At 65.5% G+C, this 56,436-nt stretch carries 55 protein-coding genes (2 of these 55 cut by a window edge); 46 read left to right on the top strand and 9 right to left on the bottom strand.

The window, feature by feature from the left end; all coding sequences use genetic code 11:
- The 4 genes from BBTA_RS20875 to BBTA_RS20860 form a co-directional block, all read left to right on the top strand.
- On the top strand, window positions 1-673 hold the 3' portion of the coding sequence (locus tag BBTA_RS20875) for a serine hydrolase (protein ID WP_012044500.1). The gene continues 497 nt to the left of window position 1, outside the view; 673 of the gene's 1,170 nt are visible here — the last part of the coding sequence; its start codon lies off the left edge, out of view; the stop codon is at window positions 671-673.
- Between the two features lie 148 nt (window positions 674-821).
- Window positions 822-1,379, top strand: a complete 558-nt coding sequence (locus BBTA_RS20870) for an NADPH-dependent FMN reductase (protein ID WP_012044499.1) — start codon at window positions 822-824, stop codon at window positions 1,377-1,379.
- Window positions 1,380-1,544: 165 nt separating this feature from the next.
- A complete protein-coding gene (locus BBTA_RS20865) occupies window positions 1,545-2,336 on the top strand; it encodes an aldolase (RefSeq protein ID WP_012044498.1) in 792 nt (263 codons plus the stop codon).
- 62 nt (window positions 2,337-2,398) lie between these two features.
- The gene (locus tag BBTA_RS20860) at window positions 2,399-2,713 is read left to right on the top strand and encodes a septum formation initiator family protein (RefSeq protein ID WP_012044497.1); all 315 of its coding nucleotides are present in this window, start codon (window positions 2,399-2,401) and stop codon (window positions 2,711-2,713) included.
- Between the two features lie 86 nt (window positions 2,714-2,799).
- On the opposite strand, the gene BBTA_RS20855 is transcribed toward BBTA_RS20860, so the two are convergent.
- Window positions 2,800-4,479 (bottom strand): methyl-accepting chemotaxis protein, encoded by a 1,680-nt coding sequence (locus BBTA_RS20855; RefSeq protein WP_244424059.1) that lies wholly within the window; start codon window positions 4,477-4,479, stop codon window positions 2,800-2,802.
- 472 nt (window positions 4,480-4,951) lie between these two features.
- Between BBTA_RS20855 and pdhA the strand changes: the two genes are divergently transcribed.
- The 24 genes from pdhA (at window position 4,952) to BBTA_RS20735 (ending at window position 29,622) form a co-directional block, all read left to right on the top strand.
- On the top strand, window positions 4,952-5,974 hold the full coding sequence (gene pdhA / locus BBTA_RS20850) for a pyruvate dehydrogenase (acetyl-transferring) E1 component subunit alpha (protein WP_012044495.1): 1,023 nt from the start codon (window positions 4,952-4,954) through the stop codon (window positions 5,972-5,974).
- A 29-nt stretch (window positions 5,975-6,003) separates the two neighbouring features.
- Window positions 6,004-7,401: a pyruvate dehydrogenase complex E1 component subunit beta gene (locus BBTA_RS20845; protein WP_041750801.1), complete on the top strand. Its 1,398-nt coding sequence runs from the start codon at window positions 6,004-6,006 to the stop codon at window positions 7,399-7,401.
- A 14-nt stretch (window positions 7,402-7,415) separates the two neighbouring features.
- A complete protein-coding gene (locus BBTA_RS20840) occupies window positions 7,416-7,721 on the top strand; it encodes a DUF5076 domain-containing protein (protein WP_012044493.1) in 306 nt (101 codons plus the stop codon).
- A 2-nt stretch (window positions 7,722-7,723) separates the two neighbouring features.
- Window positions 7,724-9,082: a pyruvate dehydrogenase complex dihydrolipoamide acetyltransferase gene (locus BBTA_RS20835; protein ID WP_012044492.1), complete on the top strand. Its 1,359-nt coding sequence runs from the start codon at window positions 7,724-7,726 to the stop codon at window positions 9,080-9,082.
- A 151-nt stretch (window positions 9,083-9,233) separates the two neighbouring features.
- The gene (lpdA, locus tag BBTA_RS20830) at window positions 9,234-10,655 is read left to right on the top strand and encodes a dihydrolipoyl dehydrogenase (RefSeq protein ID WP_012044491.1); all 1,422 of its coding nucleotides are present in this window, start codon (window positions 9,234-9,236) and stop codon (window positions 10,653-10,655) included.
- 134 nt (window positions 10,656-10,789) lie between these two features.
- Complete coding sequence (locus BBTA_RS20825; protein ID WP_012044490.1) at window positions 10,790-12,031, top strand: threonine synthase; 1,242 nt, start codon at window positions 10,790-10,792, stop codon at window positions 12,029-12,031.
- A gap of 89 nt (window positions 12,032-12,120) precedes the next feature.
- Entirely contained in the window at window positions 12,121-13,092 is a 972-nt protein-coding gene (locus BBTA_RS20820) for a tripartite tricarboxylate transporter substrate binding protein BugD (RefSeq protein ID WP_012044489.1), read from the top strand.
- Window positions 13,093-13,325: 233 nt separating this feature from the next.
- Window positions 13,326-15,050: a dihydroxy-acid dehydratase gene (ilvD, locus tag BBTA_RS20815; protein ID WP_012044488.1), complete on the top strand. Its 1,725-nt coding sequence runs from the start codon at window positions 13,326-13,328 to the stop codon at window positions 15,048-15,050.
- A 103-nt stretch (window positions 15,051-15,153) separates the two neighbouring features.
- Window positions 15,154-15,876, top strand: coding sequence for a tetratricopeptide repeat protein (locus tag BBTA_RS20810; RefSeq protein WP_012044487.1), 723 nt, complete (start codon window positions 15,154-15,156; stop codon window positions 15,874-15,876).
- A 47-nt stretch (window positions 15,877-15,923) separates the two neighbouring features.
- Window positions 15,924-16,415, top strand: a complete 492-nt coding sequence (locus BBTA_RS20805) for a GNAT family N-acetyltransferase (RefSeq protein WP_012044486.1) — start codon at window positions 15,924-15,926, stop codon at window positions 16,413-16,415.
- 197 nt (window positions 16,416-16,612) lie between these two features.
- Entirely contained in the window at window positions 16,613-17,665 is a 1,053-nt protein-coding gene (locus tag BBTA_RS20800; RefSeq protein WP_012044485.1) for a substrate-binding domain-containing protein, read from the top strand.
- A 97-nt stretch (window positions 17,666-17,762) separates the two neighbouring features.
- Window positions 17,763-19,001 (top strand): ABC transporter substrate-binding protein, encoded by a 1,239-nt coding sequence (locus tag BBTA_RS20795; RefSeq protein ID WP_012044484.1) that lies wholly within the window; start codon window positions 17,763-17,765, stop codon window positions 18,999-19,001.
- A gap of 65 nt (window positions 19,002-19,066) precedes the next feature.
- Window positions 19,067-19,933 (top strand): branched-chain amino acid ABC transporter permease, encoded by an 867-nt coding sequence (locus tag BBTA_RS20790; protein WP_012044483.1) that lies wholly within the window; start codon window positions 19,067-19,069, stop codon window positions 19,931-19,933.
- A complete protein-coding gene (locus BBTA_RS20785) occupies window positions 19,933-20,988 on the top strand; it encodes a branched-chain amino acid ABC transporter permease (protein ID WP_012044482.1) in 1,056 nt (351 codons plus the stop codon). Before BBTA_RS20790 ends, BBTA_RS20785 begins: the two co-directional genes overlap by 1 nt.
- Window position 20,989: 1 nt before the next feature.
- On the top strand, window positions 20,990-21,718 hold the full coding sequence (locus BBTA_RS20780; protein WP_012044481.1) for an ATP-binding cassette domain-containing protein: 729 nt from the start codon (window positions 20,990-20,992) through the stop codon (window positions 21,716-21,718).
- Window positions 21,715-22,416: an ABC transporter ATP-binding protein gene (locus tag BBTA_RS20775; RefSeq protein ID WP_012044480.1), complete on the top strand. Its 702-nt coding sequence runs from the start codon at window positions 21,715-21,717 to the stop codon at window positions 22,414-22,416. Before BBTA_RS20780 ends, BBTA_RS20775 begins: the two co-directional genes overlap by 4 nt.
- An 84-nt stretch (window positions 22,417-22,500) precedes the next feature.
- Window positions 22,501-24,015 (top strand): amidase, encoded by a 1,515-nt coding sequence (locus tag BBTA_RS20770; protein ID WP_012044479.1) that lies wholly within the window; start codon window positions 22,501-22,503, stop codon window positions 24,013-24,015.
- Window positions 24,015-24,317 (top strand): putative quinol monooxygenase, encoded by a 303-nt coding sequence (locus tag BBTA_RS20765; protein ID WP_012044478.1) that lies wholly within the window; start codon window positions 24,015-24,017, stop codon window positions 24,315-24,317. Before BBTA_RS20770 ends, BBTA_RS20765 begins: the two co-directional genes overlap by 1 nt.
- Before the next feature lie 261 nt (window positions 24,318-24,578).
- On the top strand, window positions 24,579-25,028 hold the full coding sequence (gene ureE, locus BBTA_RS20760; protein ID WP_012044477.1) for an urease accessory protein UreE: 450 nt from the start codon (window positions 24,579-24,581) through the stop codon (window positions 25,026-25,028).
- The gene (locus BBTA_RS20755; protein ID WP_012044476.1) at window positions 25,021-25,698 is read left to right on the top strand and encodes an urease accessory protein UreF; all 678 of its coding nucleotides are present in this window, start codon (window positions 25,021-25,023) and stop codon (window positions 25,696-25,698) included. The genes ureE and BBTA_RS20755 overlap by 8 nt, the downstream gene beginning before the upstream one ends.
- A gap of 16 nt (window positions 25,699-25,714) precedes the next feature.
- Window positions 25,715-26,413 (top strand): urease subunit beta, encoded by a 699-nt coding sequence (ureB, locus tag BBTA_RS20750; protein WP_012044475.1) that lies wholly within the window; start codon window positions 25,715-25,717, stop codon window positions 26,411-26,413.
- Window positions 26,414-26,417: 4 nt separating this feature from the next.
- Complete coding sequence (ureC, locus tag BBTA_RS20745) at window positions 26,418-28,124, top strand: urease subunit alpha (RefSeq protein WP_012044474.1); 1,707 nt, start codon at window positions 26,418-26,420, stop codon at window positions 28,122-28,124.
- A complete protein-coding gene (ureG, locus tag BBTA_RS20740; protein WP_012044473.1) occupies window positions 28,121-28,765 on the top strand; it encodes an urease accessory protein UreG in 645 nt (214 codons plus the stop codon). The genes ureC and ureG overlap by 4 nt, the downstream gene beginning before the upstream one ends.
- Window positions 28,762-29,622, top strand: coding sequence for an urease accessory protein UreD (locus BBTA_RS20735; protein WP_012044472.1), 861 nt, complete (start codon window positions 28,762-28,764; stop codon window positions 29,620-29,622). Before ureG ends, BBTA_RS20735 begins: the two co-directional genes overlap by 4 nt.
- On the opposite strand, the gene bla is transcribed toward BBTA_RS20735, so the two are convergent.
- Together bla and xth are read right to left on the bottom strand one after the other, a co-directional pair.
- A complete protein-coding gene (gene bla, locus BBTA_RS20730; protein ID WP_012044471.1) occupies window positions 29,577-30,443 on the bottom strand; it encodes a class A beta-lactamase in 867 nt (288 codons plus the stop codon). The genes BBTA_RS20735 and bla overlap by 46 nt on opposite strands.
- 19 nt (window positions 30,444-30,462) lie before the next feature.
- Complete coding sequence (xth, locus tag BBTA_RS20725) at window positions 30,463-31,254, bottom strand: exodeoxyribonuclease III (RefSeq protein WP_012044470.1); 792 nt, start codon at window positions 31,252-31,254, stop codon at window positions 30,463-30,465.
- Window positions 31,255-31,453: 199 nt separating this feature from the next.
- Here xth and BBTA_RS20720 point away from each other — a divergent pair, with 199 nt between their 5' ends.
- Complete coding sequence (locus tag BBTA_RS20720) at window positions 31,454-32,476, top strand: aldo/keto reductase (RefSeq protein WP_012044469.1); 1,023 nt, start codon at window positions 31,454-31,456, stop codon at window positions 32,474-32,476.
- Window positions 32,477-32,882: 406 nt separating this feature from the next.
- Here the strand turns inward: BBTA_RS20720 and BBTA_RS20715 are convergent, their stop codons facing one another.
- Window positions 32,883-33,410: a flavin reductase family protein gene (locus BBTA_RS20715; RefSeq protein WP_012044468.1), complete on the bottom strand. Its 528-nt coding sequence runs from the start codon at window positions 33,408-33,410 to the stop codon at window positions 32,883-32,885.
- 22 nt (window positions 33,411-33,432) lie between these two features.
- Window positions 33,433-34,680, bottom strand: a complete 1,248-nt coding sequence (gene styA, locus BBTA_RS20710) for a styrene monooxygenase subunit StyA (protein WP_012044467.1) — start codon at window positions 34,678-34,680, stop codon at window positions 33,433-33,435.
- A gap of 97 nt (window positions 34,681-34,777) precedes the next feature.
- Between styA and BBTA_RS20705 the strand changes: the two genes are divergently transcribed.
- A complete protein-coding gene (locus BBTA_RS20705) occupies window positions 34,778-35,683 on the top strand; it encodes a LysR family transcriptional regulator (RefSeq protein ID WP_012044466.1) in 906 nt (301 codons plus the stop codon).
- Window positions 35,684-35,708: 25 nt separating this feature from the next.
- On the opposite strand, the gene BBTA_RS20700 is transcribed toward BBTA_RS20705, so the two are convergent.
- Window positions 35,709-36,032, bottom strand: a complete 324-nt coding sequence (locus tag BBTA_RS20700; RefSeq protein WP_012044465.1) for a hypothetical protein — start codon at window positions 36,030-36,032, stop codon at window positions 35,709-35,711.
- A gap of 273 nt (window positions 36,033-36,305) precedes the next feature.
- On the opposite strand from BBTA_RS20700, the gene BBTA_RS20695 reads away from it, so the two are divergent.
- Complete coding sequence (locus BBTA_RS20695; protein ID WP_012044464.1) at window positions 36,306-36,950, top strand: hypothetical protein; 645 nt, start codon at window positions 36,306-36,308, stop codon at window positions 36,948-36,950.
- A gap of 27 nt (window positions 36,951-36,977) precedes the next feature.
- Here BBTA_RS20695 and BBTA_RS20690 read toward each other — a convergent pair whose 3' ends face one another.
- Window positions 36,978-38,288 (bottom strand): MFS transporter, encoded by a 1,311-nt coding sequence (locus BBTA_RS20690; RefSeq protein WP_041750799.1) that lies wholly within the window; start codon window positions 38,286-38,288, stop codon window positions 36,978-36,980.
- 244 nt (window positions 38,289-38,532) lie between these two features.
- Here BBTA_RS20690 and BBTA_RS20685 point away from each other — a divergent pair, with 244 nt between their 5' ends.
- Together BBTA_RS20685 and BBTA_RS20680 are read left to right on the top strand one after the other, a co-directional pair.
- Window positions 38,533-39,273, top strand: a complete 741-nt coding sequence (locus BBTA_RS20685; RefSeq protein ID WP_012044462.1) for a metallophosphoesterase — start codon at window positions 38,533-38,535, stop codon at window positions 39,271-39,273.
- Between the two features lie 801 nt (window positions 39,274-40,074).
- On the top strand, window positions 40,075-42,393 hold the full coding sequence (locus BBTA_RS20680) for a PAS domain-containing sensor histidine kinase (protein WP_012044460.1): 2,319 nt from the start codon (window positions 40,075-40,077) through the stop codon (window positions 42,391-42,393).
- Window positions 42,394-42,408: 15 nt separating this feature from the next.
- Here the strand turns inward: BBTA_RS20680 and erpA are convergent, their stop codons facing one another.
- Window positions 42,409-42,750: an iron-sulfur cluster insertion protein ErpA gene (erpA, locus tag BBTA_RS20675; protein WP_012044459.1), complete on the bottom strand. Its 342-nt coding sequence runs from the start codon at window positions 42,748-42,750 to the stop codon at window positions 42,409-42,411.
- A 109-nt stretch (window positions 42,751-42,859) separates the two neighbouring features.
- Between erpA and BBTA_RS20670 the strand changes: the two genes are divergently transcribed.
- The 12 genes from BBTA_RS20670 to surE all read left to right on the top strand — a co-directional run bounded on the left by BBTA_RS20670 (window position 42,860) and on the right by surE (window position 55,363).
- The gene (locus BBTA_RS20670; protein WP_012044458.1) at window positions 42,860-44,026 is read left to right on the top strand and encodes a deoxyguanosinetriphosphate triphosphohydrolase; all 1,167 of its coding nucleotides are present in this window, start codon (window positions 42,860-42,862) and stop codon (window positions 44,024-44,026) included.
- Window positions 44,027-44,034: 8 nt separating this feature from the next.
- Window positions 44,035-45,831 (top strand): arginine--tRNA ligase, encoded by a 1,797-nt coding sequence (argS, locus tag BBTA_RS20665; RefSeq protein WP_012044457.1) that lies wholly within the window; start codon window positions 44,035-44,037, stop codon window positions 45,829-45,831.
- Window positions 45,832-45,926: 95 nt separating this feature from the next.
- Window positions 45,927-47,516, top strand: coding sequence for an SPOR domain-containing protein (locus BBTA_RS20660; protein ID WP_012044456.1), 1,590 nt, complete (start codon window positions 45,927-45,929; stop codon window positions 47,514-47,516).
- Between the two features lie 42 nt (window positions 47,517-47,558).
- Window positions 47,559-48,587 (top strand): beta-N-acetylhexosaminidase, encoded by a 1,029-nt coding sequence (gene nagZ / locus BBTA_RS20655; RefSeq protein WP_012044455.1) that lies wholly within the window; start codon window positions 47,559-47,561, stop codon window positions 48,585-48,587.
- Window positions 48,584-49,423 (top strand): ScpA family protein, encoded by an 840-nt coding sequence (locus BBTA_RS20650; protein WP_012044454.1) that lies wholly within the window; start codon window positions 48,584-48,586, stop codon window positions 49,421-49,423. Before nagZ ends, BBTA_RS20650 begins: the two co-directional genes overlap by 4 nt.
- Before the next feature lie 19 nt (window positions 49,424-49,442).
- Window positions 49,443-50,600 carry an SMC-Scp complex subunit ScpB gene (gene scpB / locus BBTA_RS20645; RefSeq protein WP_012044453.1) on the top strand — a complete coding sequence of 386 codons (1,158 nt, stop codon included), beginning with the start codon at window positions 49,443-49,445 and terminating at the stop codon, window positions 50,598-50,600.
- Window positions 50,601-50,879: 279 nt separating this feature from the next.
- On the top strand, window positions 50,880-51,113 hold the full coding sequence (locus BBTA_RS20640) for a twin-arginine translocase TatA/TatE family subunit (RefSeq protein ID WP_006614346.1): 234 nt from the start codon (window positions 50,880-50,882) through the stop codon (window positions 51,111-51,113).
- 109 nt (window positions 51,114-51,222) lie between these two features.
- The gene (gene tatB / locus BBTA_RS20635) at window positions 51,223-51,765 is read left to right on the top strand and encodes a Sec-independent protein translocase protein TatB (RefSeq protein WP_012044452.1); all 543 of its coding nucleotides are present in this window, start codon (window positions 51,223-51,225) and stop codon (window positions 51,763-51,765) included.
- Window positions 51,762-52,577 (top strand): twin-arginine translocase subunit TatC, encoded by an 816-nt coding sequence (tatC, locus tag BBTA_RS20630; RefSeq protein WP_012044451.1) that lies wholly within the window; start codon window positions 51,762-51,764, stop codon window positions 52,575-52,577. Before tatB ends, tatC begins: the two co-directional genes overlap by 4 nt.
- Window positions 52,578-52,708: 131 nt before the next feature.
- The gene (gene serS, locus BBTA_RS20625) at window positions 52,709-54,037 is read left to right on the top strand and encodes a serine--tRNA ligase (RefSeq protein ID WP_012044450.1); all 1,329 of its coding nucleotides are present in this window, start codon (window positions 52,709-52,711) and stop codon (window positions 54,035-54,037) included.
- 103 nt (window positions 54,038-54,140) lie between these two features.
- Window positions 54,141-54,500, top strand: a complete 360-nt coding sequence (locus BBTA_RS20620) for a hypothetical protein (protein ID WP_012044449.1) — start codon at window positions 54,141-54,143, stop codon at window positions 54,498-54,500.
- A 95-nt stretch (window positions 54,501-54,595) separates the two neighbouring features.
- Window positions 54,596-55,363 carry a 5'/3'-nucleotidase SurE gene (surE, locus tag BBTA_RS20615; RefSeq protein WP_012044448.1) on the top strand — a complete coding sequence of 256 codons (768 nt, stop codon included), beginning with the start codon at window positions 54,596-54,598 and terminating at the stop codon, window positions 55,361-55,363.
- Here the strand turns inward: surE and BBTA_RS20610 are convergent.
- Window positions 55,355-55,750, bottom strand: a complete 396-nt coding sequence (locus tag BBTA_RS20610) for a response regulator (protein WP_012044447.1) — start codon at window positions 55,748-55,750, stop codon at window positions 55,355-55,357. The genes surE and BBTA_RS20610 overlap by 9 nt on opposite strands.
- A gap of 277 nt (window positions 55,751-56,027) precedes the next feature.
- Between BBTA_RS20610 and BBTA_RS20605 the strand changes: the two genes are divergently transcribed.
- Window positions 56,028-56,436, top strand: the 5' portion of a protein-coding gene (locus tag BBTA_RS20605) for a protein-L-isoaspartate(D-aspartate) O-methyltransferase (RefSeq protein WP_012044446.1). Its footprint extends 239 nt past the window's final position; 409 of the gene's 648 nt are visible here — the first part of the coding sequence; it begins with the start codon at window positions 56,028-56,030; its stop codon lies beyond the right edge, outside the window.

Below are 56,436 nucleotides of genomic sequence, written 5' to 3'. Positions count from 1 at the left end.
GCTGCAGGCCTATGCCGACGCCGCCGGCTGGGAGCCGGTCGCACCGGGCACAACGCCGAACCTGCATGACTTCTTCGCGACGATGCGCGCGCAGGCCAAGCCGCATGGCGGTGCTTTCAGCTACGTCTCGTCCAACACCGATCTGCTCGGCTGGGCGATCGAGCGCGCCACCGGCCGCAGTTTCGCCAGCCTCGTAAGCACCCTGCTGTGGAAGCCGATGGGCGCGAGCGGCGAGGCCTTCATCACGCTCGATCGCAAGGGCGCGCCGCGCTGCACCGGCGGCTTCTGCGCCACCTTGCGGGATTTCGCCCGGCTCGGCCAACTCGTGCTGTCGGCCGGCCGGCGCGGCTCGCATGCGATCATCCCCGAGACCTGGCTCGACGACATCAGGACCAACGGAGACGCGCAGGCCTGGCGCGACGGCCAATGGCGCGACAGCTTCGCAGCCATCAGCCGCAACATGCATTATCGCAGCGGGTGGTACGTCATCAACGATCAGCCACAGCTGACATTCGCGATGGGCATTCACGGCCAGAACCTGTTCGTCGATGCTGCGAACGCAATCGTGATCGCAAAGCTGTCGTCCTGGCCGCAGCCGGTCGAGGGGCCATCGATCTGGCTCACACACCAGGCGGTGGCCGAATTCACCCGCTGCATCATGGCCGCACGGTGATTTGGCCGCGGCGGTGACCCGGCTGGAACATCCGAACGTTTCCCGCGATGAAACGCTGAGTTTCGCGATCGGCTAGTTCATGCACTTGCATGTTGTTGGCTGCGGGCCTTAAGTGCGTCCCATACGTTCCTCTTCAAAGGATGGTCTCATGCCCGCTCCCTATTCGATCGTCGCGCTCGTCGGCAGCCTCCGCAAGGAGAGCTTCACCCTCAAGATCGCGAAGGCGATGGCCAAGCTTGCCCCCGCCAGCCTCAAGATCGAGGTGGCCACGCTCGAAGGCCTGTCGTTCTTCAACCAGGATCTCGAGGCCAACCCGCCCGCGGATTGGCTCGCCTTGCGGGAGAAGCTCAAGGCCTCGAACGGCGTGCTGATCCTGACGCCCGAATATAATCGCTCGATCCCCGGCGTGCTGAAGAACGCCATCGACATCGCCTCGCGTCCGTATGGGCAGAGCTCGTTCCTGGGCAAGCCGGTCGGCCTGATCTCCAATTCGCCGGGCCCGCTCGGGGGCGTCGCCGCGGCCAAGCATCTGCAGAATATCATGCCGGGCATCTCGGGTCCGGTGATGGGCCAGCCTGAGATCTATCTCAACGGCGTCGGCGATGCGTTCGATGGCCAGGGCGAACTGACCAAGGACGCGCTGAAGACGGTGCTGCAGCAATATCTGGACGCATTCGCCGTCTTCGTGGCCAAGCAGAACGGCTGACTTTCATCCTCGCCGCATCAGGCGGGCCATCCGCGTCGAGCAGGGCAGGGCGTTGACGCGCTCTGCCCGATCGGTTTTCAAGGGGAGGCGGCGCCCTGCGCAATGATGCGCACGCCAGGACGCGCCGCAACGAGACGCACCAAGGTCACGCAGCAAGGACGCGCCATGGCTCATGCATTCACCCCTGCCAACTCGTCGAAGCCCGGTCCGAACCAGCCGGAGCTGAATTCGGAGGCGATCTGGCAGGCGCGCGTCAACCTCGCGGCCTGTTTTCGCATGGCGGCGCGGTACGGCCTGGAGGAGGGCATCTGCAACCACTTCTCGGCGCTGGTGCCCGGCTACGATGACCTCTTCATCGTCAATCCCTACGGCTACGCCTTTCGCGAGCTGACGGCATCGCAGCTGCTGGTGTGCGATTTCGACGGCAACGTCATCGCCGGCGACGGCCGCCCGGAAGCCACCGCCTTCTACATTCATGCCCGCATCCACAAGGCGCTGCCGCGCGCCAAGGTCGCCTTCCACACGCACATGCCCTATGCAACGGCGCTGTCGATGACGGAAGGCCAGCCGCTGATCTTTGCCGGACAGACCGCGTTGAAATTCTACGGCCGCACCGCCGTCGACGAGAACTACAACGGGTTGGCGCTCAACAACAGCGAGGGCGACCGCATCGCCGCCGCGATCGGCGACGCCGACATCGTGTTCATGAAGCATCATGGCGTGATGGTGCTGGCGCCGACCATCGCGGAAGCCTGGGACGATCTGTACTATCTCGAGCGCGCCTGCCAGGTGCAGTGCCTGGCGCTGTCGACCGGGCGGACGGTCGTGCCGGTCGCCCCCGAGATTGCCGAAGCGACCTACCGGCAGATGCGGGACGGCGATACGGAATCGGCGCGGCTGCATCTCGAGGCGATCAAGCGCACGCTGGACGCCGAGGAGCCGGCGTATCGGAGTTGAGCGCCTCGTGGGTTGGGCAGGGTTAGCGATTCCTTAACCGCCGGGCTCGCATTGTCACGCCTATGGTCTCCCGCGCACGCCTGAAATCGTTCCTGACGGGGCTCGCCCTCTATACGATGGCGGCGGCCATCATCGGCTATTTCGGCATCAACGCTTATACGGGGCGCTACGGACTCACCGCGCGCCAGGAACTCGACCAGGAGATCATCTCCCTCACTTCTGAGCTCGTGCGCCTGAAGCAGGAGCGGGCCGAGGGCGAGAGGCGGGTGTCGCTGCTGCGCTCCGACCGGGTCGACCCCGATATGCTCGATGAGCGCGCGCGCTTTCAGCTGGGCTACGCCAACCCCCACGATCTGATCCGGATCAACCGTCCGTAGTGATCGATCCGTCTACGCGGAAGGGCGGACGCTGCCGGGGCCGGAAAGCCGGCCCGGAGCCGAGCCGGCTTGCAGCGATCCATACGTCAGGCGGCGCGCACGGATTCGAGGAACCGGCTGACCTCGAGCTTGAGGCGCTGGCTGTCCTGCGACAGACACTGCACTGAATTGAGCACCTGCGACGACGCCGATCCGGTCTCGCTCGCCTCGCGCTGCACCTGGGCAATGTTGGCCGAGACCTGGCGCGTGCCCTGCGCGGCCTGTTGAATGTTGCGGGAGATCTCCTGGGTGGCCGCGCCCTGTTCCTCCACGGCCGCGGCGATGGTCGAGGCGATCTCGGACATGCGCCCGATCGTGTCGCCGATCTCCCTGATCGCCGAGACCGAATGCTGGGTGGCGGCCTGGATCGCGCCGATCTGCTGGCTGATCTCATCGGTGGCCTTGGCGGTCTGCTCGGCCAGCGCCTTGACCTCGGAGGCGACCACCGCGAAGCCGCGGCCGGCGTCGCCGGCGCGCGCCGCCTCGATCGTCGCGTTCAGCGCCAGCAGATTGGTCTGGCCCGCGATCGTATTGATCAATTCGACGACATCGCCGATGCGGGCGGCCGCCTGCGACAATTCGCCGACCCGCTGGTTGGTGCGCCGTGCCTGCTCGACGGCTTCGCTCGCGATCGCGGCCGATTGCTGCACCTGGCGGCTGATCTCGTTGACGGAGGAGGACATCTCCTCGGTCGAGGCCGCCACCGATTGGACGTTGTTGGACGCGTCGCCCGAGGCGTTGGCGACGACGGTGGCGAGCCCCTGAGACCGGTCGGCCGTCGCTGTCAGCGACTTGGCCGAGGATTCCAGCGCGGTCGCCGCCGACGAGACGGTCTCGATGATGCTGCCGACCGAACGCTCGAACTCGTTGGCGAGCCGCTCGGTGTCCGCCTTGCGCTGTGCCGCGAGGCGGCCTTCCTGCTCCTTCTGCTCGGCTTCGAGACGCTGGCGCGCCGCCGCATTGACCTTGAAGACTTCGACCGCCCGCGCCATCTCGCCGAGCTCGTCGCGCCGCTCGGCGCCCGGAACAAGCACGGCCAGATTGCCCGTCGCGAGCTCGGTCATCACCTTCGTGATGGCCTGCAGCGGACGGACCAGTCCCCGCGCAATGAGCAGGGCAATCATGCAAAGCAGCGCGATCAGTCCCGCGGCCCAGAGCAAGGCCGTCTTCACGGACGCGTAGAACATCTCGTCCAGATCGTCGACATAGACGCCGGTGCCGACGATCCAATTCCAGGGATCGGCCTTCAGCGTATAGCCCAGCTTGGCGACGGGAATGGTGCTGCCGGCGCGGGCAAACATGTATTCGGAGAAACCGCCGCCGTCGCGCAGGCCCGCCGTGACCAGTTCGCGCACGAACAACAGGCCATTGGCGTCCTTTTCGTTGCTGAGATTCTTGCCTTCCCAGTCGGGGCGGGGACCAAGAACGATATTCTCTCCGTCCGGCTTGTAGACGAAGATGTAGTCGTTCTTGCCATATCGGATGCTGCGCAGCGTGGCCTTGGCGCGGCTCTGCGCCTCTGCTTCGGTCAGCGTGCCCTTCTGAACCTCGGCGGCCAGCGCCTTCACGATCGATACGGCCGACTGCACCTGGCCGACGATGGCCGTCTTGCGTTCGTCGAGAAGGGCGGAGCGGGCGCTCAACAGCTGGCTTGCGATGGCCGCGATGCAGATCGCGATGGAAACGGCGACAAGGATGCCGAAACGGCGAGGGATCGTCAGGACCATATGCATTCCCAGGGCCCGCAGCTCCATTGCTGCGTGGCACATACAGTGCGGGCCGATGGTTTAAGCCGGCTGAATTTGTCTCCGTAGGACTACGCAGATTGCCGGCGGTCCGCGTGGGCCGGAGCAGCCCGGTCTGCGTGTGGCGTGGCCTTCGTCTGCCGCGTTGTGGATCGTTTCGGCGATCGGACGCTTCCGCTCGCGCGGGCCGCTCAATCGGGCGGGGTGCTGGCGCGACCTTGGGCAATCCGACGGGCGCACCTCGGTCGGTTGCTGATGCAGCTCAGCTCGCAGCAAAGTGACGGCCCGGGCCAGCTCCCCATTCTTCGTTTCAAAAAACGGGCTGTTGGATTTCTAAAATTTCGTGCCCGTTGCAGTGCGGCAAACGCAAAGTGAATGGTGGTTCACGCGGTCCTTTTACGTCTCCTGGAGTTGAGCTAGAGAGGGCTACTTTTTTCTCTCATCCGGAATTGCCATGGCCGCACCCAAGAAAACCGCCACAAAGGAACAAGGGCAGGACAGAGACAACGGCCCGCCGCCGGAATTCACCAGAGAACAGGAATTGGCCGCGCTGCGCGACATGCTGCTGATCCGTCGCTTTGAGGAGAAGGCGGGTCAGCTTTATGGCATGGGTGCGATCGGCGGCTTCTGCCACCTCTATATCGGCCAGGAGGCTGTGGTGGTCGGCATGCAGATGGCGCTGAAGGAGGGTGACCAGGTCATCACCGGTTATCGCGACCACGGCCACATGCTGGCCTGCGGCATGGATGCCAAGGGCGTCATGGCCGAGCTCACCGGGCGCCGTGGCGGCTACTCCAAGGGCAAGGGCGGCTCCATGCACATGTTCAGCATGGAGAAGAACTTCTTCGGCGGCCATGGCATCGTCGGCGCCCAGGTGTCGCTCGGCACGGGGCTGGCGCTCGCCAACCGCTACCGCGGCAACGACTCGGTCAGCGTCGCTTATTTCGGCGACGGCGCGGCCAATCAGGGCCAGGTCTATGAGAGCTTCAACATGGCGGAGCTCTGGAAGCTGCCGGTGATCTACGTCATCGAGAACAACCGCTATGCCATGGGCACCGCGGTGTCGCGCGCCTCGGCGCAGACCGACTTCTCCAAGCGCGGCATCTCCTTCAACATCCCGGGCGAGCAGGTCGACGGCATGGACGTGCGCGCCGTGAAGGCTGCCGGCGAGAAGGCGGTCGCCTGGTGCCGCGAGGGCAAGGGCCCCTACATTCTGGAAATGCAGACCTACCGCTATCGCGGCCACTCGATGTCGGACCCGGCCAAGTACCGCACCCGCGAGGAGGTCGAGAAGGTCCGTCACGACCAGGATCCGATCGAGCAGGTCCGCAACCGCCTGCTGGCGGCCAAGGTCAGCGAGCAGGATCTCAAGGCGATCGATGCCGATGTGCGCAAGATCGTCAACGAGGCGGCCGATTTCGCCCAGGCCGATCCCGAGCCTGATGCCGCCGAGCTTTACACCGACGTTTACCGCTAAGCGCAGACGCTGTTTCTTCCGGAGCTGATATGCCAATTCAAGTTTTGATGCCTGCGCTGTCGCCCACGATGGAGAAGGGCAACCTCGCCAAATGGCTGAAGAAGGAAGGCGAGGCGATCAAGTCGGGTGACGTGATCGCCGAGATCGAGACCGACAAGGCGACGATGGAAGTCGAGGCGACCGATGAGGGCACGCTCGGCAAGATCCTGATTCCCGAAGGCACCGCCGACGTCGCCGTCAACACGCCGATCGCGACCATCCTCGCCGACGGCGAGACCGCGGCCGATCTCGGTAAGGTGGCCGCGCCTGCTGCCGAGATGAAGGCCGCGCAATCGGCGCCGCCGGCCGAGCCGGCCGCGTCCGTGCAGGCCTCGCCCGCGCCGACCGGCGTGGCTGCGCCGCACAGCGTGGCCGAGCCGGATCCGGAAGTGCCCGCCGGCACCGAGATGGTCACGCAGACCATCCGCGAGGCGCTGCGCGACGCCATGGCCGAGGAGATGCGCCGCGACGGCGACGTCTTCATCATGGGCGAGGAGGTCGCCGAATATCAGGGCGCCTACAAGGTCACCCAGGGTCTGCTGCAGGAGTTCGGCGCCCGCCGCGTGATGGACACGCCGATCACCGAGCATGGCTTCGCCGGCATCGGCGTCGGTGCGGCGATGGCCGGCCTGAAGCCGATCGTCGAGTTCATGACCTTCAACTTCGCCATGCAGGCGATCGACCAGATCATCAACTCCGCGGCCAAGACGCTGTACATGTCCGGCGGCCAGATGGGCTGCTCGATCGTGTTCCGCGGTCCGAACGGCGCGGCTGCCCGCGTCGCCGCGCAGCACAGCCAGGACTACTCGTCCTGGTACTCGCACATCCCCGGCCTCAAGGTGGTCGCGCCGTATTCCGCGGCCGACGCCAAGGGCCTCTTGAAGGCTGCGATCCGTGATCCGAACCCGGTGATCTTCCTCGAGAACGAGGTGCTTTACGGTCACTCCGGCGAGGTGCCGAAGCTCGACGACTACGTGATCCCGATCGGCAAGGCGCGCATCGCGCGGAGCGGCAAGGACGTCACCATCATCTCCTGGTCGAACGGCATGACCTACGCGCTGAAGGCCGCCGACGAGCTCGCCAAGGAGGGCATCGAGGCCGAGGTGATCGACCTGCGCACCCTGCGTCCGATGGACACTGACACCATCATCGCCTCGGTCAAGAAGACGGGACGTGCGGTTACGGTGGAAGAGGGCTGGGCGCAGAGCGGCGTCGGCGCCGAGATCGCCGCGCGCATCATGGAGCACGCCTTCGACTATCTCGATGCGCCCGTGACGCGCGTGTCCGGCAAGGACGTGCCGATGCCGTATGCGGCGAACCTCGAGAAGCTCGCGCTGCCCTCGGCTGCGGAGGTCGTGCAGGCCGCCAAATCCGTCTGCTACCGCTAAGGGAAATCCCGAACATGGCCGGACCCAAGGAGCAGCCGCTGCCGCCCGACGTTGTCGGCCGCGAGGACGCCACCGAAGTGTTGCGCGCCTTCGTGCTCGATGGCGGGCTCTCGATCGCGTTCCAACGCGCCTTCGAGGAGCCCGACGTGTGGGGGCTGCTCCTGGTCGACGTCGCCCGTCATGCTGCGCGCGCCTATGCGCGCGAGAGCGATTATTCCGAAGACGAGGCGCTGCAGCGCATCGTCGAGATGTTCGAAGCCGAGCTGGCTCGGCCGACTGATATGGGCAGCACCAGCCCCAGGTCGAAACAAGGTCACTGATCATGCCGATCAATATTCTGATGCCCGCGCTGTCGCCGACGATGGAGAAGGGCAACCTCGCTCGTTGGCTCAAGAAGGAAGGCGACCAGGTCAAGTCGGGCGAGGTCATCGCCGAGATCGAGACCGACAAGGCCACGATGGAGGTCGAGGCGGTCGACGAAGGCACGCTCGCCAAGATCCTGGTGCCAGAAGGCACGCAGGACGTGCCGGTCAACGACGTGATCGCGGTGCTCGCCGGCGAAGGCGAGGACGTCAAGGCGGCCGGCAGCGCTCCGGCGGCCGCGGCGCCCAAGGCTGAGACCAAGGCCGCTGCGGCGGCTCCCGCGGCCGCGGCTGCTCCGGCCGCCGCGCCTGCGCCAAAGCCGGCTGCTGCTCCGGCTGTGCCCGCGCCGGCCGCTGCCGCTGCTCCGCAGTTGAACGGCCACGCCCGCGTGTTCTCGTCGCCGCTGGCGCGGCGTCTCGCCAAGGACGCCGGCATCGATCTCGCGCGTATCACCGGCACCGGCCCGCATGGCCGCGTCGTGGCGCGTGACGTCGAGGAAGCGAAGTCCGGCAAGGGCCTCAAGGCCGCGCCGTCGGCGGCGCCCGCCGCTGCGGGCGCACCCGCGCTGGCGCCGTCGATGTCCGACAAGCAGATCCTGGCGCTGTTCGAGCCGGGCTCCTACGAAGTCATCCCGCATGACGGCATGCGCCGCACCATTGCGCAGCGCCTGACCGCCTCGGTGCAGAACGTTCCGCACTTCTATCTCACGATCGACTGCGACATCGGCAAGCTGCTCACCGCGCGCGAGGAGATCAATGCGGCAGCTCCAAAGGACAAGGAGAAGAAGCCGCTCTACAAGCTCTCGGTGAACGACTTCGTCATCAAGGCGATGGCGGTGGCGCTGCAGAAGATTCCGAACTGCAACGTCAGCTGGACCGAAGGCGGCATGGTCAAGCACAAGCATTCCGACGTCGGCGTCGCCGTCGCGATGCCGGGCGGCCTGATCACCCCGATCATTCGCAAGGCCGAGACCAAGACGCTGTCGGCGATCTCAGGTGAGATGAAGGACTTCGCCGCGCGCGCCCGCTCGCGCAAGCTGAAGCCGGAGGAGTATCAGGGCGGCACCACCGCGGTGTCCAACCTCGGCATGTACGGCATCAATCACTTCACCGCCGTGATCAATCCGCCGCATGCGACCATCCTCGCGGTCGGCACGTCGGAAGAGCGGCCGGTGGTACGCAACGGCAAGATCGAGATCGCGAACATGATGAGCGTGACCCTGTCCTGCGATCACCGCGCGATCGACGGCGCGCTCGGCGCCGAGCTGATCGGCGCCTTCAAGCAGCTGATCGAAAATCCCGTGATGATGATGGTGTGAGCCACGCTGCGACCGCATCCGCCGTCATTGCGAGCGCAGCGAAGCAATCCAGAGTCCCGCCGGAACCCTGGATTGCGTCGTCGCTTCCGCTCCTCGCAATGACGGAGAGAGTTCGACTGACCCGGCTAACGATGAGAATGATTGCATAGCCATGGCCGACACATCCTTCGACGTCATCATCATTGGCTCCGGCCCGGGCGGCTACGTCACCGCGATCCGCGCCGCCCAGCTCGGCTTCAAGACCGCGATCATCGAGAAGTCCTATCTCGGCGGCATCTGCCTGAACTGGGGCTGCATCCCGACCAAGGCGTTGCTGCGCTCGGCCGAGATCTATCACTACATGCAGCACGCCAAGGATTACGGCCTCTCTGCCGAGAAGATCTCCTACGATCCGAAGGCTGTCGTGGCCCGCTCGCGCGGCGTGTCGAAGCGGCTGAACGATGGCGTCGGCTTCCTGATGAAGAAGAACAAGGTCCAGGTGATCTGGGGCAAGGCTGCCATCGACGCGCCCGGCAAGATCACGGTGACCAAATCCGACGTCGAGTCGCCCAAGGGCGCGCTGGGCGAGGGCACCTATCAGGCCAAGCACATCATTGTCGCGACCGGTGCGCGGCCGCGCGTGCTGCCGGGCCTCGAGCCGGACAAGAAGCTGGTGTGGACCTATTTCGAGGCGATGGTGCCGGAGAAGATGCCGAAGTCGCTGCTGGTGGTCGGCTCCGGCGCGATCGGCATCGAGTTCGCCTCGTTCTTCCGCACCATGGGCTCCGAGGTGACGGTGGTCGAGGTGCTGCCGCAGATCCTGCCAGTGGAGGACGCCGAGATCGCCGGCATCGCCCGCAAGCAGCTGGAGAAGCAGGGCCTCAAGATCATGACCGGCGCCAAGGTCACTAAGCTCGACAAGAAGACCGACAGCGTGGTCGCCACGATCGACGACGGCAAGGGCAAGATCGAGGCGGTCGAATTCGAGCGCGTGATCTCGGCCGTCGGCGTGGTCGGCAACATCGAAAATCTCGGGCTGGAGAAGCTCGGGGTGAAGACCGATCGCGGCTGCATCGTCATCGACGGCTACGGCAAGACCAACGTGCCCGGCATCTACGCCATCGGTGACGTTGCCGGTCCCCCGATGCTGGCGCACAAGGCCGAGCATGAGGGCGTGGTCTGCATCGAGGCGATCAAGGGCCTGCATCCGCACGCGATGGACAAGAACCTCATTCCGGGCTGCACCTACTGCCATCCGCAGATCGCCTCCGTCGGCCTCACCGAGGCCAAGGCCAAGGAGCAGGGCCGCGACATCCGTGTCGGCCGCTTCCCCTTCGTTGGCAACGGCAAGGCGATCGCGCTCGGCGAGGACCAGGGCCTGGTCAAGGTGATCTTCGACAAGAAGACGGGACAGCTGATCGGCGCGCATATGGTCGGCGCCGAGGTGACCGAGCTGATCCAGGGCTATGTCGTCGCGATGAACCTGGAGACGACGGAGGAGGAGCTGATGCACACGGTGTTCCCGCATCCGACCCTGTCGGAGATGATGAAGGAAGCCGTGCTCGACGCCTATGGCCGCGTGCTTAACATGTAGCTCCGGGCGTCATTGCGAGGAGCGTAGCGACGAAGCAATCCAGACTGCCTCTGCGATGAGACTCTGGATTGCTTCGCTCCGCTCGCAATGACGGCGCTGAAACACATGTGCCTCGATCCCGAAAGTAAGTGCCCGTGAAATCCAGCGACAATCTCACCACCGAGCGTCCGACCTTCGTCACCCATCTCGAATGCGCGATGGAGGGCGATCATTATCCGGCCGACCAGGTCCACAACCTCTCCAAGGCTGGCAAGCCGCTGCTGGTGCGCTACGATCTCGCGGGCGTGAAGCAGGCGCTGACCAAGGATGCGCTGGCGCAGCGGCCCGCCGACATGTGGCGCTATCGCGAGCTGCTGCCGGTGCGCAAATGCCAGGATATCGTCAGCCTCGGTGAGGTGATGACGCCGCTGATCAATCTGCCCAAGCTGTCGAAGAAGCTCGGCGGCGGTGAGATCATCGTCAAGGATGAGGGCCGGCTGCCGACCGGGTCGTTCAAGGCGCGCGGCCTCGTCATGGCGGTGTCGATGGGCAAGGCACTCGGCATCACCCATATGGCGATGCCGACCAACGGCAATGCCGGCGCCGCGCTGGCGGCCTACGCGACCTCCTGCGGCATCAAGACGACGATCTTCTGTCCGGCGGATACGCCGGAGGTGAACGTCAGCGAGATCGAGCTGCAGGGCGCGACGGTCTATCGCGTCAACGGGCTGATCGACGATTGCGGCAAGATCGTCGGCGAGGGCAAGGCCAAGGTCGGCTGGTTCGACACGTCGACCTTGAAGGAGCCGTATCGCATCGAGGGAAAGAAGACGATGGGGCTGGAGCTCGCCGAGCAGCTCGGCTGGGATGTGCCCGACGTGATCTTCTATCCGACCGGCGGCGGCACCGGCCTGATCGGCATGTGGAAGGCATTCGACGAGCTCGAAAAGATCGGGTTCATCGGTTCGAAGCGCCCGCGCATGGTCGCGGTGCAGGCGTCCGGCTGCGCGCCGATGGTGCGCGCTTACGAAGCTGGCGTCGAGCATGCGACGCGCTGGGAGGACGCCCACACCATCGCCTCCGGCATTCGCGTGCCGCAGGCCGTGGGGGATTTTCTCATTTTGCGCGCCGTTCGCGAGAGCAAGGGTTTCGCGATCGCGGTCGACGACGACAAGATTTCATCTGCGCTGTCGGAGGTCGCGCGCGAGGAGGGGCTGTTGCTGTGCCCCGAGGGCGCTGCGACCTACGCCGCCTACAAGCAGAGCCTCGCCGACGGGCGCGTGACGAAAAACGATCGCGTCATGCTGTTCAATTGCGCGACAGGACTTAAATATCCGCTGCCGCCGGTCACCCGTACGCTCGATCGTCACCAGCCGATCGATTTCGGGCAGTTCTAACTAACAACCGCACCGCGGCCTCGGGCACGAGCTGCAGCGCAGACGCATCGGCGTCTGCGCTTGGCGCGTGCGGCACAAGGGAGGACGTGATGCGACGAGCTGTTTGCGCCGTGCTGCTTGCGTGGGTCGCCTTGGCGATGCCTTCGCGGGCGGACACCTATCCCTCGCGCCCGATCACCGTGATCGTGCCCTTCGCGGCCGGCGGGCCGTCGGATGCGATGATGCGCATCCTGGCCGAACACATGAAGCGGACGCTGGGGCAGCCGGTGCTGGTCGAGAATGTGACCGGTGCGGGTGGCTCGATCGGGGTCGGGCGCGCCGTGCGGTCGAAGCCCGACGGCTACACGGTGAGCTTCGGTCATCTCGGCACCCATGTCGCCAACGGCGCGGTCTATCGGCTGGGCTACGATCTCGTCGCCGATCTCGAGCCGGTCGTGCTGCTGCCGAGCAATCCGATGATCATCGTCAGCAAGACGAATGTGCCGGCGAAATCATTGCCCGAACTGGTCGCCTGGCTCAAATCGCAGTCGAACCCGGCATCCGCCGGTACCGCCGGCAACGGCTCCGGCAGCCACATCGCCGGCCTCTATTTCGAGCAGGTGACCGGCATCAAGCTGCAATACGTGCCTTACCGCGGCACGGGCCCGGCCATGAACGACCTCGTCGGCGGCCAGATCGACCTGATCGTCGACCAGACATCGAACGCCATCGGCCAGGTCCGGGCCGGCACGATCCGCGCTTATGCCGTGACCGACGCCAAGCGCCTGGACAGTGCGCCCGATATTCCGACGACCGATGAGGCAGGCCTGCCGGGCTTCCACATGACCCTGTGGTCCGGGCTCTGGCTGCCGAAAGGAACGGCGGGGGAGATCGTCACGACACTCAATGCGGCCGCCGTCGCCGCCCTGAATGATCCGGCTGTAAAAAATCAATTGAATAACTTGGGGTTGCAGATGCCGTCCCCAAATCAGCTGACGCCGGAGGCGCTCGGCACCCTGCAGCGGCAGGAAATCGCTAAATGGTGGCCCATGATCAGGGCCGCGGGAGTGGTGCCAGAGTAAAGGAGAGGTATTAGGCTCTGCGAGCGATGGTGGCGCATCGGCCACGAATGTTGCGACGCAGTCACAGTTTACGAAGTTTTGGTAACAATCTCGGGCGCTCCGCAAACGCGCCGCTTTTTGGCCACACCTGGTCGTGAAATACTTTGATCAGAACAGTACCAGTGCGTGTGAGGCTGCAAAAATCCACTCCTGGGATTTGGCGGCCTTCGGAGCACCGGGAGGCCAGAACAGCGATGGACGCGAAGACCGACATCAAGCGCAGGCTGCCCAGCCGTCACGTGACGGAAGGGCCCGAGCGTGCGCCGCATCGGTCCTATCTCTACGCGATGGGCCTCACCACGGCTCAGATCCATCAGCCCTTCGTCGGCGTCGCCTCGTGCTGGAACGAGGCCGCGCCGTGTAACATCGCGCTGATGCGGCAAGCTCAGGCCGTCAAGAAGGGCGTTGCCCACGCCGGCGGCACGCCGCGCGAGTTTTGCACCATCACCGTCACCGATGGCATCGCGATGGGCCATGACGGCATGCGCTCGTCGCTGCCCTCGCGCGAGACGATCGCTGATTCCGTCGAGCTGACGATTCGCGGTCATGCCTACGACGCGCTCGTCGGTCTGGCCGGCTGCGACAAGTCGCTGCCGGGCATGATGATGGCGATGGTCCGGCTCAACGTGCCGTCGATCTTCATCTATGGCGGCTCGATCCTGCCCGGCAATTTCCGCGGGCAGCAGGTCACCGTGCAGGACATGTTCGAGGCCGTTGGCAAGCATTCGGTCGGCCAGATGTCGGACGACGATCTCGATGAGCTCGAGCGCGTCGCCTGTCCGTCGGCCGGCGCCTGTGGCGCGCAGTTCACGGCCAACACGATGGCGACGGTCTCCGAGGCGATCGGACTGGCGCTGCCCTATTCGGCCGGGGCTCCGGCGCCTTACGAGATCCGCGATTCGTTCTGCATGACCGCGGGCGAGAAGGTGATGGAGCTGATCGCGGCCAACATCCGGCCGCGCGACATCGTCACGCGGGCGGCGCTGGAGAATGCGGCGGCCGTCGTCGCGGCCTCCGGCGGCTCGACCAACGCTGCGCTGCACCTACCAGCGATTGCACACGAGGCAGGTATCAAGTTTGACCTGTTTGATGTCGCCGAAATCTTCAAAAAGACACCTTATATCGCGGATTTGAAGCCAGGTGGCCGCTATGTCGCCAAAGACATGTTCGAGGCTGGTGGTATTCCGCTTCTGATGAAGACGTTGCTCGACCATGGCTATTTGAATGGCGACTGCCTCACAGTCACCGGCCGGACGATCGCCGAAAACCTCAAAGGCGTGAAATGGAATCCGCACCAGGACGTGGTGAGGTCGGCTGATCAGCCGATCACTGCGACCGGTGGTGTTGTCGGTCTGAAAGGCAATCTCGCGCCAGAGGGTGCGATCGTGAAAGTCGCGGGCATGTCGAACTTGAAATTCTCTGGGCCGGCCCGCTGCTTCGATCGGGAAGAGGATGCCTTTGAGGCGGTGCAGAAGCGGACCTATCGCGAAGGCGATGTCATCGTCATCCGCTATGAGGGGCCGCGCGGCGGTCCCGGCATGCGGGAGATGCTGCAGACCACGGCGGCGCTCACCGGACAGGGCATGGGCGGCAAGATCGCGCTGATCACCGACGGCCGGTTCTCGGGCGCGACCCGTGGCTTCTGCATCGGCCATATCGGACCGGAGGCCGCCATCGGGGGGCCGATCGCCCTCGTCGAAGACGGCGACATTATCGAAATCGACGCCGTCGCAGGGCGTCTCGACGTCAAGTTGAGTGATGCCGAACTCGCGGCACGCAAGACCAAGTGGACGCCGCGTGAGACACAGCACACGTCAGGTGCGCTTTGGAAATATGCCCAGCAGGTGGGGCCGGCCGTTGCGGGCGCCGTGACCCATCCAGGTGGTGCGCAAGAGAAACATTGCTATGCGGACATCTGATCGACTCATATTCGCATTGATGCTGGGGGTTGCCCCGCTCGCGTTACCGACGCCGTCATTCGCTTTCGACGGTGCTCCGGTCAACCAGGAGCCGGCAATCCCAGTGGCAAGCCCTCAGTCGGGCGCGCCCGGCGCGCTGCGTAAATCGGTGCCGGCCGCCGCCGCGAACGCGACCACCACGACGCCTTCTTTGACCGCATTGCAATATGCGGCTGAGGAAGGTCACCCGGTGGCGCAGTTCAAGCTTGGCCGGATGTATGCCGCGGGCGACGGCGTCGTGCGCGACGATATCCGCGCGTTCGACTATTTCAGCCGCATCGCCAACGCGCATGCCGAGGATAGTCCGTCGGCGCCGCAGGCGCAGATCGTCGCCAACGCCTTCGTGGCGCTTGGCCGCTATTACTTGAACGGCATCCCGAACTCGAAGGTGAAGGCCGATCCGGATCGCGCCCGCGAGATGTTCTCCTATGCGGCATCTTATTTCGGCAATGCCGATGCCCAGTACGATCTGGCGCGGATGTATCTGAAGACGGCGGACGCCTCGCGCGACGACTTCCGCTATGGCGCGCGCTGGCTTGGCCTCGCCGCCCAGAAGGGGCAGCATCAGGCCCAGGCCTTGCTCGGCCAGATGCTGTTCAATGGCGACCGTCTGCCCCGGCAGCCGGCGCGCGGCCTGATGTGGTTGACCTTGGCGCGTGACAGCGCTGGTCCGGACGAGGCCTGGATCAAGGAAAGCTACAACCGGGCCTTTGCCAAGGCCTCGGACGACGACCGCGCCAGCGCGTTGCAGATGCTCGAGAGCTGGGTGCAGGGCAAGCGGGAATAGCAGGAGCGGAATGCATCGCGTTCCCTCCTTGCGAGAGAGGGCACGTCATGATCATTCGCGATGCGACCCCTGGCGATGCGGCGGCGGCCTGCGCCGTCATTCGTGCGTCGATTTCCGAATTGTGCAGCGCCGACCACCGCGGCGATCCGGACATCCTTGGCCGATGGCTCGCCAACAAGACGCCCGACGTCGTCGCGCAATGGGCGGATGGGCAAGGGCGATCGCTGCTCGTGGCGATCGAGGGTGATGCGATTCTCGCCGTCGGCGGGCTGGCGCATCCTGGCGAGATCACGCTGAACTATGTGGCGCCGCAGGCCCGCTATCGCGGGGTCAGCTCGGCCATGCTTGCGGCGCTCGAACAGCGCGCGGCGGAGCAGGGCGCCACGAGCTGCGTGCTGCTGAGCACCGAGACCGCTCACCGCTTCTATCTGGCACGTGGCTATGTCGACACCGGCGTCCCGGTCGGAAAGTTCGGCACGGCATCCTCCTATCCGATGGCCAAGCCGATCGCCGCGTCCGGTCGTCGGCAGCCCGGCTGAGCCGCCGCCGGCACGCGATTCGCGGGCCGGGCCCTTCTGCCCAAGGATTAAGCGAGGTGCCGCCGCTCTCTTGATCAGTTGTGGCCGGCGACCCTGGAATTGGCGATCTTTCGTACACGAATGACCTGCTTTGCAGGAAACCCGCTGTTGGCACGATTCGTGAGTGGGCGACCTCGATACAACGGAGGCGCCACGCTTTGCGCAGCGTACGGATCGGTCTTCTCGTCCCCCTGAGCGGCTCGGCGGGCCTCTGGGCGCCCTCCGCCGAGGCCTGCGGACGGTTGGCCGTGTCCGAGCTGAACCAGGCTGCAGGTATCATGCGCCGCCCGGTGGAACTGATCGTGGTGAATGCCGGCGAGACCGGACGAAGCGCGGCGCACGCGGCGCGTGAGGCCGTCGACGAGCTCGCCGTCGACGGCCTCATCGGCATGTTGCCGAGCTATGCGCGCGATCCCGTGGTCCAGGCGACACAGGGGCAGGTTCCCTTTGTCTACACGCCGCAATTCGAGGGGCTGGCGACCAACGCGGACGTGATGACGACCGGAGAAACGGCCGGCGAATTGATGGCGCCCGCCATCCGATGGCTCTCCGAGGCGAAGCGCGCGAGGCGCTTCTTCCTGTGCGGCAACGACTACATTTGGCCGCGCGCGTCGCTTCAGATCGCCAAGCGGCTCATCGCCGGTGTCGGCTGCACGGTCACCGGCGAGTGCTATCTGCCGGTCGGCGCTCACGACTTCGACGAGATGCTCGACCGCATCAAGATCACGCGCAGCGACGTGGTGCTGCCGGTGTTTCTCGGTTTCGACTGCATCGCCTTCAGCCGAGCCTTCTGCGCCGCCGGGCTGAGCCGCCACGTGCTTCGCTTTTCCTCCGCCTTCGACGAGACCATCGTCTACGGCCTTGACAGCAGCCAGACCGAGAACCTGTTTGTTGCGTCGAGCTATTTCGCGTCGATGCATTCGCGCAACAACGGCGCATTCCTGGAGCGCTACTACACGGCCTATGGCGACAATCCCCCGCCACCGAACGGCTATGGCGAGTCCTGCTACGAAGGCGTTCACGCGCTGGCGGCGTTGATCGAACGAGCCGGAAGCTTCGATGCCCGCGAGCTCCGGCGCTATTACGGGCGCACCCTGCAGCGCCGCACCGCGCGCGGCGTCGAGGCACAGCCGGTGGTTGGCGGCCGCCATCCCGTCCATCTCGCCGAGCTGGACGGCTACGATTTTTCGCTCGTCGCGACGTCGCACTGAGGCACGTCGCACCAAAAATCGCTTGCCTTTTCAAATATTGTAATTTTAAACTTTAACCGGCTCGTGAACCAGCATCACCAACCCATGGGGACCCCTTATGACTCTTTCCCGCCGTCGTTTCCTGCAACGCTCGGCCCTCGCGACCTCGACGCTGATCGCGGCACCAGCGGTGTTCCGTTCGGGTGCGCTCGCGGCCGAGAACCCGATCACGGTCGGCAGCCTGCACGACCAGTCCGGTCCGATCGGCACCTCCGGCACGCCGATGGTGTATGCGTTGCAGCTGGCCGTTGACGAGATCAATGCCGGCGGCGGTCTGCTCGGCCGGCCGCTGAAGGTCATCCACTACGACACCCAGTCCAACATCCAGCTGTACTCGCAATACGCCCAGCAGCTGGCGGTGAAGGACAAGGTCGATGTCGTGCACGGCGGCATCACCTCGGCTTCGCGCGAGGCGATCCGGCCGACCTTCGACCGCTTCAAGGTGCTGTATTTCTACAACACGCTGTATGAAGGCGGCGTCTGCGACCGCAACACCTTCTGCACCGGCACGACGCCGGCGCAGACGGTGGAGAAGCTGGTGCCGAGCGCGATGAAGAAGGCAGGCAAGAAGGCCTACATCATCGCGGCCGACTACAATTATGGTCAGATCACCGCGAAGTGGATGACCAAGTACTGCAAGGACAATGGCGGCGAGATCCTCTCGACCGACTTCTTCCCGCTCGACGTCACCAATTTCGGCTCCACCATCTCGAAGATCCAGGCGGCCAAGCCCGACCTGATCCTGTCGGCGCTGGTCGGCGGCAACCACACCGCCTTCTACCGGCAGTGGACCGCGGCCGGCATGAAGGGGAAGATCCCGATCGCCTCGACCACCTTCGGCCTGGTCAACGAGCCCTCGACGCTCGATGCCGCCGAAAGCGACGCGATCATCGGCGCCTACGGCTATTTCGAGGAGCTGACCACGCCGGCCTCCAAGAGCTTCGTCGAGAAGATCAAGAAGGCGCATCCGGATTCGCCTTACATCAGCGAGCTCGCCTCGTGTACCTATGAAGGCGTGATGCTGTGGGCCGAGGGCGTCAAGAAGGCGGGCAGCATCGACCGCATGAAGGTGATCGAAGCCCTCGAAAGCGGCCTCGTTTTCGACGGCCCGAGCGGCAAGGTCTCGCTCGACAAGCAGACCCATCATACGGTCCGTAACGCGTTCCTCGCCGAGGTCAAGGACCGCAAATGGTCGGTGCTGGAAACCTACACCGACGCCAAGCCGGCGGACACCGCGAGCGTCTGCGACCTCGTCAAGAACCCGAACGACGTCAAGCAGTACATCATCAATCTCTGACGCCTGCCGGGTCCCGCCGGCCGGCGGGACCCGGATTCATTGAACTGCCCTGAAAGACCTGACGCATGGCGATCTACGTCATCCTCGCGCTCGACGTCCTCAATGGAATCTCATCGCTGTTCCTGCTGTGCCTGGGACTGGCGATCATCTTCGGCATGATGAAGATCATCAACCTCGCCCATGGCGAGTTCATCATGTTAGGGGCCTATGCGACGGTGATCTCGGCCAATGCCGGGGTGAACATCTGGATCGCGATGCTGATCGTCGCGCCCTTGTTCGTCGGCATCGTCGGCCTCGTCATCGAGCGCTGCCTGATCCGCTTCCTCTATGGCCGCCTGGTCGATTCCATGCTGGCGACCTGGGGGCTCAGCCTGCTGATCATCGGCATCATCACGACGATCTATGGCAACACCCAGCAGGGCGTGCCGACGCCGCTCGGCGGCTTCTCGATCGGCTCGTACCAGTCGAGCTACTACACGCTGTTCCTCGCCTTGATGGCAGCCGTCATGATGGCCATCATCTACGGCGTGATGCGCTATACCCGCTTCGGCCTGGTTGCGCGCGCAACGATGCAGAATCCGGCCATGGCGGCGACGCTCGGCGTCAATCCGGCCCGTGTCTATATGAGCACCTTCGCGCTCGGCGCCGCGGTGACGGGCCTCGCCGGCGGCCTGCTGGCGCCAGTGTCCGGCATCACCCCGGTGATGGGCGGCGCCTATGTCGCCAAGGCCTTCATGACCGTGGTCGGTGGCGGCGCCGCGATCCTCTCCGGCACGCTCTCGGCGGCGAGCCTGTTCGGCTCGGTCAACCAGATCGGCGCCTATTTTACCACGCCGGTTTATGGCGAGGTCATCGTCTTCACCACCGCGATCGTGCTGATCCGCTTGCTGCCGCAGGGCATCTCCGGGCGCTTCTTCAAGGGGAACCTGTGATGCCCAAGCACGTCCGTCTCGCTCTCCAGGCGGCAGGAATCCTGCTGGCGATCGTCGCCATCGCGGTCGTACCCAGCGTCATCGAGCTGTTCGCGCTGATGCAGCTGACCTTGTTTGCGGCGATGGCGGTGCTGGCGCTGAGCCTCGCCTTCATCTGGGGCTTCGGCGGCATCCTGTCGTTCGGCCAGACCGCCTTCTTCGGCCTCGGCGGCTATGCCTACGCCATCGCGGCGGTCAACTTCCAGGACTCGACGCCGGCGATCCTGCTGGCGATCGCTGTCCCCGCTTTGTTCGCCGCGATCCTCGGCTATTTCATCTTCTTCGGCCGCATCTCGGACGTCTATCTCGGCGTCATCACGCTCACCGTCACGCTGATCCTGTTCAACTCGGTCAACTCGACCTCGGGCGATGCGTACAAGATCGGTAAGGCGCTGCTCGGCGGCTTCAACGGCATGCCGGCGGTGCCGACCTTCAACGTGCCGTTCGATCCGTCGACGGTGCTGTCGCCGGAGCAGTCATGGTGGACCACCGCCGGCGTGCTGCTCGCTGTGTTCCTGATGCTGCGCCTGCTGCTGGCGCTGCCGGCAGGGCGCGTCATCGTCGCCGTGCGCGAGAACGAGGTGCGGGCCTCGCTGCTCGGCTACGACCCGCGGCTGGTGAAATGCCTGACCTTCATCCTCGGCGGTGCCATCGCCGGCCTTGCGGGCGCGCTCTACGTCAATTGGGGCGCCTTCGTCAGCCCGACCATCTTCAGCCTGTCGCTGTCGGCGGAGATCATCATCTGGATCACGGTGGGCGGTCTCGGCACCTTGCTCGGCCCGATCATCGGCTGCGTCGTGATCGAGTACATCGTCGCCTATATCGGCTCGCAGCAGCTCTTGAACTCCAATCTCGTGCTCGGCGGCGTGCTCGTCATCTTCGTGCTGCTGCTGCCGAAGGGCATCGTACCGACCGCGCGCGATCTGGTGCTGCGGCTGATGCCGCAGAACAAACCGAAGACCAACGGTCCGCCGGTGCAATCGGCGGCGGCGCCGCATCCTGCAGGAGCCGAATGACATGGCCGACCTCGTCCCTCTGCTCAAGGCCGAGCACCTGACCATGCGCTTCGGCGGCGTCGTCGCCAATGACGACATCACCTTCACTTTGCAGGAGATGGAGCTGCGCTGCCTGATCGGTCCGAACGGTGCCGGCAAGAGCACCTTCTTCAAGACCCTCACCGGGCAACTGGTGCCGACCTCGGGCACGATCGCCTTCCGCGGCATGCCGATTGCCGGCAAGGCCTCGCATGAGATCGCGCGCATGGGTATCGGCATCAAGACCCAGGTGCCGAACGTGTTCAATGGCCTGTCGGTGCGCGAGAACATCTGGATGGCGGTGCGCCGCAAGGCGACGCCGCGGCAGCAGGGCCCGGCGGTCGATGCGGTGCTGCAGATGATCCGGCTGACCGACTACGCCGACAGCATCGTCGCCACCTTGTCGCACGGTCAGCGGCAATGGGTCGAGATCGGCATGGTGCTGGCCGCCGAGCCGGAGTTGATCCTGCTCGACGAGCCCGCCGCGGGCATGACCGACGAGGAGACCTTCCACACCGCCGCGATCATCCGCGAGATCAACCAGACCCGCGCCATCGTCGTCGTCGAGCACGACATGGAGTTCATCAAGCAGATCGCCAAGCGCGTTACCGTGTTCCACCAGGGCCGTGTGCTGGTCGAGGACACCGTCGACAAGGTGCTCGCCGACAGCCGCGTGCGCGACGTCTATCTCGGCAAGAAGGTGGCAGCATGAGCGCGCTCCTCGAGGTCAAGGGTCTCAAATCCGGCTACGGCCGGATTCCGATCCTGTTCGGCGTCGATCTGACGGTGGCCGACGGCGAGTATCTCGGCATTCTCGGCCACAACGGCATGGGCAAGACCACGGCGCTGCGGACCTTGATGGGACATCTGCCGACCACCGACGGCTCGGTGGTGTTCGCAGGCAAGACCATCACGCATCTCAAGCCGCATGAGCGCTCGCGGCTCGGCATCGGGCTGGTGCCGCAGGGCCGCGAGATCTTCCCGGATCTGTCGGTGATGGAGAATCTGCGCATGGGCCTTGCTGCGGCGCCCAAGGAGGACCGCAGCGTCATCGACACCGTGCTGCAGGATTTTCCGCGCCTGGTGCGGCTGCTCGATCGCCGCGGCGGCGCGCTCTCCGGCGGCGAGCAGCAATTGCTGGCGCTGGCGCGCTGCCTCTGCACCAAGCCAAAGCTGATCCTGCTGGACGAGCCCACCGAGGGCATCCAGCCCTCCATCATCGAGGAGATCATCGAGACGCTTCTGGCGCTGAAGACGCGTTGGAAGCTGTCTTTGATCGTCGTCGAGCAGAACCTGGAATTCATCACGTCGTTATCGGACCGCATCCTGCACATCCAGAAGGGACGCATCACCGAGGAACTCGATCGTGAGAGTCTGCTGGCCCGGGAAGGTCAGATGGTCCCGAGCTAGAAACTTCCGGCGCGGCTGCGCCGGCCCATTGAACTGCACATTGCTGTCTCTGCCTCAGCTTGTCCTCACAAGAAAGGATGACTCATGTCCATCAAACGCCCGAATGCCGAGGAAGTCGCCGATCTCGCCGCCAGCCTGCACATGAACATGACGGTCGAGGAGGCCGCCGAATATCTGTCGCTGATGGGCGGCATGTTCGACCAGTACGACATCATCGATGAGTTGCCGAACCCGCTGCCGCCGGTGAAATATCCGCGCACGCCGGGCGCCAAGCCGCCGGCCAAGGAGAACAAGTACAACGCCTGGGCGATCAAGACCGAGGTCAAGGGCGCGTCAAGCGGCAAGCTCGCCGGCCGCACCGTCGTGCTGAAGGACAACGTCGCGCTCGCGGGCGTGCCGATGATGAACGGCTCGACCACGCTCGAAGGCTTTATTCCCGCCGCCGACGCCACCATCGTGTCCCGCATCCTCGATGCCGGTGGCACCATCGTCGGCAAGGCCGTGTGCGAGCATTTCTGCCTGTCCGGCGGCAGCCACACCTCCGATCCCGCGCCGGTGCACAATCCCTGGAAGATGGGCTATTCAGCCGGCGGCTCGTCCTCGGGCAGCGCCGCGCTGGTAGCGGCCGGTGAGGTCGACATGTCCATCGGCGGTGACCAGGGCGGCTCGATCCGTATCCCCGCGTCCTATTGCGGCATCTATGGCATGAAGGCGACTCACGGCCTCGTGCCCTACACCGGCGTGATGCCGATCGAGTCGACGATCGACCACACCGGACCGATGACGGCCAACGTCAAGGACAACGCGCTGCTGCTCGAAGTGCTGGCCGGCGCCGACGGCCTCGATCCCAGGCAATATGCGCCGAAGGTCTCGGCCTACACCGAGGCGCTCGGCAAGGGCGTCAAGGGCCTCAAGATCGGCGTGCTCAAGGAAGGCTTCAGCGCGCCGAACATGGAAGAGGGCGTGGTGTCCAAGGTCAAGGCCGGCGCGGAGCGCTTCGCCAAGCTGGGCGCCTCGGTGTCCGAGGTCTCGATCCCCGAGCACATGCATGCGCTGGCGGCGTGGAACCCGATCACGCTCGAAGGCTTCCTGGTGCAGATGATGCTCGGCAACGGCATGGGCTTCAACTGGAAGGGCCTCTACGACGTCGGTCTGCTCGACGCGCATTCCGGCTGGCGCACCCGCGCCGACGACCTGTCGGTGACGCTGAAGCTGACCATGCTGGTCGGGCAGTGGGGCCTCGAGCACTATCGCGGCCGCTACTACGCCAAGTCGCGCAACATCGCGATCCAGGCCAAGGCCGCCTATGACGCCATGTTCGGCTCCTACGACCTCCTGCTGATGCCGACCCTGCCGTGCGTCGCCACGCCGATCCCGGCCAAGGACGCACCGCTCGCCGAAGTCGTGCAGCGCGCCTTCGAGATGACCGCCACGACGAGCCCGTTCGACGTGACAGGTCATCCGGCGATGACCCTGCCATGCGGACTCTCCGACGGTCTCCCCGTCGGCCTGATGCTGATCGGCAAGGACTACGCCGAATCCACCATCTACCAGGCGGCGGCGGCGTTCGAGGCCGACGGCGACTGGAAGACGTTCTGATGATCACCATCACCGCGGTCATCAGGGCCAAGGCGGGACACGAGGCCACGATGCGCGACGCTCTCGTCGCCGTCGCGGCCCATGTCGCGGCCAACGAGCCGGAGACGATCGGGTTCTTCATCTCGCAGAGCGAGACGGAGCCCGGTCTGTTCACCACCTATGAGCGCTTCGCCGACAAGGCCGCGATGGACCGCCACAACGGCTCCGCCGCGGTGGCGACCTTCTTCGGCATTGCCAAGCCGATCCTCGACGGCGAGGTCATTCTCGTGACCTCGCAGGAGATCTCGGCGACGCTGCGGTAGCGCGCGGCGAGAGATGAGCAAACCAACCGTCCTTCGAGACGCCCGCCTTGCGGCGGGCTCCTCAGGACGAGGGCGGTGGGTGCGGCGAGCGGCGGCTTGCGGTCTCGCATCGGACTGGTGCCGAGAATGGCGGAGTTCGCCCGAGGATGTCGCGCCCGATATCTCACCCCTCATGGTGAGGAGCCCGCCCTTGGCGGGCGTCTCGAACCACGAGGCCCCCATTCGAACGACGAGTGCTGAACAACCAGAGGACCACCGCCGATGCTCCGTCTGCACGGCATCATGGGACGCGCCGACGACCGGGCCTATGCCCGGCAGCTCCACGCGCTGGAGCATCGCGGCGGCATCGAGCTGTTGTTCGTGCCGCCGGCCGATGCCGGCCGCAAGCGTTTCCGCCTGACCACCGATCGCGGTACCGACTGCGCGGTCAGCCTCGATCGCGACGAGGAGCTGGTCGACGGCGCGCTGCTGCATCTCGATGCCGATCGCGCGATCATCGTCCGTTTCGGCGAGCAGCAGGTTTGGCGCCTCAAGGCCCGCGACGACGCCAGCGCCCTCAAGCTCGGCTGGCATGCCGGCAATCTGCACTGGCGCGTCCGCTTCGAGGGCGACCATCTGGTCGTCCTGCTCGACGCGCCGATCGACACCTATCGCGCCCGCATCCGGCCACTGCTCGACGCCGGTGAGGTGGTGGAGCGCGATCATGTTTGACCGCAGCGCGGCCCTGGCATTGCTGCAGCTCGGCGACAGCGCCTTTCCGGCCGGCGGCTTTGCCTTCTCCTGGGGCATCGAAGGCCTCGCCGCCGATGGCCTGCTGTCCAATCGCGGCGATCTCGACGGCGTCATTGCTGATCATCTCGCGCAGCGCTGGGCGAGCATGGATCGCATTCTGCTGCGTCGCGCATGGCAGGCGAACGACATCGCGGCGATCGCCGCTGCCGATCGCCTCGCTGAGGCCACCACGCCGTCGGCGGAGATGCGCGACGGCTCGCGGCGCGCGGGCAGGGCGCTGCTCGGCGTCTGGGTCAAGCTCTCGGGTCCCTTGGCCGTATCCTATCGTGCTCGGGTGTCCGCGGATGCGAATCTCGGTCATCTCGCCGTCGTGCAGGCGATCACCGGCCGCGATGCGGGCCTCGGCCTCGAGGCCGCCGAGCTGGTCTCCGGCTGGACCCTCATCACCGGCCTCGTCAGCGCCGCCGTGCGGCTCGGCCTGATCGGTCACATCGAGTCCCAGCGCAGCCTCGCAACCGCCCGCGCGCGGCTCACCGAGCTGCTCGCCGAGACGCCCGACGACGACGCGATGCCGTCGAGCTTCACGCCCTTCATCGATATCGCCGTGTCGCGCGGGCCGCTGCGGCATGTGCGCATGTTCACGACCTGACGAGAGGTGCCGCGCCATGATGAACCTGTCGCCGACCGAGATGGATCGTCTCGTGATCTTCAACGCCGCGCAGATGGCGCGGCGCAACCGCTCGCTCGGCATCAAGCTCAGCCATCCCGAGGCGGTCGCCTACATCACGGATGAAGTGATGACGGCGGCGCGCCGCAATCTGCCCTACGCCGAGATCCGCGACATGGCGGGCCGGCTGCTGACGACCGATGACGTCGAGCCCGGCGTCGCCCAGATGATCCCGATGCTCTATGTCGAGCTGATGTTCGCCGAGGGCACCAAGGTGATGGCGTTGTTCGAGCCGATCCAGCCGGCCGAAGGCGCTGTTGCCGACGACATCGTGCCCGGCGAGATCATCGAAGGCTCCGGCGACATCGAGATGTTCATGGAGCTCGCGGCCGTCACCATCGACGTCGTCAACACCGGCGACCGCGACATCCAGGTGCGCAGCCACACCCATTTCTTCGAGGTCAACCGCGCGCTGCGCTTCGACCGCGCCGCCGCCTGGGGCATGAAGATCGACCGCCCCGCAGGCCTCGGCATGCGCTTCGAGCCCGGTGTCTTCAAGTCGGTCCGGCTGGTGCCGATCACAGGCGACCGCATCGTGCGCGGCCAGGCCGGACTCGTCAACGGTCCGCTCGATGCACCCGGCGCCCGCGATGCCGCGCTCAAGCTCGCGCAGTCGCGCGGCTATCTGGGAGCTTGAACTGATGGCCACGCTGACCCGCCGCGCCTATGCCGAGCTCTACGGTCCCACCAAAGGGGATCTCGTCAGGCTCGCCGACACCAGCCTGCTCGCCGAGATCGAGCACGACTACACGACCTACGGCCATGAGCTCCTGGTCGGCGCCGGAAAGAATTTGCGCGACGGCGAGGCCGTCGCGGCGCACCGCACCTCGCAGCACAAGGCCCTCGACGTCGTCGTCAAGAACGCGACCATCGTCGACGCCGTCATCGGCATCGTGAAGGCCGATATCGGCATCCGCGACGGCCGCATCGTCGGCATCGGCAAGGCAGGCAATTCCGACGTGATGCCCGACGTGCATCCGGACATGGTGGTCGGCCACACCACGGCGCCGATCGCCGGCGGTCCGTTCATCGTCACAGCCGGCGCGATCGAGAGCCACGCGCATCTGATCTCGCCGGAACAGTCCGACCACGCGCTGTCCGGCGGCACGACGACGATGATCGGCAACGGCTCGGGGCCGGTGTTCGATGTCGGCTCCGGCTCGGGGCCGAATTTCGGGCATTTCCTCAAGTCGATCGAGTTCTCGCCGCTGAACTACGCGCTGTTCGGCCGTGGCGGCTCCAACCCGGAGGCGGTCGAGGAGGCGGTCGCGGCCGGCGGCATGTCGGTCAAGATCCATGAGGATTTCGGCGCGGCGCCCGATGTCATCGACAAGACCCTGATCGCCGCTGATCGTCACGACTTCGCCGTCCACCTGCACACGGACTCGATCAACGAATACGGCTTCTGCGAGGATACGATGGCGGCGGTCGATGGCCGCACCATCCACATGTATCACGTCGAGGGCGCCGGCGGCGGCCACGCGCCCGATCTGCTCAAGGTGGTCTCATGGCCCAACGTGATCCCGTCATCGACCAATCCGACCAATCCCTATACCTCCTATGGCATGGAGGAAGGCGTGCCGATGACGATGATCTGTCATCAGCTCAACTACAATGCACCCGAGGACGTGATGTTCGGTGAGGCGCGGGTGCGCGCGCAGTCGATGGCGGCCGAGGATTTCCTGCACGACATGGGCGCGATCTCGATCTTCGGCACGGATACGCAGGGCATGGGGCGGCTCGCCGAGAACGTCGCCAAATGCTGGCAGCTCGCCAGCGTCATGAAGGATCGCACCGGCCGGCTGCCGGAGGAGACCACCGCGCGCGCCGACAATGAGCGGATCAAGCGCTACATCGCCAAGCTCACGATCAACCCGGCGATCGCCGTCGGCATCGATCACGTCGTCGGCTCGATCGAGGTCGGCAAGATGGCCGATCTCGTGCTCTGGCCGCGCGCCTCGTTCGGGCTGAAGCCCTATATGGTGATCAAGAACGGATTCCCGGTGTGGGCGGCGATGGGCGACGGCAATGGCAGCCTCGGCCTGTCGGAGCCGATGATCCAGAAGCGGATGTGGGGCGCGCTCGGCGCCGCACCGCAGCGGCTCGGCGTCAACTTCATGTCCAAGCTCGCGGTCGACGCCGACATCCGTGGCAGGCTCGGGCTGGGACGCGCGACCGTGCAGATCAAGAACGTCCGCCGTTTGCGCAAGACCGACATGATCCGCAACGCGGCGATGCCGCATGTCGAGGTCGATCCGCAGACCTTCGAGGTGCGCGCCGACGGCAAGCTCCTGATGTGTCCGCCGGCCACGACCGTGCCGCTCGCCAGGAGGTTCATGCTGCGATGAGCCGGCTTGCTCTCACCCGCGCCGATGAGCCGATGACCGCCGCGCGCGTCGGCATCGGCGGCCCCGTCGGCTCCGGCAAGACCGCGCTGGTCGAACGCCTGATCCCGGCGCTGCAGACGCGCGGCATAGACATCGCCGTCATCACCAACGATCTCGTCACGGCCGAAGATGCCGAGCGCGTCCGCCGCTCCGGCCTGATCGATCCCGAGCGCGTCTCGGCGGTGGAGGCGGGGGCCTGTCCGCACACCGTGATCCGCGAGGATCCGACGCTCAACATCGAGGCCGCCGATGAGTTGGAGCGGCGCTTTCCTGGCGTCGAGCTGATCCTGCTGGAGAGCGGCGGCGACAATCTCGCCTCGACCTTCTCGCGCGATCTCACCGATTTCTGGATGTTCGTGATCGACGTCGCCGGCGGCGACGACATTCCGCGCAAGCGCGGCCCCGGCGTCATCCGCGCCGATCTCCTGGTCATCAACAAGGTCGATCTCGCCCCTCATGTCGGCGTCGATCTCGGGCGGATGCAGCGCGAGGCGACGGAGGTGCGGGGCGGACGGCCGGTGCTCTTGACCAATTGCCGGCGCGGCGAGGGCATCGAGGCGATCGTCGATCTCTTGGAGCGCGAGGTGCTGTTCCGCAAGTGAGCGCTTCAGCCCCGGAGCCGCCACGGCTCGATCTCTCGTTTGTCCGGCGCGGCGGCCGCACTGTGATCGACCGGCGGCTGTTCGCCTGGCCGTTTGTGCTGACGCGCAGCTTCCACACGGATGGTGCGCGGCCGGACCTGCTCAGCGTCATCCTGCAGACCGGCAGCGGCGCCGTGCATGGCGAGGACCGGCTGACGCAACGCTTCACGCTGAGAGAAGGAGCAGCCGTCTCTGTCACGACGCAGGGCGCGACCTCGGTGCATCGCGCCGAGCCGGGCGCGCGCGCCGTCGAGCAGGTGCAGCTGCGCGTCGCGGCCGGCGCGTCGCTCGACTACCGGCCGGAGCCGCGCATCCTGTTTCCCGACGCGGCGTTGTGCCAGGTGCTGGAGCTCGACTGCGCCGCCGATGCTGTCGCGCTCGTCACCGACGCATTCACGATGCATGATCCGGACGGGCAGGGGCGGCTGTTTCGCGAGCTCGACTCGACCGTCATTGTGCGCCGGCCAAGCCAGGAGCCGCTGCTGATCGACCGCATGCAGCTGTGCGATCCCGGGACCGCGCTGTTCAAGGGCCGCCGCGCGTTCGGCTCGGCGGTGTTGATGCTGCCCGACATGCACGATCGCGCCGCGATCCGCCTGCGTGTCATCGACACGCTCGCGCACATCGATGACCTCTATGCTGCCGCGAGCCTGCTGCCGCAGAGTGTCGGCATCGGCATTCGCCTTGCAGCCCGCGAGCTGCGCCAGCTGCGGGCCGGCTTCGACGCGGTCGCGGCGCTGGTGCGCGAGATCGATCTCGGTGCGCGCGCCGCTCAGGCGCCGAGCGCCGCGGCCACGGCGCGGCCGACGGCCGCGTGAGCCGCGTTGCGCCTGTCGTCGCTGGCCTTGGTCTCAGTGAGATAGCTCGTCACGATCACCGGCCCGCGCCCGGCAGGCCAGATCACCGCGACGTCGTTGCTGCTGCCATGATCGCCCGCGCCGGTCTTGTCGCCGACGCGCCACTCGGCGGGCAGGCCGGCGCGCAGCTTGGCCGCACCGGTCTTGCAGCCGATCAGCCAGCCATTCATCACGTCGCGCGACGCTGCCGACAGCGTGTTGGCGACCGTCAGCTTCGCCAATGTCTGCGCCATCGCCGCCGGCGTCGTGGTGTCCCTGGGATCGCCTGGGATGCTCTCATTGAGCCCGGGCTCGATGCGGTCGAGCCGGGTGATGGCATCGCCAAAGCCGCGGATTGTTCGCGTGAGCCCGGCGGGGCCGTCGAGCGTCGCCAGCAACAGGTTTGCCGCGGTGTTGTCGCTGAGCGTGACGGTCGCCTCGCACAATTCGCCGACCGACAGACCCGACGTGCCGACATGCTGCTTGGTGACCGGCGCATAGGACAGGATGTCGGCTTGTGCGATCGGAATGCGCCGCGACAGCTGCTCGGCGCCGGCATCGACCTTGGTCAGGATCGCCGCCGCGAGCAGCGCTTTGAAGGTGCTGCACATCGGGAATCGCTCATCGAGCCGGTGGCCGCTGAGCGCGCCGCTCGCGGAGTCCAGCAGGGCCACCCCAAGCCGTCCGCCGCAATCTGCCTCGATGCCGGCGATCGTTTGCTGCAGATCGGCCGCGCGAGCCGGCCGCGCGAACAGCGGCAGCAGCGCGAGCGGAAACAATTGCCGCCGTGTGGTACGCGTCACGGGACCCGTCCTTGGTCTCTCACGCCGTCTCGAGATCGAAATCGGCCCACACCGGCACATGATCGGACGGCTTCTCCCAGGCCCTGACGTAGCTGTCGATGCCGACCTCGACCAGCCGGTCGCTGGCCTGTGGGGACAACAACAGGTGATCAATGCGGATCCCTGCATTCTTCTGCCAGGCGCCGGCCTGATAGTCCCAGAACGTGTACTGCCCCGGCGCATCGGTGACGGCGCGCAGCGCGTCGGTGAGCCCCAAGCCGAGCAGCGCCTGAAAACTCTCGCGCGTCTCCGGCCGGAACAGCGCGTCCTCGACCCAGGCCTCGGGATTGGAGACATCCGCCGCCGCCGGGATGACGTTGAAGTCGCCTGCGAGGATCAGCGGCTCCTCGGTCTTCAGCCGTTCACGCGTATAGTCACGAAGCCGCGACATCCATTTGAGCTTGTAGGGATATTTCTCCGTGTTCGGCGGATTGCCGTTGGGCAGATAGAGGCAGGCGATGCGCACCACGCCGTGCTTCAGGCTGACCACGCCTTCGAGGAACCGCGCATGCACGTCCTCGACATCGCCATCGAGCCCGGATCTGGTTTCGTCGAATGGCAGCTTCGACAGCAGGGCGACGCCGTTGAAGGTCTTCTGGCCGTGGGTGACCACATTGTAGCCCAGCGCCTCGATCTCCAGCCGCGGGAACGCATCGTCCGTGCATTTGATCTCCTGCAGGCAGACGATGTCAGGCGAGCACTCCTTGAGCCAGGTCACGAGGTGCTCGATCCGTTGCCGGACCGAATTGACGTTCCAGGTGGCGATGCGCATGGCGGGTTCCAGAGACCTTCAGGAGAGACGGCCCGGTTAGATCAAGCCGCGGCGGCTCCGGTCAAGGCGGATGCGCGGGCGAACCACAGACAAGCGCAACAATGCCATGCACGGTGACCCATGGTCGGCGACGACGGGCGGGCGTATCCATCTCGCCACAGCGAAGCCGGTCCGGGCGACCGCGGAAAGGGAGAAGAAGATGGACCATCGACGTCTTGGGCATTCCGGCCTGCGCGTGCCGGCGCTCAGCTTCGGCACTGCCACCTTCGGTGGCAGCAACGACTTCTTCAAGGCCTGGGGCGGCACCGATTCCGAGGGCGCCGCGCGGCTGATCGACGTCTGCCTCGACCACGGCCTGGCGATGTTCGACAGCGCCGATGTCTATTCGGATGGTCTCGCCGAGACCATTCTCGGCCAGGCCATCAAGGGCAAGCGCAACCGCCTGTTGATCTCGACCAAGGCCACGTTCCCGAGAGGCAATGGTCCGAACGATTATGGCTCGTCACGCCAGCATCTGATCGAGGCGATCGACGGCTCGCTGAAGCGGCTCGGGGTCGATCACATCGACCTGTTCCAGCTGCATGGCCAGGACTACAACACGCCGGTCGAGGAGACCTTGTCGACGCTCGACCAGCTCGTGCGCGCCGGCAAGATCCGCTACATCGGCTGCTCGAACTTCTCCGGCTGGCACCTGATGAAGTCGCTCGCCGCCGCCGACCGCTACGGCACTCCGCGCTATGTCGCGCACCAGGCCTATTACTCGCTGCTGAACCGCGACTATGAATGGGAGCTGATGCCGCTCGGCCTCGACCAGGGCGTCGGCGCCGTGATCTGGAGCCCGCTCGGTTGGGGCAAGCTGACCGGCAAGATCCGCCGGGGACAGCCGGCCAAGCCGGGCACCCGCGCCCATGACATCGCCGGCACCGGGCCGCATTTCGAGGACGAGCGGCTCTATCGCGTCGTCGATGCGCTCGATGGCGTCGCCAAGGAAACCGGCAAGACCATTCCGCAGGTCGCGCTGAACTGGTTGCTGCAGCGCCCGACGGTCGCCACCATCATCGTCGGCGCCCGCAACGAGAGCCAGCTGATCGAGAATATCGGCGCAGTCGGTTGGAGCCTCACGGCGGAGCAGGTGGCCACGCTCGATGCCGCGAGCGACATCCCCGCCGCCTATCCGGTCTGGCATCAGCGTGGCTTCCCGATGCTGAACGAGCGCCGTTAGTCGCTCGGCCGTTCAATGTTCGTGGAACGCGGTGGCGCGGCGCGTGCGTCACCGATCCATTTGACGGCGAGCGGGAGCGAGCGATAACATCGCTTTTCGATCGTCACGTGGCCGCGCTTCGGTCATTCTGGAGCCGCCACAACGGGGGGCATCGACCCCGGGACCGATCGGCGGTTGAGCCTCACGACTGTGCCGGACCCGCAGTCTTCAATGTGACGATGTTTGGCTCACTAAGTCGTCCCGGCGAACCGCATCAGGTCTTATTTGAAGAGAGAATCGCTCGCTCCTCACCATGAGTCGCGTGCGCCAACTGGCGCTGCAAACAAACCATGAGGACGCTGCCGGTTACGTCCTCATGGAGAGGGGTAAGCAGCGGCGGTATGAAGAACACAGGCCGCCCGCGCGATCAGATCGTCCACCCCTCCGCCGGATACGCCAGCGCGTCGCTTGGCGATATCTCCGCGCCCACCCCATTGCGGAAGCGGCTGGCGTAGAACGCCAGTGGCAGGCCGTCCTGGTGCCGGCACCAGCGCACTTCGCCGATGAACAGGGTGTGGTCGGCGATCTCGACCGCGTTCACCACCGCGCAGCCGAACTGCGCGATGGCCTGCGGCAGCAGCAAGAAACCGTCGTGTTCGTCCAAGGCCGGCGTGCCCTGTGCGAGCGGCGTCCCGGCGAAATGCCGGCCGATCGCGACATCATCGGCGGCGAGCACGTTGACCGCATAGCGGCGGGTCTCGCTCACCGCCTGCCAGGTGCGGCCGCGCTTCAGCGAGACCAGCACGGTCGGCGGCTGCATCGACACCGTCGTGAAGCTGTTGGCCGTCATGCCGACGGCCGCGCCGTCGGCACCGCGGCTGGTGACGACGGTCACGCCGGTGGAGAAGCGCGAGGCCGCGGCGCGGAAGCTCGCCGCATCCGGATGATGGCTCATCGATCGCTCTCCGCCATCCACCTCACGCTGCCAGCTGCGTTCGCTCGTCGATCCAGGCATGAATGCGCCGGTCGCTCGCCAGCCGGTCCCATTGCCGTTCCGGATAGTTGAAATTGTCGGTGAACTCGTCGCAGAGCGCGCGGTTCTGCGCCATCGTGACGATCAGCCGGCCCATCGCCTCCGACGGCGGCTGCAGCATCAGATTGGTCCAGCGCGCGGCGGCGAGCACGCGGTTCTCGCGGGCGCGATCGACGGTCTCGACGAAGCGGTCGTCGAACGCCACGGCGCCGACGATCGCCCTGCCGAGCTCGAACGCGGCATAGGAAGCCATGTTGGCGCCCTGGCCCATCATCGGATCGACCACCGAGTGCACGTCGCCGAGCGCGATGGCGATCTTGCCGTCGTCGAAGCTGACCGAGGAGCGCCGCACCGTCGGCACCACGGCGCCCTGCAGCAGGTCCAGCGGCTGCAGGTCGAAGCGGTGCGTGTCGATGCGGTTGTAGGTGTGCGGATGGTGCGTCTCGAGCTTGTCGAGCATCGTCTGCCGGAACGCGGCGGGATCGGCATCGTAGTTGAGCGACACCAGCTCGGCCATGTCACCGCCGGGAATGTTCTCCATCAGCAGCGCCGTTTTCATGCCGCCGAACGTCAATGTCGGGATCACGATCATCTCGCCATGCCCGGGCGAGACTGACAGCGTGACGCCGCGCGGATCGTCGCCGTCGGGACTGCCGTGATCGACGCCGTCATAGAGGCCGACGCAAAGCAGGCGCTGTGGCTGGCTGTAGGGCGACAGCTCCGGCCGGTGGCTGAACATCCGCCCGAGCGCGCCCTTGCCGGTCGAGACCACCAGCAGATCGAAGCGCGCCACCAGCGCCGGAATGTCGTCGTCCTGAATGCTGGCATATTCGATCGTGCCGCCGCGATCCTCGAAATCCTTCATCAGCGCCGGCAAATAGATCCGGTAGTCGACCGCGCGGCTCGGCTGCTTGAAGGCGCCGCGGAAGAGCAGGGGACTGCCCGGGAAATTGAAGAAATGATCGTGGTGATGATAGACCACGTCGGGATCGTCCCAGTGGTTCACCCCGAGCTCGTTCTCGCGCGCCACCGTGACGCCGTGATGCGCCACCGTGTTCATCAATCGCGTTGCTGCATATTGCTCGGGCGCGCGGTCCGTCAGGACGGTCGCCTGAATGCCGTGTTGCTGCAGATACAGCGCCAGATGCAGGCCGCCAATGCCGGCGCCGACGATGCCAATCGACTTCTCCATGGGTCTCCCTCCGGTTCATTTTTTTGCGAGGCTAGACCAGTCCTCCCGATCACGTATACGGAATGACAAGAATAAAACTCATTCCGGGGAGGAATGGATGGACCGGATCGACGCGCTGCAAACCTTCATCCGGGTCATGGAGGCCGGCAGCTTCACCCAGGCGGCGGCCGATCTCGGCCTGGGACAGCCTGCCATCACCAAGCGCATCGCGCTTCTGGAAGAGCAGTTCGGCTGCCGCCTGTTCGTCCGCACCACGCGCAAGCTGCGCCCGACTGCGGAGGCCGACCGGGTGCTGAAGCTCGCCAAGGAGATCGTCACCTTGTTCGAGAGCGCGGGCCTGCCGTCACCGAAACGGGTCGGCGCGCCCTCCGGCACCCTGCGGATGACGGTGCCGACCTCGTTCGGCCGCTATTTCTTCGGCGACATCTTCGCCGAATATGGCCGGCGCTATCCCGAGGTGCGGCTCGACATCCGCTTCACCGAGCAGTTTGTCGACCTCGTCGAGACCGGAACCGAGCTCGCCATTCGCATCGGCGTGCTCAGCTCGAGCTCGCTCGTGGCGCGCCGCGTCGGCACCGTCAAGCGGCTGCTGGTGGCCGCGCCCGCTCTGCTCACGCGGCATCGCCCGCCGCGGCTGCCCAACGATCTGCGCCAGCTGCCTTGCGTGACCTATTCGCGGCTGTCGCCGAAGAACGAATGGAGCTTCGAGTCCGAGACCGGCCGCCACGTCGTCGGCATCACGCCGTCGCTCACCTGCGACGACGCCGACATCATGTCGCTGGCCGCGCTGGAAGGCCTCGGTGCCGCTGTGCTGCCCGACTGGTGCGCGGTCGGTCACATCGCGTCAGGCAAACTCGTCCATCTGCTGCCCGACTATGATGTCCCGTCACTGCCGCTGCACGTGGTTTATCCAGACCCGCAATGGATGTCGCACCGCGCCCGGCTGTTCCGCGACCTGATCATCGAACGCGCAGATGTGTTCGCGATCAATACGCCGCAGTGAGCGATTCGGAGGGACGAACGACACATCATCCGTGGTCGGAACCGCCAACCGCGCCGGCATCGTCGCCGCCCGCATGGTGACCGCCGCCGTGATCTGCCGAGGCTGCGTCGGAATGGAAAAAGTGCCACCGCTGCGCGTCGATCACCATCGACGTGTACAGCGCTCTCACAGCGCCATATTCAGGATCCATCGTCGTCAAGCGGCTGAGTTTCTCGCGCAGGATCGCGATCTCTCTCAATCTGACTTGTTTGTTGAATAGCCAATACACGCCGGCGCTCAGCACGATCAGCATGAGGACGCCGAACAGTGTCACCCAGGCGATAGCAGGGCCAGTAAACACGCCAACCATGCTTCCGTCTCCACGCGTTGCAGATGAACGGGACCGCCTCGGCAGTCTGGCACGGCATCGCAAGCGTTTCAACTTGGTAGGACATCGAGGGCGGGCCGAGCGTCCGCCGCAGCCGATCGCGCGCCCGTCTTCGACCGCGCCCGCGATGCTTCGGTCAAACTCTCATTAACGCTGAGCGCGAAGATCGCCGGCGGCGTGATTGACGCGTCGGCCTGTCGCCCGACAATCTCCGCGTGATTGCCAACAAAGTTATATTGCAGGGGAAGGGGATCGATGGAGACGGCCGTCAAGCCAGGCATTCCGCTGTGGTTCAAGCTCGCTTATAGCGCCTTCTGCGCGGTGCTGGTGCCAACCTATCTCATGGCCTACGGCCCGACCAATTTCCTCTATTTCTGCGATGTCGCGCTGTTGACCACGCTGGCTGCGGTCTGGCTGGAGAGCCCATTGCTCGCATCGGCACCGGCGGTCGGCATTCTCCTGCCGCAGGCGCTGTGGGTCATCGACTTCCTCGGCACCGCTGCCGGCGTGCCGTTGACCGGCATGACGGCCTACATGTTCGACGCCAAGCTACCACTGTTCACGCGCGGCCTGTCGTTCTTCCATTTCTGGCTGCCTTTCGTGCTGGCCTGGCTGGTGTGGCGGCTCGGCTACGATCGTCGCGCCTTTGCGGTGTGGACCGTCGCTGCCTGGGGGCTGCTGTCGGTGTGCTATTTCCTGATGCCGCCGCCGCCCGCGACCAGCGACCTGCCGGTCAACATCAACTATGTCTACGGATTGAGCGACGCGGTGGCGCAGAGCTTCATGCCGGGACCGGCCTGGTTCGCGATGCTGCTGGTCGGATTGCCGCTCGTGATCTTTTATCCGACCCACCGGCTGCTGCTGCGCTACGCGGCCGTGTCTTCGCAGCGGCCGGCTTGACCTCGTTCGCGGCGTCTCCCCGCATGATCAGTACTTCAACGGCAGACGCGCCGTTTCAGGAGCCGCAAGCACAGCGATCACGGTGAGCAGGGACAGCCCGATCAAATAGAGCGAGATCGCCCAGGACGCGCCGGCCCAGACCAGCAGGGCGGTCGCGATCAGGGGCGTGAAGCCGCCGCTCAATGCAGCAGCGATGTTGGCGCCGAGCGAGGCGCCGCTGTATCGCATGCGGGTGCCAAACAGTTCCGGCAGGAAGGCGGCCTTCGGCCCGAACAACAGTGCATGCGTCATGGTCATCGTCACGATCAGCGTGGCCGTGATGATCACCGGGCTCCGTGTGTCGAGCAGCCAGAACAGCGGAAACGCCAGCACGATCGAGGCGAGTGCGCCGATCATGTACAAGGGTTTCCGTCCCCATCGGTCCGACGCCCAGCCCGCGAGCGGAAGCGTCAGGAATTCGAACAGGGACGCATAGACCACGGCATTCAGAATGACCTGTCGCGACAGACCGAGCATCGTGGTCGCATAGGTGATGACGAACACGGTCAGAAGATAGGCCAGGCCGACCTCCGACACCGTGATGCCGATCGCCAGCAGCAGCTCCCGGCGGCTGCGCCGGATGACCTCCAACGTCGGTTGCCGCAGCACATCCTTGCGGTCCAGCACCTGGTGGAATTCCGGCGTCTCGGTCAGGCGATAGCGGGCGAACAGGCCGACGAGAACCAGCACGAGGCTGGCAAGGAACGGCACGCGCCAGCCCCAGCTCAGGAAGCTGGCCTCTGGCAATTGGACCATCAATGCGAAGATGCCGGTGGATGCGGCGACCCCGGCCGGGAAGCCGATCTGCACGAGGCTGCCATACAGGCCGCGCCGACGGCCGGCGTGCTCGATGACCATGGTCACGGCGCCGCTCCACTCGCCGCCGATTCCGACGCCCTGGATGAAGCGCAACAGGATCAGCAGCACGGGAGCCCAGACGCCGATCTGGTCATAGGTCGGCAGGCAGCCGATCGCGAACGTGCCGACCCCCATCATGATCATGGTGGTCACGAGCATCGCCTTGCGGCCGATGCGATCGCCGAAGTGAGCGATGATGGCGCCGCCGATCGGACGGGCAACGAATCCGACGGCGTAGGTGCTGAACGCAGCCATGGTGCCGACCATGGGATCGAAGGCGGGAAAGAACAATTTGTTGAAGACCAAGGCGGCCGCCGTGGCGTAGATCAGGAAGTCGTACCATTCGATCGCGGTTCCGAGCACGCTCGCCCACACGACGCGGGAGACCGAAGGGCCGTGTGCTTGGCCTTGCTCCAGATTGACTGCTGCTGCTGTCGTCAACGCCCCATGCTCCCCTGCTGTGCGCAAACAGGCTGCCCCGATCGAGGGCGCGAATGCGGCACATGTCTCGAGAATCCCCGAATACCGAATTACCATGCGTCGCATGTCCTGAACAATGCCGTTCCGCTGCGCGAGCGAACGACAGGAGGCGTCGGTCGGGATATGTCCGGGCCCGATGTGGATCGAATGCGACACCCGGGATTCGAAGTGATAGCTCTGCGCCGGGCGGTGAAGGAGAGGACCGATGCGACTGGCCGTGATATCCGACGTGCATGGCAATCTGCCGGCGCTGGAGGCGGTGCTTGCGGACATCGAGACGCGCGGCGTCGACGCCACGATCAATCTCGGCGACTGTGTGACCGGTCCGTTGTGGCCGCGTGAAACCTTCGCATTGCTGGAGCAGCTGGCGCTGCCGACGGTGCGGGGCAATCATGATCGCTGGATCCAGGAATGGCCCGAGGAGAAGCTCTCGCCGGCCGGCCGGTTTTCGCGGGCAGCGCTGACCGCCGAGCAGCGTCTCCATTTGCATGGCCTGCCTGCGCGGATTGCGCTGGAGCAGGGCATTCTCGCCGTTCACGGCACGCCCGACGACGACAGTGCCTGTCTGCTTGAGGAGATGTTGGAGGACGGCCGCTATGTCCCGGCCCGTCGCGACGTGCTGACGTCGCGCCTCGCCAATATCGGCGGTGCCGGGCTCGTCCTGTGCGGACATAGTCACCGGCAGGCGGTCGTGCAGGTGCTCCGCGGCCCGTTGATCGTCAATCCCGGCAGCGTCGGTTGTCCTGTCTTCGGCGACATTCCGATCGCCGCCCAGCTCGAATATCGTTCGCCGCATGCCCGTTACGCCATCCTGACGGAGCGGCGCGGCCATTGGCAGGCGGAGCTGCTGGCGCTGACCTATGATTGGGATCGCGCCGCGGCGCGCGCCGTCGAGAACGGCTTCCCGAATTGGGCCAGCGCCTACGCCTCCGGTGCCGTGCTCTGAATGCGGCGCTCGCGATCGGCCTGCGCGACGGGCAAATCGGGCCTGCGCAGCAGGATGTTGATAGGAGCTTTCATCTGCTCTGCGGCGTCATTTCCGTCTGCGCACGAAGTCCATTTTCATCAGCGTCTTCAAGTTGATTTGGCTTGTCCAGTCCGGAGCCGAAAAAGATTTCTGTTTCTCTTTTTCAGAATTCGTGCTGGTATGAGCGCGTCTCGCCTCGGCACGAGGGGCGTATCGCGATCGTCACGGCACGCGGGGTGGGATGCGATGGGCGCTGCGGTCCGCAGCATGGCGTAGGTCATGCCGACGAACGGGCCGGAGCGCACGCCGAAATCGCATGGTCCTGGCATCCCGATGCTGATGCTACGCTGGCGGTGACGATGATCTGCCGGTCACGGGGGCAAGACAGCCCGGTCCCCGGGGAGAATGCGTATAAAGCGTAGAGCCGTCGTGCAGGGAATGCCGGTTGACCGGCTCGACCTGTGGTGACTGCCGCCTGCTTTTTTTGCTGCAGGCGGGCCATGGGTTGCGGCCAGCGCCCGGCATTCCCTGCGCCCTTGCTTTCAAGAGGGTGACATCGAAACGCACAGCTCGGGCGGTTCGCGCCGCGAGACAGCGAAACCGTGCCTGGGTGAATTGCCTGGGTGAGTTGATGACGGCACGCGGCGGTCCTTGGGGATCACAGCAACAGCGAGCGCCGGCCAGACAGGTCCGTTCCGTAATTCTACGGGCGGAACAATTAACGCCGCTGAAGCAGCCGCTCGTGCATGGCAGGGGATCACAAGGAAACGTTGCGCCCTCATGAATTGGCCCGGGGACACATCCAGCTCCAAGCGCACTGCCGGCGGCAATCCGCTCAGCGCCTTCTTTCTCTGGATCGGCGGCTTCAGTGCGATCGAAGGGCTCGACGACGAGTCCCTGACCGAGCGTGATCGCCGGCGCATCCGGGCGCGGCAGATCGACGCCGTAGCGAGCCTTGTCCCGGTGACGATCGGCATCAACTTCGCCAATGCCGCAATCATTCTCGGGGTGTTCTGGAACCACATCTCCAACGCATTTCTGACGGCGTGGGGCCTGTCGATCGCTGTGGCCGGAGGCCTCGCACTGCGCGGCTGGTGGCGTGCCCGCAAGTCGCGGCCGAAGGAGGCGTCCGAGCGCGGCCTCCGGCGCATGACATTGCAGGCCTTCTTCCTCGCCGCGGTGTGGGGATCGCTGCCGCTGATCCTGATGCCGCAGATCGAGCCGGAACTGCAGATCATCGTCGGCTCGCTGATGACAGGCATGATCTCCGGCGGCGCGTTCGCGATGTCGAGCGTGCCGCGGGCGGGGCTGACCTACACCTGGACGCTGATGCTGGCGTCCGTCGGCTCGCTGTTGCTGTGTGGCGGCACGACCTATCTGGTGCTGGTGGTCTTTCTGCTGCTTTACTCCTCCTTCATGGTGCGCCATCTGGTGTCGCACGGCAATGTGTTCCTGGAAAACCTGAAGGCCCAGATCCGGCACGAGCGGCAGAACGAGACGATCTCGCTGCTGCTCAAGGAATTCCAGGAGAACGCCGCGAGCTGGCTGTGGCAGACCGATGCCGAGGGCCGCCTGATCGATGCGCCGCAGCGCTTCGCCGACGTGGCCCAGCTGCCGCTCGATCAGCTCAAGGGCGAACGGCTCGTCGACACGCTGGAATATCTGTGTCCGACCGACACGGCCACCTTGGCGACCTTCGCCGATCGCATGGCGCGGCGGCTGTCGATTCCGGAGATCCTGATCCATGTCGTGGTCGCCGGCGGCGAACGGCGGCGCTGGGCATTGACCGCGCGGCCGGCGCGCGACTATGAGGGAAAATTCGCAGGCTATCGCGGCTTCGGCCGCGACGTCACCGAGCGCTGGCGTGCCGAACAGGCCGAGGCCGAGAGCCGGGCGAAATCCGAATTCCTGGCGATGATGAGCCACGAGATCCGCACGCCGATGAACGGCGTGCTGGGCCTGGCTTCGACGCTGTTGGAGACCAAGCTCGATCCCGAGCAGCGTCACGCGGTCATGACGATCCGCGAGTCCGGCGACAATCTGCAGCGCATCCTCAACGACATTCTTGACCTCTCGAAGCTCAACGCCGGCAAGCTGGAGTTCGAATCGGTCGACTTTTCGCCGGCCGCCCTGGTCGAGGCCGTCACGGCGATCATCGGCGTCAATGCGAAGACCAAGAGCCTGCTGGTCAACGCCGATATCGACCCGAAATTGCCGCCGGCGCTGAAGGGCGATGTCGCGCGCATTCGCCAGGTGCTCATCAATCTCGCCTCCAATGCCGTCAAGTTCACCGAGCGCGGCGGCCTCACCATCGCCGTGGCCTGCCGCACCCGCGACGATCACAAGGCGACGATCGAGTGGCGGGTCTCCGACACCGGCATCGGCATTCCCGCCGACCGCGTCGGCAAGCTGTTCACCGATTTCGCCCAGGCGGACGCCTCCATCAACCGCCGCTTTGGCGGCACCGGGCTTGGCCTCGCGATCTCCCGCCGCATCATCGAGCAGATGGGCGGCGCCATTGCCGTGTCGTCGGTGCAGGGCGAAGGCTCTACGTTCCGCTTCAGCCTGACCTTGCCGTGGAGCGACAAGCAGATCTCCGATCAGCGCGGCGACCGGGTCGGTGCCGGCGATCTCAAGGAGCGCATCGAGGCGCTCGGCCGCCCATTGCGCGTCTTGATTGCGGAAGACGACGCCACCAACCGCATGGTCGTGTCGAAGATGTTGCAGGAGTTTGCCGTCGAGAAGTGCATCGTGCCGGACGGGCTGCAGGCGGTGAACGCGGCCGGCGAACAGGAGTTCGATCTCGTCCTGATGGACGTCCGCATGCCGGAGATGGACGGCATCACCGCCACCCGGACGATCCGCGCCAAGGGCGGGCGGCTCGCCGAGCTGCCGATCATCGCGCTCACCGCCAACGCCTTCCCCGACGACATCAAGCAGTGCCGCGAGGCTGGGATGTCCGATTTTCTGGCCAAGCCGCTGCGCAAGCCGGCGATGGTCGCGGCGATGCTGAAGGCGCTTGGCCCGGCGGCGCCGACCGTCGCGGCACCGAGCTTGGCGCCGTCCGAGGACGGCGCCTCGGTGGCGGCGGAGGCCTGACGCAGGAGAGGGGTGTTAGACCGAGAAGCTGGTGCCGCAGCCGCAGGAGGCGGTGGCATTGGGATTGTTGATCCGGAACGAGGCGCCCATCAGGTCGTCGACGAAATCGACCTCCGATCCGGCCAGGAACGGCACCGAGGCCGGATCGACCAGCACCACGGCGCGGTCGCGCGCGATCACGAGGTCGTCGTCGGCCTTGGCGCGGTCGATGTCGAACTTGTACTGGAAGCCGGAGCAGCCGCCGCCTTCGACGGAAATGCGCAGCATGGCGCCTTCCGTCTCCTTGCCGAGGATCTCGCCGATGCGGCGGGCGGCGCGTTCGCTGATGGTGACGGGGGTGGTCGTGGTTGCGGTCATCACCAAGAGTCTCCTGAAGCTCGTCATGCCCTATTCATTTGGTATCGGGCACTCCCCATAGTTAAGTGGGCTTCGTCGAGGAATCAAATCTCCAAGGGAACAATCGCCCGTGTCGGTCGGAATGGCTGCCCCCCGCGCACCTTATTCCTGCGATCCCGATCGCAGCCGGGGTCGGCTGGTCGCCGAGCCGCCGTCCCGGACCCGCAGCCCGTTCCGCCGGGATTGCGACCGGGTGATCCATTCGACCGCCTTCCGCAGGCTCAAGCACAAGACCCAGGTGTTCGTCTTCCACGAGGGCGACCATTACCGCACCCGTTTGACCCACTCCCTGGAAGTCGCCCAGATCGCCCGCGCGCTCGCCCGCCAGCTCGGCCTTGACGAGGACCTGACCGAGACCCTGGCGCTGGCGCATGATCTCGGCCACCCGCCATTCGGCCATGCCGGGGAGCGGGCGCTGAACCGCTGCATGGAGGCCCATGGCGGCTTCGATCACAATGCCCAGACACTGCGCATCGTCACCACGTTCGAGCAGCGCTATCCGGATTTCGATGGCCTCAACCTGACCTGGGAATCGCTCGAGGGCATCGTCAAGCACAACGGACCGTTGCACGAGGCCGTTCCCAGCGGGATCGCCGACTTCAATGCGCGCTTCGACCTGGAGCTGTGGAGCTACGCCTCTCTGGAAGCCCAGATCGCCGCCTTGTCCGACGACATCGCCTATGACGCCCATGACATCGACGACGGCCTGCGGGCCGGTCTGTTCACCGTGGACGATTTGCGCGAGGTGCCGCTGCTCGAGGCCATGATCGGCGACATCGATCGCCATTATCCTGGCCTCGTCGACCTCAGACGTGGCGCCGAGCTGGTGCGCGAACTGATCTCCTATCTGATCGCGGCAGTCGCGGCCGAGTCGCAGCGGCGGATCGAGCGGGCGCAGCCGATGTCCCCGCACGATGTGCGGCGACATGCCGGTCCATTGGTGGCGTTTCCGGCCGACGTCGCCGAGCATGAGGCGACGATCAAGCGGTTCCTCTGGCAGCGCATGTATCGGCACGAGCGGGTGATGCGGGTGATGCGCGATGCCGAGCGAATCGTGGCCGATCTGTTCGGCCGCTATCAGGCCGATCCCGCGTCGCTGCCGGCGGGCTGGCTGGAGGGATGCGACAGCGAGGGCGACCGCGCCCGCCGGATCGGCCATTTTATCGCCGGAATGACCGACCGTTTCGCCTTAACCGAGCACCACCGTCTTTTTGACTCGACCCCGGATTTGCGTTAGGCGGCGACATGCTCGAACAAGCTTCCAATCTTCATTTGTTTGCTGACGTCCTCGCGCGCGTCCACGCAATCTGCGCGGCGCTCGCCAAGGACGGCAATTGGCCCGAGGGCATCGATGTCTCGCGCGTGGTCGTCGAGCCGCCGCGCGATCCGAGCCATGGCGACATGGCCACCAATGCCGCGATGGTGCTTGCCAAGGAGGCCAAGGCCAAGCCGCGCGACCTCGCCGAGGCGATCGCCGAACGGCTGCGGGCCGACGAACTGGTCGCAAAGGTCGATGTCGCCGGCCCCGGCTTCATCAACCTGACCCTGCACCCGGTGGTCTGGGCGAGGCAGCTCGGCACGATCCTGCGCGACGGCGATGCCTATGGCCGCATCGCGCCGGTCGTGGGCGCGCCGAAGGTCAATGTCGAATATGTCTCGGCCAACCCGACCGGGCCGATGCATGTCGGCCATTGCCGCGGTGCCGTGTTCGGTGACGCGTTATGCAGCCTGTTGCAGTTCGCCGGCCGCGATGTCACCCGCGAGTACTACATCAACGACGCCGGCGCGCAGGTCGACGTGCTCGCGCGCTCGGCGTTTCTGAGATATCGCGAGGCGCTCGGCGAGGAGATCGGTGCCATCCCGGAAGGGCTCTATCCCGGCGACTATCTGAAGCCGGTGGGGCAGGCGCTCGCGGCCGAGCATGGCGACAGGCTGAAGGCGATGCCGGAGGCGCAGTGGCTGCCGATCGTGCGCGACAAGGCGATCGCGATGATGATGGCCGAGATCAAGGACGATCTCGCCGCGCTCAACATCCGGCACGACGTGTTCTTTTCGGAGCGCTCGCTGATCGCAGGCAGCACCAACAAGGTCGCCGAGACGATCGAATTCCTGCGCGAACGCGGCGACGTCTATGAAGGCCGTCTGCCGCCGCCGAAGGGCGCCCCGGTCGAGGATTGGGAGGATCGCGAGCAGTTGCTGTTCCGCGCCACCGCCTATGGCGACGACGTCGATCGCCCCTTGATCAAGTCGGACGGCTCCTACACCTATTTCGCCTCGGATATCGCCAACCACCGGCACAAATTCGAGCGCGGCTTTGCCGACCTGATCGACGTGTTCGGCGCCGATCATGGCGGCTACATCAAGCGGATGCAGGCCGCGGTGAAGGCGGTGACGGCCGCGCAGGCGGTGCTCGACGTCAAGGTCGTTCAGCTCGTGAAGCTGTTGCGCAACGGCGAGCCGGTGAAGATGTCGAAGCGCTCCGGCGACTTCGTCACTTTGCGGGAAGTTGTTGATGAAGTGGGGCGCGATGCGGTCCGTTTCATGATGCTTTATCGCAAGAACGACGCCGTGCTCGATTTCGACCTCGCCAAGGTCATCGAGCAGTCGCGCGACAATCCGGTCTTCTATGTCCAATATGGCCATGCCCGGGGGCATTCGATCTTCCGCAATGCCCGGGACAGCTTCCCCAGCCTGCCCGTGGAGGAGGGGGCGCGACTCGCGTTCCTTCGCCAGGCCAAGCTCGAAAAACTCGCCGATCCCTCCGAGATCGACCTCTTGAAACGGCTGGCGCTGTACCCACGTACGGTGGAAAGCGCGGCCCTTGCCCATGAGCCGCACAGGGTGGCCTTCTACCTCTATGATCTTGCTAGCGAATTTCACGCCCTCTGGACGCGGGGGCGGGATTTGCCCTATTTACGCTTCATTATCGATGATGATGCAGAATTGACCATGGCACGTTTGGCCATGGTTCAGGGCGTCGTCTCGGTTCTGGCGTCGGGACTCGCGATCTTGGGCGTTAATGCTCCTGACGCAATGCGCTGATTGGGGGAAACACGCGACTTCAGTTGGGGGCCTCAATCTGGCAGGGTCCGCCTTAGGACGCATATGCGGCTCACCCGCAGGGACGCTTCATCACGATGGCTGATCGTTACCAGGACAGACCCTTTCCCGCTGATGGTTTTGGCCGCGGTGGAAACCAGCCGGCCGATGCCGATCCGCTCGCCGAGCTCGCTCGCCTGATCGGGCAAAACGATCCTTTCGCGCAATCGGGCCGCGCGACGCCCCAGGCTGCTCCACGCGCCAATGCCAGGCCGGCCGCGCCGGCTGCCCCCGATCAAGCCGCCGGCATGCCGCCGGCCGGGCCTCCGACATGGATGCAGCGCTCGAACGCTCCGCAACCGACGGCGGCCAATCCGTTTGCCGACATGGGACGTGAGCCGCCGGCTCCGCAGCCCCCGGCCTTCCCGGCTGGCTTCCAGGATCAGCGCGGCCAGGAGCCCGGTTTTTCCGAGCCGAATTTTGCTGCCGCGCCGGCCCAGCGGCAGCAGGCCGGTTATCCGAACAATGAGTTCGCTGACCAACTGTCCAAGCTTGATTACAGCGTCGGCGAGTCGCGCCATCGCTTCGCCGAGAACGATCCCGACTACAATCGCGGTTCGGATTTCGACGACAACGATCAGGATTCATCGCGCTACGATGATGCGCTGTTCGGCCAGATGGGGGCCAACCAGCAGGGTTTTCAGGGCGACAACGAGTTCCAGGATGGCCAATACGGCTATCAGGACGGCTATGACGAGGGCGAGGAAGAAGAGAGGCCCCGTCGCCGCAGCGGCATGAGCACGGTCCTGGCAGTGCTGACGCTGGCCGTGGTCGGAACCGGCGGCGCCTACGGCTACAAGACCTATATCTCGTCCGCCCGGACCGGCGAGCCGCCGATCATCCGGGCTGACAATACGCCGACCAAGATCATGGCGCAGCAGGATGCGACGCCGAAAGTGCCCGATCGCCTGCTCGGCAATGATGGCGGCGAGAAGTTGGTGTCCCGCGAGGAGACGCCGATGGACGTGAATGCGAATGCGCGCGGAGGCAATCCGCGCGTCGTGTTCCCGCAGCTCAACCAGAACGGCGCGCCGCCGGCGGCGTCGAGCGTCGCGCCGGGTGGCATGCCGTCGCAAATGGCCAACGCCAATGGGACGCTGCCGAACAGCGATCCGCGTCCGATCAAGACGCTGTCGGTGACCGGCGGCAACCAGGCGGCAGCCGATCCGGGCGCTGCGGCGCCGACGCCGCCCCCGGCCAAGGCCGCGAAGGCTGGCAAGAAATCCGCGGCCAACGCCAATGCCTCGGCCAATCCGCCGACCGGGGACAGCCCGATGCCGCTTACGCCGCAGCCGTCGGCACCCGCGCCGGCGCGGATCGCCACTGCTGTTCCGGTCACTGAGCAGGCCCCGTCGAGCGGCGGCGGCGCTACGGGCGGCTATCTGGTCTCGATCTCGTCGCAGGCCAGCGAGGACGAGGCCATGCGGGCCTACAAGGCCGCGCAGGACAAGTACTCAGCCGTGCTCGGCAAATATGAGCCGATCATCAAGCGCGCGGATCTGGGTGAAAAGGGCGGTGTCAAGTACCGTGCGGCCGTCGGCCCCTTCGCGACCAAGGAAGAGGCCAACAAGATGTGCGGAACGTTGAAAACTGCCGGCGGACAGTGTTTCCCGTTTAGCAACAATTAAGGCTTGCTTGACCGACCCCGAAGCGGGGTCTATGCGGCCCGCATGACCATGCGGGCTTTCATTACCGGCATCTCCGGCCCTGATCTCACCGAGGCCGAGCGCGCGTTTATCCGCGCGGCGAAGCCCTGGGGCTTCATCCTGTTCAAACGCAATGTCCAGTCACCTGCGCAAGTGACTGCACTCGTTGAACAATTGCGTGCTTGCGCGGGTCGGGCTGAGGCCCCCGTTTTGATCGACCAAGAGGGCGGGCGGGTCCAGCGGCTGGGGCCGCCGCATTGGCCGGTCTATCCCGCTGGTGTCGTCTTCGACCGCCTCTACGACCTTGATTCGTCCCTCGGCCCGCGTGCCGCCTGGCTCAGCGCCCGCCTGATCGCCGACGACCTGCAGCAACTCGGCATCACCGTGGATTGCCTGCCGCTGGCCGATGTCCCGGTTGCCGGCGCGGACGCGGTGATCGGCGATCGGGCCTATGGAACGACGCCGGCCAAGGTGGCGGCGATCGCGCGGGCGGTGACGGATGGGCTGGAGCAGGGCGGCGTGCTGCCGGTGCTCAAGCACATTCCCGGTCACGGCCGGGCCACCGCCGACACGCATTTCCGGCTGCCGACCGTTGACACCCCGGAAACCGAGCTCGACGCCACCGATTTCGCTGCCTTCCGGCCGCTCGCGGATCTGCCGATGGCGATGACTGCACATGTTGTGTTTAGCGCGATCGATGCCGCCCATCCGGCCACGACTTCTGCGACAATGATCCAGCGGGTGATTCGCGAGCGGATCGGGTTCCAGGGTTTGTTGATGAGTGATGACGTTTCCATGAACGCTCTGGCCGGATCGATCGCCGAGCGCACGCGCGCGATCGTCGCGGCGGGGTGCGACATGGTTCTGCATTGCAACGGCAAGCTCGACGAGATGCAGGCCGTCGCCGCCGAGACGCCAGAGCTGGCTGGCCAGGCTTTGCTCCGCGCCGATCGCGCGCTTGCGGCGCGCAAGACCCCCTCGGGCTTTGACCGGATCGCCGCGCGCGCCGAGCTCGACGCCCTGATCAACCGGCTGGGACCCGCGAGCGCATGACCGCTGAAATTCTGTCGTTTGAAACCGGCCGTCCCACGACGGAGCTGGCCGAGGCCGAGCCGGCATTGGTTGTCGACGTCGAGGGCTATGAAGGCCCGCTCGACCTGCTGCTCGCGCTGGCGCGGCAGCAGAAGGTGGATCTCGCCAAGATCTCGATCCTGGCGCTCGCCGACCAGTATCTCCAATTCATCGAGGCTGCGCGAAAAATCCGGCTCGAACTCGCCGCCGACTATCTCGTGATGGCGGCCTGGCTTGCCTTCCTGAAGTCGCGCCTGCTGCTGCCGGAGCCGCCTGCGCAGGAAGGGCCGAGCGCCGAGGAGATGGCGACTGCGCTCGCCAACCGGCTGCGTCGGCTGGAGGCGATCCGCGAGGCCGCCAACCGCCTGATGAACCGTCCGCAGTTCCAGCGCGACGTGTTCCCGCGCGGCAATCCGGAAGAGATCGCCGAAGTCCGGCGTCCCAAATTCACGGCCACCCTGTTCGATCTGCTGTCGGCCTACGCCATCCAGCGCCAGGCGCGTGTCGTGACCTCCGTTCATATGGCCAAGCGCACCGTCTGGTCGCTTGCCGAGGCGCGCGCGACGCTCGAGCGGCTGGTCGGCATGACCGAGGTATCGGACGATTGGGGATGTCTCGACGATTACCTGCTGGATTACGTCGCCGAGCCCACACAGAAGGCCACCGTCTTCGCCTCGAGCTTTGCGGCCGTGCTGGAACTGGTCCGCGAAGGCAAGCTCGAGCTGAACCAGAAGCAGGCGTTCGCGCCGCTGTATTTTCGTAAGCGTCCACCGAACCAGCCCGGCGCGATGGCTGCGCCGGACTTGACGGTTGAGTAACGAAGAAGGAGACCTTGCCATGGCAAGCTTGGCGGAACTGCGCATGGAAGAGCCCGACGAGATCGTGGCGAGCGAGCCCGAGGTGCGCCCCGAAGAGTTGCGCATCCTTGAGGCTCTCCTGTTTGCCTCGGCCGAGCCGCTCGAGCAGGCGACACTTGCCAAGCGTATGCCTGAAGGTGTCGATATCAAGGCCGCGCTGGCCCAGCTGCAGGCAGAATATGCCAATCGCGGCGTCAATCTCGTGCGCGTCGCCAACAAATGGACGTTCCGTACCGCCGGCGACCTCGCTTGGCTGATGACCCGTGAGAGCACCGAGACCCGCAAGCTGTCGCGGGCGGCCATCGAGGTGCTCGCCATCGTCGCCTATCACCAGCCGGTGACCCGTGCCGAGATCGAAGAGATTCGCGGCGTCGTGACGTCAAAGGGCACGCTGGACGTTCTTCTGGAGACGGGCTGGATCAAGCCCCGCGGGCGCCGCAAGACCCCCGGCCGGCCGCTGACCTTCGGCACGACGGATGCTTTCCTCGCCCAGTTCAGCCTGGAGACCCTGGGCGATCTGCCGGGCCTGGAAGAGCTGAAGGGCACGGGCCTGCTGGATTCGCGCCTGCCCACCGGCTTCACGGTGCCGACGCCGTCCGACGATCCGACCCTGCGCGACGACGAGGAACCGCTGGATCCGGGTGATCTCGATCTGGCGCTGGCGCCGGCTGTCGAGGTCGAGGCCGGAGAGGCCGAAGCTACAGAGGCGACAACGGCAGAGGCGGAAGCGACTGTCGCCGAGGCTGACGTCAGCGAAACCGGTTCCATCGACACTTTGGCCGAGACTCCCGAGGTGGGAACGGTACAGGACGATGCGGCGGTTTTTGGTGAAGACACCGCGTCGCAGGTCGTCGGCGATCTGGAGCTCTCGGCCGCCGACGCGGAGGCTGAAATCGCGGAAGTGAGTCTTGAGGTCCAGGAGCTCGATGGCGATGCGCTCGAGGACCCGGCGCTCGAGGCCGAGGAACTGATCGCCGAGCAGGACGATGAGGTCGTTGCCGAACTGGTCGATGCTACGGCCGAGGCCGAGGGCGAAGCGGAACTCTCGGACGAAGCCGAGGCCGAGATCGATGGCGAGGCCGCGGATGACGAAGGCGACCGCGATACCGGCGAGGATGACTCGTCCCACCGGGGCTAACGGCCGCGCCGTTAACACTCGCGTTATTACGTAGGTCCGACCGCGATTTGGCGGACCTTAAGTGCTTGTTTTTGAGGACGCCGACGCCTACCTTCCGGCCAGATCGGGCTATCCGCGCGCCGTTTTCGGCTGATGCCGCCTTCGGTCCAGGTTGCTGTTTCACAATCGGATGCTAGAAGCGAAGTGTCGCGGTCAAAGTCCATGGATGTGGCGCGGTTTCGGCGGTAGCGTCGGCGGGCAGTTGCTGGACGGCTGCACCGGTGTTTGGAGGGTTGCAGGATGGGTTCGCTTAGCATTTGGCACTGGATCGTGGTGATCGCGGTCGTCCTGCTGTTGTTCGGGCGCGGCAAGATCTCCGATCTGATGGGCGACGTCGCGCAGGGCATCAAGGCCTTCAAGAAGGGCATGCAGGACGACGACAAGGCCCCGGAAAAGACCGAGCCGGTCAAGTCGATCGATCACGGTGCCACGCCGTCGGCCACCCGCACGGATGTCGGCAGCAAGGCCGTTTGATCTGCGCGTGATGGGCGCGGGCGGCGCGCGCTCCCGCAAGAGCAGGGCCTGCTCCCATAGGCCCGGGCAGAGCGGGATCATTGGCGTCGTCGCGTAGGCGGATTGTTTCATGTTCGATATCGGCTGGAGTGAGCTGCTCGTCATTGGGGTCGTCGCTCTCATTGCGATCGGCCCCAAGGAGCTTCCCGGCGTTCTGCGCATGGTCGGGCAGTGGATGGGCAAGGCCCGCCGGATGGCATCGGAATTCCAGGGCCAGTTCCAGGAAGCCATGCGCGAGGCCGAGATGGCCGACCTCAAGAAGAGCTTCGACGAGGTGAAGGAGGCCGCGAGCGGCTTCTCACCGAGCGGCATGATGTCGTCATTGCAGCGCGACGTCGACAAGGCCCTGGATATCGAGGGCGTGGACAAGCCGGTCGAGTCTCAGCCGGCCGCCTCCGCGGCCCCGGAGACAAGCGCGACCGTCGAGGCTCCGGCAACTCCGACCACTCCTGAACCGCCGCGCGTCGAGACCTTCGTGGAAGCCGACGCGCACCAGGCTGTCGGCGAGCCGCTGGCCATCGTCCGCGAAATCAAGCCCGAGCCGCAGCCGCAGTCCCTCGATGGCGCTGCGCCGGCAGAGGCCGAACGTCTGAAGGACGCCAAAGCGTCATGACCGTCGAAGATATCGAGGCCAGCAAAGCCCCGTTGATGGATCACCTGATCGAGCTGCGTTCGCGGCTGATCAAGGCGCTGCTCGGCTTCGGCGTGGCCTTCATCTTCTGCTTCTTCTTTGCCAAGCAGATCTACAACATCCTGGTGCTGCCGTTCGTCTGGGTGGCCGGCGCGGAGAACAGCAAGTTCATCTACACGCAGCTGCTGGAATACTTCATCACCCAGCTCAAGCTCGCGATGTTCGGCGCCGGCTTCATCTCATTCCCGATCGTGGCGACGCAGATCTACAAATTCGTGGCCCCCGGCCTCTATCGCCATGAGCGCAATGCGTTCCTGCCCTATCTGATCGCGACCCCCGTCTTCTTCGTGCTCGGCGCCATGCTGGTGTATTTTGCGGTGTGGCCGATGATCGTGCGTTTCTCACTCGGCATGCAGCAGCTTGGCGGCCCCGAGACGGCGCAGATCGCGCTGATGCCCAAGGTCGGCGAATATCTGTCGCTGATGATGTCGCTGATCTTCGCTTTCGGCATCGCGTTCCAGCTGCCGGTGATCCTGACGCTGCTCGGCCGGATCGGCATCGTGACCTCGAAGATGCTGAAGGAGAAGCGGCGCTATTTCATCGTCATCGCCTTCATCATTGCCGCCGTCCTGACGCCGCCGGACGTGCTGAGCCAGGCGTCGCTGGCGCTCCCGCTGATGGCGCTGTACGAGGGGGCGATCATCGCGGTAGGCATCGTCGAGAAGCAGGCGGCTGCGGCCAAGGCCGGCGCGTCCTCGGGGTCCGGCAACGTGCCGACCAATCCATCGGAGTAGGGCGGCCTGCGCCGCCCGGACCCGTTGCGGGGTTGGCTGTTCCCATCTGGTCCCATTCGCGGTAGTGCAAGCGCGCTTGGCCTGAGCCGGGCGACTCGCCGTCATCCTTTCGTTCCCAGGACCGAACGACCATGCACGACATCAAATCGATCCGCGATAATCCGCAAGGTTTCGATGCGGCGTTGACGCGCCGGGGTCTGTCGCCCCAGTCGTCGCACCTGCTTGCGATCGATGAGCGCCGGCGGGCCGCGATCCTGGCCTCCGAGCAGGCGCAGGCGCGGCGCAATGCGGCGTCCAAAGAGATCGGCGAGGCCAAGAAGGCCAAGGATGACGCGCGTGCGTCGGCGCTGATGGAGGAAGTCGCCAAGCTCAAGACGACGATGCCGGAGCTCGAGGCGGCCGCGAAGCAGGCGGACGAGGAGCTGGCGCGCGAGCTTTCGGCGATTCCAAATTTGCCGCTCGACGAGGTGCCTGACGGCAAGGACGAGCACGACAATGTCGAGCGCCACGTGTTCGGCGCCCGGCGCAACTACGCCTTCGCGCCCAGGCCGCATGACGAGATCGGCGCGGCCCTCGGCATGGACTTCGAATCGGCGGCGAAGCTGTCAGGCGCGCGCTTCGTCGTGCTGAAGAAGGGACTGGCGCGACTCGAGCGCGCGATCGGGCAGTTCATGCTCGATCTGCACACGACCGAGCACGGCTATACCGAGATCAATCCGCCGCTGCTGGTCCGCAACGACGTCATGTTCGGGACCGGGCAGTTGCCGAAATTCGAGGACGATCAGTTCTGGGCGGTGAGAGGCGAGCTACTGATCGCGCCCGATGAGCGTCTCAAGACCGAGCGTCTCGGCCTGATCCCGACCGCCGAGGTCGCGCTGACCAACCTCGTCCGCGAGTCGATCGTCGACGAGAAGGAGCTGCCGATGCGGCTCACGGCGCTGACGCCGTGCTTCCGGGCCGAGGCGGGCGCCGCCGGCCGCGACACCCGCGGGATGATCCGCCAGCACCAGTTCACCAAGGTCGAGCTGGTGTCGATCACGACGCCGGAGACCAGCAAGGACGAGCATGAGCGCATGCTCGCCTGCGCCGAGGAGGTGCTGCGCCGGCTCGATCTGCACTACCGCGTCATCACGCTGTGCACCGGCGACATGGGTTTCTCGTCCCAGAAGACCTACGACATCGAGGTCTGGATGCCGGGGCAGGGCGACGGCGGCGCCTTCCGCGAAATCTCGAGCTGTTCGGTCTGCGGCGACTTCCAGGCGCGGCGCATGGATGCCCGCTACCGCGCAAGCGACGGAAAGCCACGCTTCGTTCATACGCTGAACGGTTCCGGCACCGCGGTCGGGCGCGCCCTGATCGCCGTCATGGAGACCTATCAGCAGGCGGACGGCTCGATCGCGGTGCCGGACGTGCTCCAACCCTATATGGGCGGCCTTAAGGTGGTGGCCGCGGAGCCATAGCCGCGCGGCAAATTGCAATCGGCACGGTCGCCGCGATTGCACGGCGGCCGGTGGATCGTATCCTCGGGTCTGATCAGCAATCGCTTGTCAGAACACCGGCGCCATGGCCCTGCATCGGGACATTTTCTGGATCGGACGGCAATGGGCGGTCACCGGTGCCGGTATCCAGGCGATCGACCAGCGCCTGAAAGGGGCGTTCGACATTGACCGCGCGAAGGTATGGGACGATGGCCTGCTCACGTCCCTGCACGAGCTGCCCTGGTTCAACGCGGCTGATTTCGACAACGCCCTGGGCGTCGCCCGCGGCCGGTTTCCACCGGCGGAACAAGCGTCGTGTGCTGCGCCGACGCGCGTCGTCGACCGGCAGGGAGACGCCGCAGAGCCCGGAGCCCCGGTCGCGTTTCAGCTCAGCACGCGAGGGCAGCTGGCGCGCTTCCTGCCGCAATGGCGGATCCGGTGTTGACCGGTTGATTTAGCTATTGGCGGCGGGTTTGCCTCGATGCTGCGCAGCAGATAAGACACCCCGGCAATCGTCTTGAACGCGATGAAAGGGTGGTCATGCGGATTCTCTGCACCAATGATGACGGGATCCATGCGCCGGGTCTCAAGGTGATCGAGGAGATCGCGCGCGCTCTGTCCGATGACGTCTGGATCGTCGCTCCCGAGCTCGACCAGAGCGGCGTGTCGCATTCGCTCTCGCTCAATGATCCGCTGCGGCTGCGCGAGGTCGGTCCGCGGCACTTTGCCGTGCGCGGCACGCCGACCGACTGCGTCATCATGGGCGCTCGGCATATCCTCGGGGCCAAGCTGCCCGATCTGGTGCTGTCGGGGGTGAACAAGGGACGCAACGTCGCCGAAGACGTCGTCTATTCCGGGACCATCGCCGGCGCGCTCGAAGGGACCATTCTCGGCTTGCCCTCCTTTGCGCTCTCTCAGGAGTTCAGCATCGCCACCCGTGACAAGCCGTCCTGGGACACCGCCCTGAAATTCGGGCCGCAGATCGTGCGCAAGGTGCTCGAAGCCGGCGTGCCCAGGAACACGGTGATCAATGTGAATTTCCCGGCCTGCGCGCCGGATGAGGTCAAGGGTCTCGTCGTCACCCGCCAGGGCAAGCGCAATCTCGGCTTCCTGAAGGTCGACGAACGGCGCGACGGCCGTGGCAATCCCTACTTCTGGATCGGCTTCGATCGCGCTGCAGCTCTCGATGTTCCGGACGAGGGGACGGATCTTGCCGCTTTGGCGGCCCGTTACGTGTCGGTGACGCCGCTCCGCCTCGACCGGACCGACGAGGCGTTCTCCGGCAAGCTCACGACGATCCTAGGCTGAGGTCGAGCCCTGAGGGGCGGCGCCCCGCAGGGCCTGCTCGATGGCCTTGCCCAGCGTCTCCAATTGGAACGGCTTCTGCAGAGCCGGGCGATCGCGATACTCTTCGGGGAGGCCGGACGAGCCATAGCCCGTTGCGAAGATGAAGGGGCGGTTGCGCCCCCTGATCACGTCGGCGACCGGGGAAATGACCTTGCCGTTGACGTTGACGTCCAGGATCGCGACGTCGAAATAGGTGCTCTCGGCAAGCCGCATCGCCTCGCCGATTTCGCCGGCTTCAGCCGCCACGGTGTAGCCGAGCTCTTCAAGCATGTCGGCCACCATCATCCGAATCATGACTTCGTCTTCAACCAGAAACACAGAGCCGCGTGGCGGCCGCGGTGCAGTCATGATGTCAGTCCTTGCCCATACCTGATGTGACGCTCGCAAATACCGGGTCGATGCGCAACGTCAACTGCGTGGTCCTTGCTGGTCGCGGCCCTGCGGCGCGGGCAAATTCGCCTTCGACGGTCAACACGCCCGACCGGACTTGGTTCCTCCGAGGGGGAACGGATTTTCGGTTCGCGACCGGCAGGGCACCCGTGGTTGGGTCGGGTCGTGAGGAAAAACGGTGCGCGACGTCAAGGCGACGTCTAAATTGACGCCGGCCCAACAAGCGACAGCACGAATGCCTCCGACTGCCCCGCCCGAGAAGATGATGTTCCAGCTGACGCTGCGTCGGCGGGGAATTAGCGACCAGGCGGTCCTGCGCACGATGGAGGAGGTGCCGCGGGAGGAGTTCGTTCTGCCGGCCGATCGGGCCGAGGCCTATCGCGATAGCGCGATGGCGATCGCCTGCGGACAGACCATCAGCCAGCCTTTCGTCGTCGCCTACATGACCGAGCAGCTGAAGCTGCAGAAGAATCACCGCGTGCTCGAGATCGGCACCGGGTCGGGATACCAGGCGGCGATCTTGTCGCGTCTGTGCGCCAACGTCCTGACGGTGGAGCGATTCCGCACGTTGGCCGACAAGGCGCGGGAGCGGCTGGAGAAGCTCAACTGCTTCAATGTCGAGGTCATGCTGGGCGACGGTTATG

Source organism: Bradyrhizobium sp. BTAi1, from assembly GCF_000015165.1.
In the GTDB taxonomy this organism is placed as follows: Bacteria; Pseudomonadota; Alphaproteobacteria; order Rhizobiales; family Xanthobacteraceae; genus Bradyrhizobium; species Bradyrhizobium denitrificans.
Note: the sequence above shows the minus strand (reverse complement) of the source record. Positions and strands in the feature narration are given on the sequence as shown.

Excerpts from the sequence above, each read along its gene's own strand:
- BBTA_RS20855 (WP_244424059.1), bottom strand. The coding sequence starts at position 4,479 with ATGGTCCTGACGATCCCTCGCCGTTTCGGCATCCTTGTCGCCGTTTCC.
- scpB (WP_012044453.1), top strand. The coding sequence starts at position 49,443 with ATGGCAAGCTTGGCGGAACTGCGCATGGAAGAGCCCGACGAGATCGTG.
- BBTA_RS20780 (WP_012044481.1), top strand. The coding sequence starts at position 20,990 with ATGGCCGACCTCGTCCCTCTGCTCAAGGCCGAGCACCTGACCATGCGC.
- tatB (WP_012044452.1), top strand. The coding sequence starts at position 51,223 with ATGTTCGATATCGGCTGGAGTGAGCTGCTCGTCATTGGGGTCGTCGCT.
- serS (WP_012044450.1), top strand. The coding sequence starts at position 52,709 with ATGCACGACATCAAATCGATCCGCGATAATCCGCAAGGTTTCGATGCG.
- ureE (WP_012044477.1), top strand. The coding sequence starts at position 24,579 with ATGCTCCGTCTGCACGGCATCATGGGACGCGCCGACGACCGGGCCTAT.
- BBTA_RS20835 (WP_012044492.1), top strand. The coding sequence starts at position 7,724 with ATGCCGATCAATATTCTGATGCCCGCGCTGTCGCCGACGATGGAGAAG.
- BBTA_RS20775 (WP_012044480.1), top strand. The coding sequence starts at position 21,715 with ATGAGCGCGCTCCTCGAGGTCAAGGGTCTCAAATCCGGCTACGGCCGG.
- BBTA_RS20685 (WP_012044462.1), top strand. The coding sequence starts at position 38,533 with ATGCGACTGGCCGTGATATCCGACGTGCATGGCAATCTGCCGGCGCTG.
- BBTA_RS20770 (WP_012044479.1), top strand. The coding sequence starts at position 22,501 with ATGTCCATCAAACGCCCGAATGCCGAGGAAGTCGCCGATCTCGCCGCC.
- BBTA_RS20610 (WP_012044447.1), bottom strand. The coding sequence starts at position 55,750 with ATGACTGCACCGCGGCCGCCACGCGGCTCTGTGTTTCTGGTTGAAGAC.
- BBTA_RS20805 (WP_012044486.1), top strand. The coding sequence starts at position 15,924 with ATGATCATTCGCGATGCGACCCCTGGCGATGCGGCGGCGGCCTGCGCC.
- ilvD (WP_012044488.1), top strand. The coding sequence starts at position 13,326 with ATGGACGCGAAGACCGACATCAAGCGCAGGCTGCCCAGCCGTCACGTG.
- BBTA_RS20795 (WP_012044484.1), top strand. The coding sequence starts at position 17,763 with ATGACTCTTTCCCGCCGTCGTTTCCTGCAACGCTCGGCCCTCGCGACC.
- BBTA_RS20720 (WP_012044469.1), top strand. The coding sequence starts at position 31,454 with ATGGACCATCGACGTCTTGGGCATTCCGGCCTGCGCGTGCCGGCGCTC.
- erpA (WP_012044459.1), bottom strand. The coding sequence starts at position 42,750 with ATGACCGCAACCACGACCACCCCCGTCACCATCAGCGAACGCGCCGCC.
- nagZ (WP_012044455.1), top strand. The coding sequence starts at position 47,559 with ATGACCATGCGGGCTTTCATTACCGGCATCTCCGGCCCTGATCTCACC.
- BBTA_RS20865 (WP_012044498.1), top strand. The coding sequence starts at position 1,545 with ATGGCTCATGCATTCACCCCTGCCAACTCGTCGAAGCCCGGTCCGAAC.
- BBTA_RS20620 (WP_012044449.1), top strand. The coding sequence starts at position 54,141 with ATGGCCCTGCATCGGGACATTTTCTGGATCGGACGGCAATGGGCGGTC.
- BBTA_RS20755 (WP_012044476.1), top strand. The coding sequence starts at position 25,021 with ATGTTTGACCGCAGCGCGGCCCTGGCATTGCTGCAGCTCGGCGACAGC.
- BBTA_RS20700 (WP_012044465.1), bottom strand. The coding sequence starts at position 36,032 with ATGGTTGGCGTGTTTACTGGCCCTGCTATCGCCTGGGTGACACTGTTC.
- surE (WP_012044448.1), top strand. The coding sequence starts at position 54,596 with ATGCGGATTCTCTGCACCAATGATGACGGGATCCATGCGCCGGGTCTC.
- argS (WP_012044457.1), top strand. The coding sequence starts at position 44,035 with ATGCTCGAACAAGCTTCCAATCTTCATTTGTTTGCTGACGTCCTCGCG.
- BBTA_RS20845 (WP_041750801.1), top strand. The coding sequence starts at position 6,004 with ATGCCAATTCAAGTTTTGATGCCTGCGCTGTCGCCCACGATGGAGAAG.
- BBTA_RS20840 (WP_012044493.1), top strand. The coding sequence starts at position 7,416 with ATGGCCGGACCCAAGGAGCAGCCGCTGCCGCCCGACGTTGTCGGCCGC.
- pdhA (WP_012044495.1), top strand. The coding sequence starts at position 4,952 with ATGGCCGCACCCAAGAAAACCGCCACAAAGGAACAAGGGCAGGACAGA.
- BBTA_RS20790 (WP_012044483.1), top strand. The coding sequence starts at position 19,067 with ATGGCGATCTACGTCATCCTCGCGCTCGACGTCCTCAATGGAATCTCA.
- BBTA_RS20785 (WP_012044482.1), top strand. The coding sequence starts at position 19,933 with ATGCCCAAGCACGTCCGTCTCGCTCTCCAGGCGGCAGGAATCCTGCTG.
- xth (WP_012044470.1), bottom strand. The coding sequence starts at position 31,254 with ATGCGCATCGCCACCTGGAACGTCAATTCGGTCCGGCAACGGATCGAG.
- ureC (WP_012044474.1), top strand. The coding sequence starts at position 26,418 with ATGGCCACGCTGACCCGCCGCGCCTATGCCGAGCTCTACGGTCCCACC.
- BBTA_RS20765 (WP_012044478.1), top strand. The coding sequence starts at position 24,015 with ATGATCACCATCACCGCGGTCATCAGGGCCAAGGCGGGACACGAGGCC.
- BBTA_RS20640 (WP_006614346.1), top strand. The coding sequence starts at position 50,880 with ATGGGTTCGCTTAGCATTTGGCACTGGATCGTGGTGATCGCGGTCGTC.
- BBTA_RS20695 (WP_012044464.1), top strand. The coding sequence starts at position 36,306 with ATGGAGACGGCCGTCAAGCCAGGCATTCCGCTGTGGTTCAAGCTCGCT.
- styA (WP_012044467.1), bottom strand. The coding sequence starts at position 34,680 with ATGGAGAAGTCGATTGGCATCGTCGGCGCCGGCATTGGCGGCCTGCAT.
- BBTA_RS20860 (WP_012044497.1), top strand. The coding sequence starts at position 2,399 with ATGGTCTCCCGCGCACGCCTGAAATCGTTCCTGACGGGGCTCGCCCTC.
- BBTA_RS20820 (WP_012044489.1), top strand. The coding sequence starts at position 12,121 with ATGCGACGAGCTGTTTGCGCCGTGCTGCTTGCGTGGGTCGCCTTGGCG.
- lpdA (WP_012044491.1), top strand. The coding sequence starts at position 9,234 with ATGGCCGACACATCCTTCGACGTCATCATCATTGGCTCCGGCCCGGGC.
- ureB (WP_012044475.1), top strand. The coding sequence starts at position 25,715 with ATGATGAACCTGTCGCCGACCGAGATGGATCGTCTCGTGATCTTCAAC.
- BBTA_RS20715 (WP_012044468.1), bottom strand. The coding sequence starts at position 33,410 with ATGAGCCATCATCCGGATGCGGCGAGCTTCCGCGCCGCGGCCTCGCGC.
- BBTA_RS20705 (WP_012044466.1), top strand. The coding sequence starts at position 34,778 with ATGGACCGGATCGACGCGCTGCAAACCTTCATCCGGGTCATGGAGGCC.
- tatC (WP_012044451.1), top strand. The coding sequence starts at position 51,762 with ATGACCGTCGAAGATATCGAGGCCAGCAAAGCCCCGTTGATGGATCAC.
- ureG (WP_012044473.1), top strand. The coding sequence starts at position 28,121 with ATGAGCCGGCTTGCTCTCACCCGCGCCGATGAGCCGATGACCGCCGCG.
- BBTA_RS20650 (WP_012044454.1), top strand. The coding sequence starts at position 48,584 with ATGACCGCTGAAATTCTGTCGTTTGAAACCGGCCGTCCCACGACGGAG.
- BBTA_RS20680 (WP_012044460.1), top strand. The coding sequence starts at position 40,075 with ATGAATTGGCCCGGGGACACATCCAGCTCCAAGCGCACTGCCGGCGGC.
- BBTA_RS20660 (WP_012044456.1), top strand. The coding sequence starts at position 45,927 with ATGGCTGATCGTTACCAGGACAGACCCTTTCCCGCTGATGGTTTTGGC.
- BBTA_RS20870 (WP_012044499.1), top strand. The coding sequence starts at position 822 with ATGCCCGCTCCCTATTCGATCGTCGCGCTCGTCGGCAGCCTCCGCAAG.